This is a genomic window from Kocuria sp. CPCC 205258, assembly GCF_040981005.1.
Classification (GTDB): domain Bacteria; phylum Actinomycetota; class Actinomycetes; order Actinomycetales; family Micrococcaceae; genus Kocuria; species Kocuria rosea.
This window is the reverse complement of record NZ_JAVKPS010000004.1, coordinates 55930-112143: the sequence shown is the minus strand read 5'-3', so window position 1 is coordinate 112143 and position 56214 is coordinate 55930. Positions and strand designations below refer to the sequence as shown.

At 73.3% G+C, this 56214-nt stretch carries 54 protein-coding genes and 1 pseudogene (2 of these 55 cut by a window edge); 27 read left to right on the top strand and 28 right to left on the bottom strand.

The features are described 5' to 3' along the window. From uvrA to RF644_RS08815, 11 genes and pseudogenes are all read left to right on the top strand, one after another. Nucleotides 1-1201, top strand: the 3' end of a protein-coding gene (gene uvrA / locus RF644_RS08865; protein ID WP_368796401.1) for an excinuclease ABC subunit UvrA. 1805 nt of this gene lie to the left of the window's left edge; the window shows 1201 of its 3006 coding nt (coding positions 1806-3006); the start codon falls outside the window, past its left edge; its stop codon occupies nt 1199-1201. Continuing rightward, on the top strand, nt 1198-1893 hold the full coding sequence (locus tag RF644_RS08860) for an HAD hydrolase-like protein (protein ID WP_244296544.1): 696 nt from the start codon (nt 1198-1200) through the stop codon (nt 1891-1893). Before uvrA ends, RF644_RS08860 begins: the two co-directional genes overlap by 4 nt. A gap of 12 nt (nt 1894-1905) precedes the next feature. After that, nucleotides 1906-3954, top strand: a complete 2049-nt coding sequence (uvrC, locus tag RF644_RS08855; RefSeq protein ID WP_368796250.1) for an excinuclease ABC subunit UvrC — start codon at nt 1906-1908, stop codon at nt 3952-3954. 101 nt (nt 3955-4055) lie between these two features. Further along, complete coding sequence (gene rapZ, locus RF644_RS08850) at nt 4056-4982, top strand: RNase adapter RapZ (RefSeq protein WP_017832809.1); 927 nt, start codon at nt 4056-4058, stop codon at nt 4980-4982. Nucleotides 4983-5013: 31 nt separating this feature from the next. After that, nucleotides 5014-6093: a uridine diphosphate-N-acetylglucosamine-binding protein YvcK gene (gene yvcK, locus RF644_RS08845; RefSeq protein ID WP_368796249.1), complete on the top strand. Its 1080-nt coding sequence runs from the start codon at nt 5014-5016 to the stop codon at nt 6091-6093. Between the two features lie 50 nt (nt 6094-6143). Beyond that, nucleotides 6144-7126 (top strand): annotated as a pseudogene (gene whiA / locus RF644_RS08840) (DNA-binding protein WhiA). A 230-nt stretch (nt 7127-7356) separates the two neighbouring features. After that, entirely contained in the window at nt 7357-8361 is a 1005-nt protein-coding gene (gene gap / locus RF644_RS08835; protein WP_031282661.1) for a type I glyceraldehyde-3-phosphate dehydrogenase, read from the top strand. A 40-nt stretch (nt 8362-8401) separates the two neighbouring features. After that, nucleotides 8402-9625: a phosphoglycerate kinase gene (gene pgk / locus RF644_RS08830; RefSeq protein ID WP_368796248.1), complete on the top strand. Its 1224-nt coding sequence runs from the start codon at nt 8402-8404 to the stop codon at nt 9623-9625. A 127-nt stretch (nt 9626-9752) separates the two neighbouring features. Continuing rightward, nucleotides 9753-10568 carry a triose-phosphate isomerase gene (tpiA, locus tag RF644_RS08825; protein ID WP_017832804.1) on the top strand — a complete coding sequence of 272 codons (816 nt, stop codon included), beginning with the start codon at nt 9753-9755 and terminating at the stop codon, nt 10566-10568. 70 nt (nt 10569-10638) lie between these two features. Then, entirely contained in the window at nt 10639-10893 is a 255-nt protein-coding gene (gene secG, locus RF644_RS08820; protein ID WP_035923973.1) for a preprotein translocase subunit SecG, read from the top strand. Nucleotides 10894-11103: 210 nt separating this feature from the next. After that, nucleotides 11104-12486, top strand: a complete 1383-nt coding sequence (locus RF644_RS08815) for an FAD-binding protein (RefSeq protein ID WP_368796247.1) — start codon at nt 11104-11106, stop codon at nt 12484-12486. Between the two features lie 77 nt (nt 12487-12563). Here the strand turns inward: RF644_RS08815 and RF644_RS08810 are convergent, their stop codons facing one another. The 7 genes from RF644_RS08810 to tkt all read right to left on the bottom strand — a co-directional run bounded on the left by RF644_RS08810 (nt 12564) and on the right by tkt (nt 21933). Then, the gene (locus RF644_RS08810; RefSeq protein ID WP_368796246.1) at nt 12564-13310 is read right to left on the bottom strand and encodes a BTAD domain-containing putative transcriptional regulator; all 747 of its coding nucleotides are present in this window, start codon (nt 13308-13310) and stop codon (nt 12564-12566) included. Between the two features lie 100 nt (nt 13311-13410). Beyond that, a complete protein-coding gene (pgl, locus tag RF644_RS08805; RefSeq protein WP_368796245.1) occupies nt 13411-14160 on the bottom strand; it encodes a 6-phosphogluconolactonase in 750 nt (249 codons plus the stop codon). Continuing rightward, nucleotides 14157-15290: a glucose-6-phosphate dehydrogenase assembly protein OpcA gene (locus tag RF644_RS08800; protein WP_368796244.1), complete on the bottom strand. Its 1134-nt coding sequence runs from the start codon at nt 15288-15290 to the stop codon at nt 14157-14159. The genes pgl and RF644_RS08800 overlap by 4 nt, the downstream gene beginning before the upstream one ends. Next, on the bottom strand, nt 15287-16798 hold the full coding sequence (gene zwf, locus RF644_RS08795; protein WP_017832799.1) for a glucose-6-phosphate dehydrogenase: 1512 nt from the start codon (nt 16796-16798) through the stop codon (nt 15287-15289). Before zwf ends, RF644_RS08800 begins: the two co-directional genes overlap by 4 nt. A gap of 164 nt (nt 16799-16962) precedes the next feature. Continuing rightward, complete coding sequence (locus RF644_RS08790) at nt 16963-18579, bottom strand: glucose-6-phosphate isomerase (RefSeq protein ID WP_035923971.1); 1617 nt, start codon at nt 18577-18579, stop codon at nt 16963-16965. A 56-nt stretch (nt 18580-18635) separates the two neighbouring features. Continuing rightward, nucleotides 18636-19742 (bottom strand): transaldolase, encoded by a 1107-nt coding sequence (tal, locus tag RF644_RS08785; protein WP_368796243.1) that lies wholly within the window; start codon nt 19740-19742, stop codon nt 18636-18638. Nucleotides 19743-19797: 55 nt separating this feature from the next. Then, nucleotides 19798-21933, bottom strand: a complete 2136-nt coding sequence (gene tkt, locus RF644_RS08780) for a transketolase (RefSeq protein ID WP_368796242.1) — start codon at nt 21931-21933, stop codon at nt 19798-19800. A 408-nt stretch (nt 21934-22341) separates the two neighbouring features. Here tkt and RF644_RS08775 point away from each other — a divergent pair, with 408 nt between their 5' ends. Both RF644_RS08775 and RF644_RS08770 read left to right on the top strand, forming a co-directional pair. After that, nucleotides 22342-23238: a heme o synthase gene (locus tag RF644_RS08775; protein ID WP_017832795.1), complete on the top strand. Its 897-nt coding sequence runs from the start codon at nt 22342-22344 to the stop codon at nt 23236-23238. A gap of 70 nt (nt 23239-23308) precedes the next feature. Beyond that, entirely contained in the window at nt 23309-24226 is a 918-nt protein-coding gene (locus tag RF644_RS08770) for a dihydrodipicolinate synthase family protein (RefSeq protein ID WP_017832794.1), read from the top strand. Nucleotides 24227-24231: 5 nt separating this feature from the next. Here RF644_RS08770 and RF644_RS08765 read toward each other — a convergent pair whose 3' ends face one another. From RF644_RS08765 to RF644_RS08755, 3 genes are all read right to left on the bottom strand, one after another. Then, the gene (locus RF644_RS08765) at nt 24232-25257 is read right to left on the bottom strand and encodes a heme A synthase (protein WP_368796241.1); all 1026 of its coding nucleotides are present in this window, start codon (nt 25255-25257) and stop codon (nt 24232-24234) included. 119 nt (nt 25258-25376) lie between these two features. Then, a complete protein-coding gene (locus tag RF644_RS08760; protein WP_368796240.1) occupies nt 25377-26165 on the bottom strand; it encodes an ABC transporter permease in 789 nt (262 codons plus the stop codon). Beyond that, nucleotides 26162-27169 carry an ABC transporter ATP-binding protein gene (locus tag RF644_RS08755; RefSeq protein WP_368796239.1) on the bottom strand — a complete coding sequence of 336 codons (1008 nt, stop codon included), beginning with the start codon at nt 27167-27169 and terminating at the stop codon, nt 26162-26164. The genes RF644_RS08760 and RF644_RS08755 overlap by 4 nt, the downstream gene beginning before the upstream one ends. Nucleotides 27170-27401: 232 nt before the next feature. Between RF644_RS08755 and RF644_RS08750 the strand changes: the two genes are divergently transcribed. The 7 genes from RF644_RS08750 to RF644_RS08720 all read left to right on the top strand — a co-directional run bounded on the left by RF644_RS08750 (nt 27402) and on the right by RF644_RS08720 (nt 33957). After that, nucleotides 27402-28199 (top strand): metalloregulator ArsR/SmtB family transcription factor, encoded by a 798-nt coding sequence (locus tag RF644_RS08750; protein ID WP_126346340.1) that lies wholly within the window; start codon nt 27402-27404, stop codon nt 28197-28199. Further along, nucleotides 28192-29646 carry a Fe-S cluster assembly protein SufB gene (sufB, locus tag RF644_RS08745; protein WP_035923965.1) on the top strand — a complete coding sequence of 485 codons (1455 nt, stop codon included), beginning with the start codon at nt 28192-28194 and terminating at the stop codon, nt 29644-29646. Before RF644_RS08750 ends, sufB begins: the two co-directional genes overlap by 8 nt. A gap of 166 nt (nt 29647-29812) precedes the next feature. Beyond that, nucleotides 29813-31012, top strand: a complete 1200-nt coding sequence (gene sufD, locus RF644_RS08740) for a Fe-S cluster assembly protein SufD (RefSeq protein WP_368796400.1) — start codon at nt 29813-29815, stop codon at nt 31010-31012. Between the two features lie 61 nt (nt 31013-31073). Next, nucleotides 31074-31835 carry a Fe-S cluster assembly ATPase SufC gene (sufC, locus tag RF644_RS08735; protein WP_109222866.1) on the top strand — a complete coding sequence of 254 codons (762 nt, stop codon included), beginning with the start codon at nt 31074-31076 and terminating at the stop codon, nt 31833-31835. Between the two features lie 39 nt (nt 31836-31874). Further along, complete coding sequence (locus RF644_RS08730; protein WP_035923963.1) at nt 31875-32231, top strand: metal-sulfur cluster assembly factor; 357 nt, start codon at nt 31875-31877, stop codon at nt 32229-32231. A gap of 133 nt (nt 32232-32364) precedes the next feature. Further along, nucleotides 32365-33156: a ZIP family metal transporter gene (locus RF644_RS08725; RefSeq protein WP_368796238.1), complete on the top strand. Its 792-nt coding sequence runs from the start codon at nt 32365-32367 to the stop codon at nt 33154-33156. Between the two features lie 78 nt (nt 33157-33234). Then, nucleotides 33235-33957, top strand: coding sequence for an NYN domain-containing protein (locus RF644_RS08720; RefSeq protein ID WP_017834300.1), 723 nt, complete (start codon nt 33235-33237; stop codon nt 33955-33957). A 194-nt stretch (nt 33958-34151) separates the two neighbouring features. On the opposite strand, the gene RF644_RS08715 is transcribed toward RF644_RS08720, so the two are convergent. The 9 genes from RF644_RS08715 to RF644_RS08675 form a co-directional block, all read right to left on the bottom strand. After that, nucleotides 34152-35060: a neutral zinc metallopeptidase gene (locus tag RF644_RS08715; RefSeq protein WP_368796237.1), complete on the bottom strand. Its 909-nt coding sequence runs from the start codon at nt 35058-35060 to the stop codon at nt 34152-34154. Between the two features lie 43 nt (nt 35061-35103). Continuing rightward, the gene (locus RF644_RS08710) at nt 35104-35715 is read right to left on the bottom strand and encodes an energy-coupling factor transporter transmembrane protein EcfT (protein WP_368796236.1); all 612 of its coding nucleotides are present in this window, start codon (nt 35713-35715) and stop codon (nt 35104-35106) included. Further along, nucleotides 35712-36449 carry an energy-coupling factor ABC transporter ATP-binding protein gene (locus tag RF644_RS08705; RefSeq protein WP_368796235.1) on the bottom strand — a complete coding sequence of 246 codons (738 nt, stop codon included), beginning with the start codon at nt 36447-36449 and terminating at the stop codon, nt 35712-35714. The genes RF644_RS08710 and RF644_RS08705 overlap by 4 nt, the downstream gene beginning before the upstream one ends. A 3-nt stretch (nt 36450-36452) precedes the next feature. Further along, the gene (locus RF644_RS08700; protein WP_017834295.1) at nt 36453-37076 is read right to left on the bottom strand and encodes a biotin transporter BioY; all 624 of its coding nucleotides are present in this window, start codon (nt 37074-37076) and stop codon (nt 36453-36455) included. Between the two features lie 10 nt (nt 37077-37086). Next, nucleotides 37087-38535 carry an AI-2E family transporter gene (locus tag RF644_RS08695; RefSeq protein ID WP_368796234.1) on the bottom strand — a complete coding sequence of 483 codons (1449 nt, stop codon included), beginning with the start codon at nt 38533-38535 and terminating at the stop codon, nt 37087-37089. A 131-nt stretch (nt 38536-38666) separates the two neighbouring features. Continuing rightward, nucleotides 38667-39761 (bottom strand): zinc-binding alcohol dehydrogenase, encoded by a 1095-nt coding sequence (locus tag RF644_RS08690; RefSeq protein WP_035923959.1) that lies wholly within the window; start codon nt 39759-39761, stop codon nt 38667-38669. Beyond that, the gene (locus RF644_RS08685; protein WP_368796233.1) at nt 39758-40789 is read right to left on the bottom strand and encodes a Gfo/Idh/MocA family protein; all 1032 of its coding nucleotides are present in this window, start codon (nt 40787-40789) and stop codon (nt 39758-39760) included. The genes RF644_RS08690 and RF644_RS08685 overlap by 4 nt, the downstream gene beginning before the upstream one ends. Continuing rightward, complete coding sequence (locus RF644_RS08680; RefSeq protein ID WP_368796232.1) at nt 40786-41925, bottom strand: glycosyltransferase; 1140 nt, start codon at nt 41923-41925, stop codon at nt 40786-40788. The genes RF644_RS08685 and RF644_RS08680 overlap by 4 nt, the downstream gene beginning before the upstream one ends. After that, a complete protein-coding gene (locus RF644_RS08675; protein WP_368796231.1) occupies nt 41922-42890 on the bottom strand; it encodes a glucosyl-3-phosphoglycerate synthase in 969 nt (322 codons plus the stop codon). Before RF644_RS08675 ends, RF644_RS08680 begins: the two co-directional genes overlap by 4 nt. A 294-nt stretch (nt 42891-43184) precedes the next feature. Between RF644_RS08675 and abc-f the strand changes: the two genes are divergently transcribed. Continuing rightward, a complete protein-coding gene (gene abc-f / locus RF644_RS08670; protein ID WP_109222751.1) occupies nt 43185-44783 on the top strand; it encodes a ribosomal protection-like ABC-F family protein in 1599 nt (532 codons plus the stop codon). A 21-nt stretch (nt 44784-44804) separates the two neighbouring features. Here abc-f and RF644_RS08665 read toward each other — a convergent pair whose 3' ends face one another. From RF644_RS08665 to RF644_RS08655, 3 genes are read right to left on the bottom strand one after another with little or no spacing between them, the layout of a single operon-like run. Next, nucleotides 44805-45791, bottom strand: a complete 987-nt coding sequence (locus RF644_RS08665; RefSeq protein WP_368796230.1) for an SURF1 family protein — start codon at nt 45789-45791, stop codon at nt 44805-44807. After that, nucleotides 45788-46066, bottom strand: coding sequence for a hypothetical protein (locus RF644_RS08660; RefSeq protein ID WP_144836087.1), 279 nt, complete (start codon nt 46064-46066; stop codon nt 45788-45790). Before RF644_RS08660 ends, RF644_RS08665 begins: the two co-directional genes overlap by 4 nt. A 54-nt stretch (nt 46067-46120) precedes the next feature. Beyond that, nucleotides 46121-46615, bottom strand: coding sequence for a DUF3099 domain-containing protein (locus RF644_RS08655; RefSeq protein ID WP_368796229.1), 495 nt, complete (start codon nt 46613-46615; stop codon nt 46121-46123). Nucleotides 46616-46791: 176 nt separating this feature from the next. On the opposite strand from RF644_RS08655, the gene RF644_RS08650 reads away from it, so the two are divergent. The 3 genes from RF644_RS08650 to RF644_RS08640 all read left to right on the top strand — a co-directional run bounded on the left by RF644_RS08650 (nt 46792) and on the right by RF644_RS08640 (nt 49044). Beyond that, the gene (locus RF644_RS08650; protein ID WP_368796228.1) at nt 46792-47520 is read left to right on the top strand and encodes a beta-ketoacyl-ACP reductase; all 729 of its coding nucleotides are present in this window, start codon (nt 46792-46794) and stop codon (nt 47518-47520) included. 45 nt (nt 47521-47565) lie between these two features. Then, nucleotides 47566-48324: an SDR family oxidoreductase gene (locus tag RF644_RS08645; RefSeq protein ID WP_095651521.1), complete on the top strand. Its 759-nt coding sequence runs from the start codon at nt 47566-47568 to the stop codon at nt 48322-48324. A 210-nt stretch (nt 48325-48534) separates the two neighbouring features. Continuing rightward, a complete protein-coding gene (locus RF644_RS08640) occupies nt 48535-49044 on the top strand; it encodes an SRPBCC family protein (RefSeq protein ID WP_368796227.1) in 510 nt (169 codons plus the stop codon). 17 nt (nt 49045-49061) lie between these two features. On the opposite strand, the gene RF644_RS08635 is transcribed toward RF644_RS08640, so the two are convergent. Continuing rightward, the gene (locus RF644_RS08635; RefSeq protein WP_368796226.1) at nt 49062-49454 is read right to left on the bottom strand and encodes a VOC family protein; all 393 of its coding nucleotides are present in this window, start codon (nt 49452-49454) and stop codon (nt 49062-49064) included. Nucleotides 49455-49491: 37 nt separating this feature from the next. Continuing rightward, on the bottom strand, nt 49492-49908 hold the full coding sequence (locus RF644_RS08630) for a VOC family protein (protein ID WP_368796225.1): 417 nt from the start codon (nt 49906-49908) through the stop codon (nt 49492-49494). Between the two features lie 107 nt (nt 49909-50015). On the opposite strand from RF644_RS08630, the gene RF644_RS08625 reads away from it, so the two are divergent. Next, nucleotides 50016-50570 (top strand): dihydrofolate reductase family protein, encoded by a 555-nt coding sequence (locus RF644_RS08625; RefSeq protein ID WP_368796224.1) that lies wholly within the window; start codon nt 50016-50018, stop codon nt 50568-50570. Between the two features lie 111 nt (nt 50571-50681). Beyond that, nucleotides 50682-52106: an FAD-binding oxidoreductase gene (locus RF644_RS08620; protein ID WP_368796223.1), complete on the top strand. Its 1425-nt coding sequence runs from the start codon at nt 50682-50684 to the stop codon at nt 52104-52106. Between the two features lie 42 nt (nt 52107-52148). On the opposite strand, the gene RF644_RS08615 is transcribed toward RF644_RS08620, so the two are convergent. Continuing rightward, nucleotides 52149-52907 carry an amidohydrolase gene (locus RF644_RS08615; RefSeq protein WP_368796222.1) on the bottom strand — a complete coding sequence of 253 codons (759 nt, stop codon included), beginning with the start codon at nt 52905-52907 and terminating at the stop codon, nt 52149-52151. Nucleotides 52908-53018: 111 nt separating this feature from the next. Here RF644_RS08615 and RF644_RS08610 point away from each other — a divergent pair, with 111 nt between their 5' ends. Next, complete coding sequence (locus tag RF644_RS08610; protein ID WP_368796221.1) at nt 53019-53429, top strand: hypothetical protein; 411 nt, start codon at nt 53019-53021, stop codon at nt 53427-53429. A 49-nt stretch (nt 53430-53478) separates the two neighbouring features. Here the strand turns inward: RF644_RS08610 and RF644_RS08605 are convergent, their stop codons facing one another. The 3 genes in view from RF644_RS08605 to RF644_RS08595 are tightly spaced (at most 53 nt apart) and all read right to left on the bottom strand, a layout consistent with a single transcriptional unit that may run on beyond the window. Continuing rightward, the gene (locus RF644_RS08605; RefSeq protein WP_368796220.1) at nt 53479-53742 is read right to left on the bottom strand and encodes a multiprotein-bridging factor 1 family protein; all 264 of its coding nucleotides are present in this window, start codon (nt 53740-53742) and stop codon (nt 53479-53481) included. A 53-nt stretch (nt 53743-53795) separates the two neighbouring features. Beyond that, the gene (locus RF644_RS08600; protein WP_017834353.1) at nt 53796-54461 is read right to left on the bottom strand and encodes a response regulator; all 666 of its coding nucleotides are present in this window, start codon (nt 54459-54461) and stop codon (nt 53796-53798) included. Continuing rightward, nucleotides 54458-56214, bottom strand: the 3' portion of a protein-coding gene (locus RF644_RS08595) for an ATP-binding protein (protein WP_368796219.1). It continues 49 nt past the right edge of the window; only the last 1757 of its 1806 coding nucleotides appear in the window; its start codon lies off the right edge, out of view; the stop codon is at nt 54458-54460. Before RF644_RS08595 ends, RF644_RS08600 begins: the two co-directional genes overlap by 4 nt.

Genomic DNA, 56214 nt, shown 5'->3' with positions numbered 1-56214 from the left:
CCGCGAGGCCGACTGGATCGTGGACGTCGGCCCCGGCGCCGGCGAGCGCGGCGGGCGCGTGGTGCACTCCGGGACCTACGCGGAGCTGCTCGCCAACGAGGAGTCCATCACGGCCGACTACCTCTCCGGCCGCCGGGCCATCCGCGTGCCGGCGCAGCGCCGGGCGATCGACCGCAAGCGGATGCTCAAGGTCGTGGGCGCGCGGGAGAACAACCTGCGCGGCATCGACGTCTCCTTCCCGCTCGGGGTGCTGACCGCGGTGACCGGGGTGTCCGGGTCCGGGAAGTCCACCCTGGTCAACGACATCCTCTACACGGCGCTGGCCAACAAGCTCAACGGGGCCAAGCAGGTCCCCGGCCGGCACAAGCGGATCGACGGCGTGGACCAGCTCGACAAGGTGGTGCACGTGGACCAGAGCCCGATCGGGCGGACCCCGCGCTCCAACCCCGCCACGTACACGGGCGTGTTCGACCACATCCGCAAGCTCTTCGCCGAGACCCCGGAGGCGAAGGTGCGCGGCTACCAGGCCGGCCGGTTCTCCTTCAACGTCAAGGGCGGGCGCTGCGAGGCGTGCTCGGGCGACGGCACGATCAAGATCGAGATGAACTTCCTGCCGGACGTCTACGTCCCCTGCGAGGTGTGCAAGGGGGACCGGTACAACCGGGAGACCCTCGAGGTGCACTACAAGGGCAAGACGATCGCCGAGGTCCTGGCGATGCCCATCGAGGAGGCGGCCGAGTTCTTCAAGGCGTTCGGCCCGATCGCCCGGCACCTCAACACCCTCGTGGACGTCGGCCTCGGCTACGTCCGGCTGGGCCAGCCCGCCACGACCCTGTCCGGCGGTGAGGCCCAGCGCGTGAAGCTCGGCGCGGAGCTGCAGAAGCGCTCCAACGGCCGCTCCATCTACGTGCTGGACGAGCCCACCACCGGCCTGCACTTCGAGGACATCCGCAAGCTGCTGCTCGTGCTGCAGGGGCTCGTGGACAAGGGCAACACCGTGATGACCATCGAGCACAACCTGGACGTCATCAAGTCCGCCGACTGGATCGTGGACCTCGGCCCGGACGGCGGCTCCGGCGGCGGGCAGGTCGTGGCCGAGGGCACCCCCGAGCAGGTGGCCCGGAACACGAACAGCCACACCGGCCGGTTCCTGGCCGAGGTGCTCGCCGAGCGCCCCGTGCCGGCGGGGGCCGCCCGATGACCGCCCCCGTGGTGCTCTGGGACCTCGACGGCACCCTCCTGGACCCCGCCGGGGCGATCACCGGCGGCATCGCCCGGGCCCTGGCCGAGCACGGCCACGCCGTGCCCGAGGACCTGCGCCGGTTCGTGGGCCCGCCCGTGGGCTTCTCCCTGCGGACCTTCACCGACGTCCCGGAGGAGGACATCCCGGCGGTGGTCGCCACCTACCGGGCCCGGTACCGCACCGAGGGGCTCGCGCAGACCCGGATCTACCCGGGGGTGGAGGAGCTCCTGGAGCGCCTGCACGGGGCCGGCGTGCGGATGGCCGTGGCCACCCAGAAGCCCGAGCCCACCGCCGTGCTCGCCGTCGAGCGGTTCGGGCTCTCCCGGTGGTTCGAGACCGTCTCGGGGGCCGCCGACGACGCCGCGGCCGCCCCGCGCGACGGACTGGCCCACGACAAGCCCGCGATCATCGCCGAGGCCCTGCGCCGGCTCGGTGTGACCGCCCCGGACCCCGCGCGCACGGTGATGATCGGGGACCGCCGCTACGACGCCGAGGGCGCGCTCGCCCACGGGATCGACTGCCTGGGCGTCGCCTGGGGCTTCGCCGACGAGGACGAGCTGGGGACCGGCTTCGCCGCCGTGGCCCGGGACGCCGCCGAGCTCGGGGAGCTCCTGGCCCGGTACACCGCCCCGGCCCCGACCGGCAGCTGAGGGGACCGGACCGTGGCCGATCCGGAGAGCTACCGCCCCGCCCGCCAGGACATCCCGACCGCCCCGGGCGTCTACCGCTTCCGCGACGAGTACGGGCGCGTGGTCTACGTGGGCAAGGCCAAGAACCTGCGCAACCGGCTGAGCTCCTACTTCGCGCCCCCGCACGCCCTGAGCCCCAAGACCCGCGCCATGGTCACCACCGCGGCCGGGGTCGAGTGGACCGTGGTGGGCAGCGAGCTGGAGTCCCTGCAGCTCGAGTACACGTGGATCAAGGAGTTCAAGCCCCGGTTCAACATCGCCTACCGGGACGACAAGTCCTACCCCTACCTCGCCGTCACGATGGCCGAGTCCGTGCCGCGGGCCCAGGTGGTCCGGGGGGAGAAGAAGAAGGGCAACCGCTACTTCGGCCCCTACTCCCAGGCCTGGGCGATCCGCGAGACCCTCGACGCCCTGCTGCGGGTGTTCCCCGTGCGCACCTGCTCGAAGGGCGTCTACCGGCGCGCCGAGCAGTCCGGGCGCCCGTGCCTGCTGGGCTACATCGACAAGTGCTCCGCCCCGTGCGTGGGGCGGATCTCCGAGGAGGACCACTACGCCCTCGCGGAGGACCTGTGCCGGTTCATGGCCGGGCACGCGACCCCGTTCATCAAGGAGCTGCAGCGGCAGATGCAGGAGGCCGCCGCGGCCATGGACTTCGAGACCGCGGCCGCGCGCCGGGACGACATCGCCGCCCTGGAGAAGGCCTTCGAGCGCAACGCCGTCGTGCTCTCCGACAGCACCGACGCCGACTTCTTCGCGCTCGCCGAGGACGAGCTGGAGGCCGCCGTCCAGGTCTTCCACGTCCGGGGCGGCCGGATCCGCGGCCAGCGCGGCTGGGTCACCGAGAAGGTCGAGGAGGCCGACGGCGGACGCCTGCTGGAGCAGCTGCTCGAGCAGGTCTACGGCGACACCGCCGCGGACGCCGCCGAGAGCGCCCACGCCGCCGCGCCTCCGTCCTCGGGCGGATCGAAGCACCGGCCCTCCGCGGAGCTCGCCTACCGGGAGGACGCCATCCCGCGCACCGTGCTGCTCTCCGAGCCCGCCGACAGCACCGACCGGCTCGAGGAGTGGCTCTCGGGGCTGCGCGGATCGCGCGTGACGATCGCCGTGCCGCAGCGCGGGGAGAAGGCGTACCTCATGGAGACGGTGCAGGAGAACGCCCGGCAGGCGCTGAAGCTGCACAAGTCCCGGCGCGCGGGCGACATCACGACCCGCTCCGCGTCCCTGCAGGAGCTGCAGGAGGCCCTCGACATCCCCGTGCCGCTGATGCGCATCGAGTGCTACGACATCTCGCACGTGCAGGGGACCAACGTCGTCGCCTCCATGGTCGTCTTCGAGGACGGGCTGCCCAAGAAGTCGGACTACCGGAAGTTCTCGGTCACCGGTGAGGCCGCCCGGGACGACACCGCGTCCATGCACGACGTCATCTCCCGGCGCTTCCGCCGCCACCTCGAGGAGCAGGCCGAGCGGGAGGCCGCCGGGCCGCGCACCGGGCAGGTGGACGCCGGGGCCGAGGCCCCCGAGCGGGCGCGGTTCGCGTATCCGCCCAGCCTGGTGGTGGTCGACGGCGGGCCCCCGCAGGTCGCCGCCGCCGCCCGGGCGCTGCGCGAGCTCGGGATCGACGACGTCCACGTGGTCGGCCTGGCCAAGCGGCTCGAGGAGGTGTGGGTGCCGGACGACGAGTTCCCCGTGATCCTGCCGCGCGCGAGCCAGGGCCTCTACCTCCTCCAGCGGATCCGCGACGAGGCCCACCGCTTCGCCATCACCTTCCACCGCAAGAAGCGCTCCTCCGCCATGACGGTCTCCGTGCTCGACGAGCTGCCCGGGGTGGGCCCCGCCAAGCAGAAGGCCCTGCTCAAGCACTTCGGCTCCGTCAAGAAGCTCCGGGCGGCCCGGGTCGAGGAGCTGGAGCAGGTCCCCGGTTTCGGGCGGACCCTCGCCGAGAAGGTGGCCGCCGCGCTGCAGGCCTCCGACGACACCACCGCCCCGGCGGTCAACATGACCACCGGGGAGGTGCTGTCCTGAGCCCGGGCGCGCCGCCGGGGTCACGGCGGGGCCCCGCCGACTTCGTTAGGCTGGGGCGGGACCACCGGGCGCAGGCCACCACGACGGGAGACGGAGCGGACATGAGCGAGCACACCGCCGGAGCGGACGTCGGGACGGCGGACGGGACCGACCACGCGAAACCGACCAGCTCGGAGCTGCTCGTCGTGACGGGCATGTCCGGGGCCGGGCGCAGCACGGCCGCGAACGCCCTCGAGGACCTCGGCTGGTACGTGGTCGACAACCTGCCGCCGCAGATGCTGCACACCCTCGCCGACCTCGTCTCCCGGACCCCGCAGGCCCTGCCCAAGCTGGCGGTCGTCATCGACGTGCGCGGCAAGGCCCTGTTCAGCGACATGAAGGAGACGCTGGCCGCCCTCGAGGCGTCCGACGTCGACTTCTCGGTGCTCTTCCTGGACGCCGCCGACGAGGTCCTGGTCTCCCGCTACGAGCACCAGCGCCGGCCCCACCCGCTGCAGGCCGGCGGGCGGATCCTCGACGGGATCCGCGCCGAGCGCGCCCTGCTGACGGACCTGCGGGAGTCGGCCGACGTGGTCCTGGACACCTCCGGGTTCAACGTGCACGCCCTGTCCCGGGCCGTGGCCGACCTGTTCTCCACGAACGGGCCGGTGGTCCTGCGCCTGACCGTGCTCAGCTTCGGCTTCAAGTACGGGGTCCCCGCGGACGCCAACTACGTGGCCGACGTCCGGTTCATCCCCAACCCGCACTGGGTCCCGTCGCTGCGCCCCCGCACCGGCAAGGACGACGAGGTCCGGGACTACGTCTTCCAGGACGACGGCCCCCGGCAGTTCGTGGACCGGTTCGTCGCCATGCTCGAACCCGTCTTCGCGGGATACCGTACGGAGAACAAGCACTACGCCACCATCGCGATCGGCTGCACGGGCGGGAAGCACCGCTCCGTGGCCGTGAGCGAGGAGGTGGCCCGCAGGCTCGCCAAGCTGCCGCTCGTGACGGTCAACATCCAGCACCGGGACATGGGCCGGGAGTGACCGGCTCGCCCTCACCGCGATGGGACCCCCGATGACCCTTCCTCCCACCGGCGCGTTCCCCCGGCTGCCCCTCAGCAGCGGCGCCGATGCCGACCCCCACCACTCGCCGGACCCCTCCGCCCGGCGGCCCGGCGGCGCCAGCCCCTCCGTGGTCGCCCTCGGCGGCGGGCACGGGCTCTCGGCGAACCTCGCCGCGCTGCGCCGGATCACCCCGGTGCTCACGGCGGTCGTGACGGTGGCCGACGACGGCGGCTCCTCCGGCCGGCTGCGCGACGAGCTCGGGGTCCTGCCCCCGGGGGACCTGCGGATGGCGCTCGCCGCGCTGTGCGACGACTCCGAGTGGGGCCGGACGTGGCGCGACGTCATGCAGCACCGGTTCAGCTCCTCGGAGGGCCGTCCCACGACCCTCGACAACCACGCCCTGGGCAACCTGCTCATCGTCACGCTGTGGGAGCTGCTGGGGGACCCGGTGGCGGGGCTCGAGTGGGCGGGCGCCCTGCTGGGCGCCCGCGGCCGGGTGCTGCCGATGTCCACGCAGCCGCTGGTCATCGCCGGCGACGTCCCCGGCGCCCCGTCCGGCGGGAGCGCGAGCGGCTGTGCGGGCGAGGCCGGCACGGTCCGCACGATCACCGGGCAGGCGGTCCTGGCGAAGCAGGCCGACGTCTGCAACGTGCGGCTCGTGCCCCCGGATGCCCCGGCCTGCCCGCAGGCGGTCGAGGCGGTCGGGCTCGCCGACTGGGTGATCATGGGGCCGGGCTCGTGGCACACCTCCGTGCTGCCGCACCTGCTGCTGCCCGAGCTGCGGCAGGCGATCTGCGGCTCGCCGGCGCGCCGCTGCGTCACCCTGAACCTCTCGCCGGACACCGAGACGCGCGGCAAGACCGCCGCCGACCACCTGCGGGTCCTGCACGACTACTGCCCCGAGCTGACCCTGGACGTGGTCCTCGCCGACCCCTCGGCCACCGAGGACGGGGCCGACCTCGAGGAGGTCGCCCGCGGCCTGGGCGCCGAGGTCTTCTACGCCGACGTCCGGGCGCACCCCGGCACCGCCGTGCACAACACGCTCCGGCTCGCGGCCGCCTACCAGGAGATCTTCGAGCGCCACCGCTGAGCCTGCCGCCCCACCCCCACACACCCCAGCATCCCCAGGAAAGGAACCGCGTGGCCCTGACGTCATCGGTGAAGGAAGAACTGTCCCGCCTCGAGATCAAGAGGTCCTCGGAGCGCCGCGCCGAGCTCTCCGCCCTGCTGCGCTTCGCGGGCGGGCTCCACATCGTCTCGGGACGCATCGTCGTCGAGGCGGAGGTGGACCTCGGCGCGACCGCGCGCCGGGTGCGGCGCGCCGTCCATGAGGTCTTCGGCCACGACAGCGAGATCGTGGTCGTCTCCGGCGGGGGACTGCGGCGCGGGAGCTCCTACGTGGTGCGCGTCGTCGAGGACGGCGAGGCCCTCGCCCGCCAGACGGGACTGCTCGACTCGCGCGGGCGCCCCGTGCGCGGGCTCCCGCCCGCCGTGGTCAACGGGGCCGTGGCCGACGCCGAGGCGCGGTGCTGCGCGGGGCCTTCCTGGCCCACGGCTCCCTCACGGAGCCCGGCCGCTCCGCCGCGATGGAGTTCACCTGCCCCGGCCCGGAGGCCGCCCTCGCGCTCGTGGGTGCGGCCCGCCGGCTCGGCGTCCTCGCGAAGGCCCGCGAGGTGCGCGGCGTGGACCGGGTGGTCGTGCGGGACGGGGACGCGATCGCCGCGCTGCTCACCCGGATGGGCGCCCACCAGACGCTCCTCCAGTGGGAGGACCGGCGGATGCGCAAGGAGGTGCGCGCCACGGCCAACCGCCTCGCCAACTTCGACGACGCCAACCTCCGCCGCTCCGCGCAGGCCGCAGTGGCCGCCGGCGCCCGGGTGGAGCGCGCCCTGGAGATCCTCGGCGACGAGGTCCCGGAGCACCTGCGGCAGGCGGGGGAGCTGCGGCTGTCCAACAAGCAGGCCAGCCTCGACGAGCTGGGCCGGCTCGCCGACCCCCCGCTGACCAAGGACGCCGTGGCGGGCCGGATCCGCCGGCTGCTGGCCATGGCGGACCGCCGGGCGGAGGAGCTGAACCTCCCGGGCACCGACGCCGGTGTCGCCGCGGAGGCCCTGCCCTCCTGAGCGGGGCGCTCCGGCGCCGCTGCGCCGGCGCGGCCACTCCGGGGCCGCGCCGGGAGTGGGCTTTGGTCCCGCGTGGGTTTCCGAGGGTCCGCATCCCCCGATGTGGTTTTGTGTGGGTTTGGCGATGAATACCGGGTGAATCTTGCACGACCCCAAGACATCCCAGGGATAACCACGTAGAATGGGACCTGGTTCAACGATCCAGACCCCGACCAACACAGGAGTACCCAGTGACCATTCGAGTGGGCATCAACGGTTTCGGACGCATCGGACGCAACTTCCTCCGCGCGGCGCGCGAGCAGGGCGAGAACATCGAGGTCGTGGCCGTGAACGACCTCACGGACCCGGAGGCCCTGGTCCACCTCTTCAAGTACGACTCCATCATGGGCCGGTTCCCCGGCGAGGTGACGCTCAACGGCGACACCATGAGCGTCGACGGCCACGAGGTCAAGTTCCTCGCCGAGCCCGACCCCGCCAAGCTGCCCTGGGGCGAGCTCGGCGTGGACGTCGTCGTCGAGTCGACCGGCCGCTTCACCAACGGCTCCAAGGCCAAGGCCCACCTGGACGGCGGCGCCAAGAAGGTCGTCCTGTCCGCCCCCGGCAAGGAGATCGACGGCACGTTCGTGCCCGGCGTCAACCTCGACACCTACGACGCCGCGTCGATGAACATCGTCTCCGCGGCCTCCTGCACCACGAACTGCCTCGCGCCCATGGCGAAGGTCCTCAACGACGCGTTCGGTATCGAGCGGGGTCTGATGACCACCATCCACGCCTACACCGCGGACCAGAACCTGCAGGACGGCCCGCACAGCGACCTGCGCCGCGCCCGCGCCGCCGCCCTCAACATGGTGCCCACCACCACCGGCGCCGCCGCCGCCGTGGGACTCGTGCTGCCCGAGCTCAAGGGCAAGCTGGACGGTTTCGCCGTGCGCGTGCCGGTGCCCACCGGCTCCGTCGTGGACCTCACCTTCGACGCCCAGAAGGAGGTCACCGTCGAGTCGGTCAACGCCGCCATGAAGGAGGCCGCCGAGGGCCCCATGAAGGGCATCGTCAAGTACACCGAGGACCCCATCGTCTCCTCGGACATCCAGGGCGACAGCATCTCCACGATCTTCGACGCCCCGCTGACGAAGGTCATCGGCAACCAGGTCAAGGTCATCGCCTGGTACGACAACGAGTGGGGCTACACCTCCCGCCTCGTCAACGTCGTCTCCCACGTCGGCGCGCAGCTCTGAGCCCGTCGCCGCGCGACGCCGCCGGGGTAGGGTGAGTGGCATGGCTCATGCACTTGACGAACTGATCGCCGGCGGCGTCGCCGGGCGCCGCGTCCTGGTCCGCTCCGACCTCAACGTCCCCCTGGACGGCTCCACCGTGACCGACGACGGGCGCGTCCGCGCGTCCCTGCCGGTCCTGAAGAAGCTGGCCGACGCCGGGGCCCGCGTCATCGTGATGGCGCACCTCGGCCGGCCCAAGGGGCAGGTCGACCCGAAGTACTCGATCGCGCCCGCCGCGCGGAAGCTGGCCGAGCTGGCCGACTTCCCCGTGGCGGTCGCCTCCGACGTCGTCGGGGAGGACGCCCGGGCCAAGGCCGAGGCCCTCGCCGACGGCGAGGTGCTCGTGATCGAGAACGTCCGCTTCGACCCCCGCGAGACCTCGAAGGACGACGCCGAGCGCGGCGCCTTCGCGGACGAGCTCGCCGCCCTGACGGGCGAGAACGGGGCCTACGTGGACGACGCCTTCGGCGCGGTGCACCGCAAGCACGCCTCCGTGTTCGACATCGCCCACCGGCTCCCGGCCTACCTGGGCGATCTCGTCAAGCGGGAGCTGGACGTGCTCACCAAGGTGGTCTCCGCCCCCGAGCGCCCTTTCGTGGTGGTCATGGGCGGGTCCAAGGTCTCCGACAAGCTCGCCGTGATCGAGAACCTCATCGGCAAGGCCGACTCGCTGCTCATCGGCGGCGGCATGGTCTTCACGTTCCTCGCCGCCCAGGGGCACTCCGTGGGCGGCTCCCTCCTGGAGCAGGACCAGATCGGGACGGTCAAGGACTACCTCGAGAAGGCCTCCGCGGCCGGCACCGAGATCGTCCTCCCCGTGGACATCGTCTACGCGGCGGAGTTCGCCGCGGACGCCGCGCACGAGGTGCGCCCGGTCGACGCCATCGAGGACGGCGAGATCGGCTCCACCGGTCTCGGCCTGGACATCGGCCCCGAGTCCGCGAAGCTGTTCGCCGAGCGGATCCGCGGCGCGAAGACCGTGTTCTGGAACGGCCCCGCGGGCGTGTTCGAGATGGAGGCCTTCGCCGGGGGCACCCGGGCGGTCGCCGAGGCCGTGGTGGCCTCGGACGCGATGAGCGTCATCGGCGGCGGCGACTCCGCCTCGGCCGTGCGCAACCTCGGGTTCTCCGACGACCAGTTCGGGCACATCTCCACCGGCGGCGGCGCCTCCCTCGAGTTCATCGAGGGCAAGGAGCTCCCCGGGGTCGTGGCCCTGGGCGCCTGACCCGCACGCTCCCCGCCACGGCGCCGGGGGCGCACCGGGCCTGCACGGCCCGGGGCGCCCCCGCCGCCCAGCGCACCACTGCCGAACCGCACGACGAGCGGCGCACCCGCCGCGGACAGGAGTCCCCATGACCTCGCAGACCAACGGTCAGTTCGACCGCACGCCGCTGATCGCCGGCAACTGGAAGATGAACATGGACCACGCCCAGGCGATCACCCTGCTGCAGAAGCTGGCGTGGACCCTGGACGACGCCAAGCACGACTACTCCCGCGCCGAGGTGGCCGTCTTCCCGCCGTTCACCGACCTCCGCTCCGTCCAGAGCCTCGTGGACGGTGACGACCTGCGCGTCGTCTACGGCGCCCAGGACCTCTCCGACCAGGACTCCGGCGCCTACACCGGCGACATCTCCGGCCAGTTCCTGGCCAAGCTCGGCTGCACCTACGTGCTCGTGGGCCACTCCGAGCGCCGCACGATCCACGGCGAGTCCGACGAGCTGTGCAACGCCAAGATCGCCGCCGCCCACCGCCACGGCCTGGTCCCGGTGCTGTGCGTCGGCGAGGGCCTCGAGGTCCGGCAGGCCGGCGAGCACGTCGCCTTCACGCTCGAGCAGCTGCGCGGCTCCATCGCCGGCCTCGAGGCGGACCGGGTGGCCGAGCTCGTGGTGGCCTACGAGCCCGTCTGGGCGATCGGCACCGGCGAGGTCGCCGGTCCCGAGGACGCCCAGGAGATGGCCGCCGCCATCCGCGCCGAGCTGGCCGGGCTCTACGACGACGGGACCGCCGCGAAGACCCGCATCCTCTACGGCGGTTCCGCGAAGGCCGCCAACGCCGGCTCGATCCTCAAGGGCAAGGACGTGGACGGCGTCCTCGTCGGCGGCGCCAGCCTCGACGCCGAGGAGTTTGCTAGCATTGCCAGGTTCGAGCAGCACCTCGTGACCGATTGATCACGACCCCCTGACCGTCCGCGCCCGCCGGGCGCGGCTGCTCGACGGACACCCCCGAGGGAAGGCCCCAGTGGAAATTCTGCAGAACGTGCTCCTGGCGATCATCGTGCTCACGAGCCTCCTGGCCGTTCTCCTCGTCCTGCTCAACAAGGGCAAGGGCGGGGGCCTCTCCGACATGTTCGGCGGCGGCATGACCCAGTCCCTCAACACCTCGGGCGTGGCGCAGAAGAACCTGGTCCGCCTCACCACCACCACGGCCGTGGTCTGGGCCCTGTCCATCGCGGCCTACGCGCTGACCATGCGCTTCGCCGAGGTGGCCGTCTGAGCCGACCGCTCCCCGAACGACCCCGGGCTCCCCGGCCGACCACGACGTCCCGTGGCCGGCCGGGAAACCCGGGGTCGTTCGCGTCGGTGCCGCATGTCGCCGTGTGACGGGGCCGATCACGCCGCCGTCACGCGGGCCGCGGAAGGCTGGCGGTGTGCCGTGCCCCGGCCGGGGCACGATGAGCCGCCCACCTCCCGAGGAGCCGACACCATGGTCCCGACCATTCCTCCGGCGGACGTGGAGGAGCTCGGGCGGCAGATCGCCGGACCGGTCCTCACGCCGCAGGACGACGGCTACGAGCGGGAGACCGCCGCCTACAACCTCGCGACACCCATCCGTCCCGACGTGGTGGTGGGGGCCGTGGACGCCGACGACGTGGCCGCCGCCGTCGCCTGGGCCGCCGCCCGCCGCGTGCCCGTCGGGGTGCAGGCCACCGGTCACGGCGCCGACGGCCCGATGCAGGGCGGCCTGCTCATCAGCACGGCCCGGCTGCAGGAGTGCACGGTGGACCCGGAGGCCCGCACCGCGCGCGTGGGCGCGGGGGTGCGCTGGAGGAGCGTGCTGGAGGCGTCCGTGCCCCACGGCCTCGTGGGCCTCAACGGCTCCACGACGGACGTGGGCGTCGTCGGCTACACCCTCGGCGGGGGTCTCCCGGTCCTGGGGCGGACCTTCGGGTTCGCGGCCGACCACGTGCGCTCCGCCGACGTGGTCACCCCCGACGGCCGGCGCCGGACGGTGGACGCCACGCACGAGCCCGAGCTCCTGGGACTGCTGCGCGGGGGCAAGGGCAACCTGGGCGTCGTGACGGCGATGGAGTTCGAGCTGCTCCCGCTCGACGGCCTCTACGGCGGGGGGATCTTCTATCCCGGCGACGACGCCCGCCAGGTGCTCACCGCCTGGTCGCGGTGGACCGCGGACCTCCCCGAGACGGTGTCCACCTCGATCGCCCTGCTGCGGCTGCCGGCGATGGACATCGTCCCGGAGCCGCTGCGCGACCGGTTCGTGCTCCACCTCCGGTACGCGTGCACGGCCGGGGACGAGGAGGGGGAGCGGCTGCTGGCGCCGATGCGCGCGCTCTCCGACCCGGTCATGGACACGGTCGGGCCCATGAGCTACCGGGACGTCGACGCCATCCACCTGGACCCACCGGTGCCCATCCCGTACCGGGAGACGGGCCGGCTGCTGGACGACCTGGACGACGACGCCGTCGACGCCCTCCTGGGGCAGGCAGGTCCGGGCACGGACTGTCCCGTCACCCTCATCGAGATCCGGCTCCTGGGCGGCGCGCTGGCCCGTACCCCGGAGGGCGTGGCGGACCTCGTGGCGGGCCGGGACGGTCGCTACGTGATCGGCCTCGTCGGGCTCGTGGTGCCCCCGGGCGGCGAACGAGTGCCGGCGGCGATCGAGAGCATCCTGGCAGCCCTGGCCGGCCACGTGTCCGAACGGACGCTGGTCAACTTCCAGGGCTCGGTGGACGGGGACGGGGACTCCTCCCGGTCCTGGACCGAGGAGGGCCACGCCCGGCTGCTGGCGGCCAAGAACACCTACGACCCCGACAACCTGCTCCGGTTCCAGCACGCCGTGCGCGCCTGAGCGCCGCGTGACGGGTGCTCCCGCGCCGGCGGTTCCCCGGGGCGTTCTCCCCGTCCGCCCCGCCCGCGGTCACCGCGTCACAGGCGCACCACGGGCCCGACGAGCCGGACCAGTTCGTCGGAGGGTCCCGCTCCCGTCTCGGCGACCGCGACGGCGCAGTAGCGGCGGAAGTCCCGCAGCGCCGCGGCCTGGTTGCCGAGGGCGAGATGGGCGCACACGAGCAGCCGCACGGCGCTCTCCCGCAGCGGATCCGCCCCGCGCACCGCCTCCGCCCACCGCACGGCCCGGGACGGGTAGCCGTGGGCCAGACACAGCGCCGCGGCGTGCTCGGCCGCGTGGACGTAGAGGCCGCGCAGCTGCTCCTGCTCGGCGAGCACCCAGTCCTCGTACCATCCCGGCAGCAGCGCGGGAACACCCGGGTCGAGGAGGTCCGCGGCATCCAGCGCGACAGGGTCCTCGGTGCGCGCCACCGCCGTGAGGCGAGCCCGGAGCACGTGCACGTCCACGGCGAGGGCCGGGGACAGGGCGAGGTCATGGCCGTCGCGGACCAGGGCGCCGGGCAGGTGGTGGTTCACGCCGCAGACCGCGGCCCGCAGGCTGCCCAGGGCCCGGGCGTCGGGGCAGCCGGGCCACAACAGGCCGCCGAGGTACCCCCGCGCCCGGCGCCCGAGCAGGGCGAGAGCCGCGAGGAGCCGCAGCTGCCGTGCGCCGGGGTCCACGCTCCGCCCGCCGGACAGGACCGCACAGGTGCCCAGCAGCCGCAGCTGCAGGACCGGCTCGGCGGCGGGTCCGGCGACGGGCGCGGGGCCGGGCTCGTCGGTCATGGCGGAGTGTCCCCTCGGCTGACGGCGGCACCCGGGACGGTGCGCGTGTGCCCATGGTCCCTGCCGTGGACCGGGCCGGTCCACGGGCGTGGCCGGATCGTTAGCCGGTCAGGCAGTCCTCCGTCACCAGCAGCAGCGTCTCCTCGGTTCCCCGCACGCCCGCGCCGGGTGTGCGCTCGAGCGGGGCGCCGCCGCGGACGGCCGCGACCGCCCCTGCCTTGTCCGCCCCGGCCACGAGGAACCAGACCCGCTCCGCGCTGTTGATCATCGGCAGCGTCATGGTCACCCGCTCCGGCGGGGGCTTGGGGGAGTCCCGCACCCCCAGCACGGTGGCGTCCTGCTCGTGCACGTGCGGCAGCCCCGGGAACAGGGAGGCCACGTGGCCGTCGGGGCCCAGGCCCAGCAGCGAGAGGTCGAACCGGGGGTACGCCTCCGTCCGCTGCTCCGCGTCGGCCGCCGCCGCCAGCTCGCGCCGGTAGTCGAAGGCGGCGTCCTCGGCGGTGGCGAAGTCGTCGGCGCTGCCCATGTAGTGCACCCGGTCCGGGTTCAGGTTCAGGGCCCCGCCCACGGCCTCGACGGCCTGGACGCAGTTGCGCTCGGCGCTGTCGCCGGCCACGAAGCGCTCGTCCGACCACCACACGTCGACCCGGGTCCAGTCGACCTCGTCCCGGCGGGCGGAGGCGGCGAGGGCCGCGAGCACCGCGGTGCCCATGCTCCCGCCGGTGAGCACGAGGCTCGCCTCCCCGCGCTCCTCCTGCGCCGCCGCGACCACGTCGAGGACCCGCTCCGCGGTGTCCGCGGCGAGCGACTGCTTGTCCGGGTGGGCGACGGTCTCCAGCTCGGCGCTCATGCGCGCTCCTCCCCGGGCGCCAGGACGGACGCCTCGGGTGCCGGGACGGACGCCTCGGCGGCCGGGACCGCACCGGAGTCCGGTTCCGCCGGCTCGTCGGCCGGGGCGTCGTCGGGCGTCGTCCGGTCCCGGTCGGGGAGGCGGCCGCCGTGCTCGGCGAGGAACCGTGCGGCGCCGGGGGTGAGCTCGCCGGCGGTGTCCACGATCTGGGCGATCCGCACGTCCCGCAGGCCGGTCGTGATCACCTCGCCGTAGACCTCGTCGGGGTCCAGGCGCCGGAGCTCCTCGGCGATGCAGGCGTTGAGGTCCCGCACGGGCATGGCGATCTGCTGGTCGGGCTGACCCGGCTGCCGCAGCATCGCCACGGACCGGCCCGGGCGCTCGAGCACGATCTCGCCGTCGTCCCGGACGAGGGTCACCCGGTCGAGGCGGCGGGGCCCGGGGCTGTTGACCAGCGTCACGTCGGCGTCGAGCCGGGTGCCCAGCCACGTGCCGAGCAGCACCACGCTGGGGGAGCGGCCGCACCCCTCCACGACGACCTCGCGCACGGGCGCGGGCTCCGCCTGGTCCAGGACCGCGGCCAGCTGGATCCGCCAGTTGGTCACCCGGGTCCAGGCCAGATCCGTGTCGCCGGGGACGTACCGGGTGCTCAGCTCGGCGAGCGCCTCGAAGGCGTCGTCGCTGCGCGCGGAGTCCGTGATCCGGCGGTGGGCGATCCCGGCGATGGACGAGGTGTGCGGCGAGGGCGGCGGCACCGTGTGCGCCCACCAGGCGACGATCGGCGCGTCCGGCAGCAGCAGCGCCGAGAACAGGGTCTCGGTGGGCTCGGCGAGCTCGCCGTAGCCGTGCAGCACGATGACCTCGGAGGCGCCCGCGTCACCGCCCATGCGCAGCTGGGCGTCGAGCCGGGTGCTCTCCGCCTGGGAGTGCGCCACGTGCACGAGGATCCGGCACGGGTGCTCGTGGCTCGCGAAGTTCGCGGCCTCCAGGGCGGCCTCGGAGTGCCCGGCCTGGGCGAGGATCACGAGCGTGAGGACCCGGCCGAGCGTCACGACGCCGTGCTGGTCCCGCAGCTGGCTCAGCTTCTTGTCGATGGCCGAGGTGGTGGTGTTCTCCATCGAAACGATCACGGTCGTCTCCAGACGCGTCCGTCGCGGGCCAGCAGCTCGTCGGCGGCGGCGGGTCCCCAGGACCCGGGCGCGTACGGCTCCGGCATGATCTCCTGCTCCGACCAGCACTGCTCGAAGGGGTCGAGGATCCGCCAGGACAGCTCGACCTCCTCGTGGTCGGGGAACAGCGGTGGTTCCCCGAGCAGCAGGTCGAGGATCAGGCGCTCGTAGGCCTCCGGGCTGGACTCGGTGAACGAGTGGCCGTAGCCGAAGTCCATCGTGACGTCCCGGATCTCCGACTGGGTCCCGGGCACCTTGGAGCCCAGCCGGATGGTCACGCCCTCGTCGGGCTGGATCCGGACCACGATGACGTTCTGTCCCAGGTCCTCGTGGCCGTTGTCCCCGAACAGCAGGTTGGGGGAGTTCTTGAACTGCACCGCGATCTCGGTCACCCGCCGGCCCAGGCGCTTGCCGGCGCGCAGGTAGAACGGCACGCCCGCCCACCGGCGGTTGTTGATGTCCACGCGCAGCGCCGCGTAGGTCTCGGTGCGGGAGTCGGCGGGGATGTCCTGCTCCTCGAGGAAGCCCCGCACGCGCTCACCGCCCTGCAGACCGGCCTCGTACTGGCCGAGCGCCGAGTGCGCCGCCCGGTCCTCGGGGACGACGACGGAGGCCAGGACCTTCGCCTTCTCGGCGCGCATGTGGTGGGCCTGGAACGACAGCGGCTCCTCCATGGCGGTGAGGGCCAGCAGCTGCAACAGGTGGTTCTGGATGACGTCGCGGGCCGCGCCCACGCCGTCGTAGTAGCCGGCGCGGGAGCCGATGCCGATGTCCTCGGCCATGGTGATCTGCACGTGGTCCACGAACTGCGCGTTCCACAGGGGCTCGAACATCTGGTTCGCGAAGCGCAGCGCCAGGATGTTCTGCACCGTCTCCTTGCCCAGGTAGTGGTCGATGCGGAACACCGAGTCCGCCGGGAACACCCGCTCCACGATGGCGTTGAGCTCCTGCGCGGACTCGAGGTCGTGGCCGAAGGGCTTCTCGATGACCACGCGGCGCCACCCGGAGGCGTTCTCGTGCTGGGCCAGGCCGTGGTCGGCGAGCTGCTGGCAGACCGTCTCGAACGCCTTCGGCGGGATCGAGAGGTAGAACGCGTGGTTGCCGCGCGTCCCGGAGTGCACGTCGAGCTCCTTGAGGGTCGACTTGAGCGCCTCGTAGGCCTTGTCCTCGTCGAACTCCCCGCGCACGAACCGGACGCCGGAGGCGAACTGGCGCCACACGTCCTCCTGGAAGGGGGTGCGGGCGTGCGCCTCGACGGACTCGCGCACCACCTCGCGGAACTGCTCGTGGGACCAGTCGCGGCGGCCGAAGCCGACGAGCGCGAAGGACGGCGGCAGCAGACCCCGGTTGACGAGGTCGTACATCGCCGGCAGCAGCTTCTTCTTCGCGAGGTCTCCCGTCACGCCGAAGAGCACGAGCGCCGACGGGGCGGCGACCCGGACGAGCCGCCTGTCCCTCGGGTCCCGCAGGGGATTGCGGGCGTTGTTGTCTGGCAACGGTACTCCTTCACGTCTCTGCGGGGCCGTGGCACCCACGGGGGCCTGCACGCGCAACGGTCGGCGCGGGAACGAACTCCCGCGCCGACCGTGGCGTGCTCCCATTCTAGGTCAGCGGTCCGGTCGCGCCGGCCGGGTCAGCCGCCGAGGGCGTCGACGGCCCGGCGCAGCCGGTCCACGCCCGCGGCGCGGTCCGCGAGCCGCAGCCGCAGCACGGGCCGCCCGTGGTCGGCGAGGACCTGGGCGTCCCCGTCGGCCTGGGCGGAGATCAGCTCGCCGAAGCTGAACGGGCTGTCCGGGATCTCGAGGTCCGTCTCCGAGGCGGCGGTGATCTGCAGGTACACGCCCTCCGCCGGTCCGCCCTTGTGGTACTGGCCGGTGGAGTGCAGGAACCGGGGGCCCCAGCCGAACGTCACGGGCCGGCCGGTGGCCCGGGCGAGGACGGGGCGGACGCTCTCCAGCTCGGCCCACGAGAGCCGGTCGAAGTACGCCTGCACGGACAGGTAGCCGTTCTCCGGCAGCTGCGCGAGCAGCTTGGCGAGCGCGTCCTCGACCGTCTGCGCCCCGTCGAGCAGCTCCTGCGCCCCGCGGATCTCCACGGGCCCGTCCACGACGTCCGCGGCCGTGGGCTGCGGCTTGTCCTCGAGCAGGGCGCGGGTGGCGTTCTTGGCGGACTCCACGTCGGGCTGGTCGTACGGGTTGATGCCGAGCAGCCGCCCGGCCGCCGCGGTGGCGACCTCCCACAGCATGAGCTGGGCGCCGAGGGAGCCGGAGACCCGCACGACGTCGCCCTCGGGGGCCTGCTCCTCGTCCACGCCGACGAGCTCCACGACGAGGACGTCGGAGGCCCCCGAGGAGGCCTCCGGGGCGTCGCCGGCGCCGACGACGACGGGCAGCACGCCCTTGCCCTCCTTGCCCGTGGACTCGGCGATCAGCTGCTCCGCCCAGTCGGCGAACCCGGCGATCCCGGAACCCAGGTCCCGGAACACGAGCTTGTTGCGCAGCGGCTGCGTGCCGCCGAGCGCCGCGCCCAGGTGCAGGCCGGGGTTGTCCTCGGCGTCCTCGCGCAGCACCTCGCCGGCCTCGTCGGCGTCGTCGAGCAGGGCCCCGACGTCCACGCCGGCCAGACCGGAGGGGACCAGGCCGAAGGCGGTGAGCGCCGAGAAGCGCCCGCCCACGGTCGGGTCGGCGGTGAAGACCCGGCGGTAGCCGGCCTCCCGTGCGGACGCCTCCATGGGCGAGCCGGGGTCGGTGACCACCACGATGCGCGAGGCGGCGTCGATGCCCGCGTCCTCGAACGCCCGGGCGAAGACCCGGCGCGCCGAGTCGGTCTCCACGGTGGAGCCGGACTTGGAGGAGACCACGATCGCGGTGCGCTCGAGGCGGTCGGCGAGGGCCGCGCCCACCATCTCCGGGTCCGTGGAGTCGAGCACGAACAGCTCGACCCCGGCGGTCCGGGTGATCACCTCGGGGGCGAGGGAGGACCCGCCCATGCCCGCCAGCACGAACCGGTCCACGCCCTCCGCCGCGAACTCCTCGCGGAGCGCGGTGATCTCGGCGACGAGCGGGCGGGAGACCTCGGCGGCCTCCACCCAGCCCAGTCGCTTGGCGGACTCGTCCTCGGCCGCAGCGCCCCACAGGGTGGGGTCCTGGGCGAAGAGCTTCGAGGCGAACCTGTCGCCCACCAGCGCGGGCACGTGCCGGTCGACGGCCTCGCGGGCGGCACCTGAGGTCTGGACGGACAGGGAGCTCATGGGTTCTCCTTCGGGTGGGGCGGCACGGACGGTGCTCGGGTCAGGACGGGACGGGCTCAGCGGGCGTTGTCGAGGGCGGCGCGCACGGTGTCGAGCAGCTCCGCCCAGGAGTCCTCGAACTTGGTGAGACCCTCCGCCTCGAGCTGGGCGACGACCTCGTCGTAGGAGATCCCCACGCCGGCGATCCGGTCCAGGAGCTCGTTGGACTCCGCGTAGGTGCCGGTGACGGTGTCCCCGGTGACCTGCCCGTGGTCGAACGTGGCCTCCAGGGTCTTCTCCGGCATGGTGTTCACGGTGTTCGGGGCCACCAGCCCGGTCACGTACAGGGTGTCCGGCAGGGACGGGTCCTTGACCCCGGTGGAGGCCCACAGCGGGCGCTGCGGGTTCGCCCCGGCCGAGGCCAGCCGCTCCCAGCGCTCGGTGGCCAGGGCGTCCTCGTAGATCTGGTAGGCGAGCCGGGCGTTGGCCAGACCGGCCTTGCTCTTGAGCGCGGCGGCCTCGTCGGTGCCGATCGCGTCCAGGCGCTTGTCGACCTCGGAGTCCACCCGGGAGACGAAGAATGACGCCACGGAGTGGATGGTGGAGAGGTCCTTGCCGTTCTCGAGCGCCTGCTCCAGGCCCAGCTGGTAGGCGTTGATGACCGCGCGGTAGCGCTCGAGGGAGAAGATCAGCGTCACGTTGACGGAGATCCCCTCGGCGATGGTCGCGGTGATCGAGGGCAGGCCCGCCTCGGTGGCGGGGATCTTGATCAGCGCGTTGGGGCGGTCGATGGTCTGGGACAGGCGCTGGGCCATGGCGGCGGTCGCCTCGGCGTCCTGGGCCAGGCGCGGGTCCACCTCGATGGACACCCGCCCGTCCTCGCCCCGGGTGGCCTCGGCGATGGGGGCGAAGAGGTCGCAGGCGTCGCGCACGTCGTCGGTGGTGATGGCCAGCACGGCCTCGTCCACGTCCGTGCCGGCGGCGGCGAGCTGCTTGACCTGGTCCTCGTAGGCGTCGTGCTTGGCCAGCGCGGCGGCGAAGATCGTCGGGTTCGTGGTCACGCCCACGACGTCCTTCTCGTCGATCAGCCGCTGCAGCCCGCCGGAGGCAAGGCGTTCGCGGGAGAGGTCGTCGAGCCAGATCGAGACGCCGGCGTCGGAGAGCTTCTGGGTGGGGGTGGTCATGTGTCTGTCACTCCTCGTGCTCGGGGGAAGATGGTCGGTCGGTGTGCGCCGCGGCTCAGCGGCCCACGGAGGCGGTGGCCTGCGCGGCGGTGAGGGACTCCTGGGCGGCGGCGGTGACGGCCTCGGCGGTGATGCCGAACTCGCGGTAGAGGGTCTCGTAGTCGGCGGACTCCCCGAAGTGCTCCAGGGACACGGCCCGCCCGTGCTCGCCGAGCAGGTCCCGCCAGGACATGGCGATCCCGGCCTCCACCGACACGCGGGCCTTCACGGCCGCCGGGAGCACGGACTCGCGGTACTCGGCGTCCTGGGCGTCGAACCACTCCCGGCACGGCATGGACACCACCCGGGCGGCCACCCCCTGCGCCTTGAGCTGCTCGCGGGCCTCCACGGCCAGGGAGACCTCGGAGCCGGTGCCGATGAGGATCACGTCCGGGGTGCCCTCGGTGTCGGCCAGGACGTAGCCGCCCCGGGCCACGCCCTCGGCGGAGGCGAACTTCTCCCCGTCGGCCTCGGGGTGCAGGTCCGCCCGGGCGAAGGTGGGCACGTTCTGACGGGTCAGGGCGATGCCGGCCGGGCCGTGCCGGTTCTCCAGCATCGTCCGCCACGCGATCGCGGTCTCGTTGGCGTCGGCCGGGCGCACCACGTCCAGGCCCGGGATCGCGCGCAGCGCCGAGAGCTGCTCCACGGGCTGGTGGGTGGGTCCGTCCTCGCCGAGGCCGATGGAGTCGTGGGTCCACACGTAGATCGAGGGGACCTTCATCAGCGCGCCCAGGCGCACGGCGGGGCGCTGGTAGTCGGAGAAGATCAGGAACGTCCCGGAGAACGCCCGGGTCTGGGAGGACATGGTGATGCCGTTGACGATCGCCGCCGCGGCGTGCTCGCGGATGCCGAAGTGCAGCACCCGCCCGTAGGGGTTGCCGGTCCACTTCGCGGTGGAGCGGGCCTCGGGGATGAAGGAGGGCGCGGACTCGATGGTGGTGTTGTTGGAGCCGGCCAGGTCGGCCGAGCCGCCCCACAGCTCGGGGAACGTGTCGGCGATCGCGTTGATCACCTTGCCGGAGGCCGAGCGGGTGGCCACGTCCTTGCCGGCCTCGAAGACGGGGAACGCGTCGGCGTAGTTCTCGGGCAGCTCCTCGGCGCGGATCCGGTCGTAGAGCTTCGCCCGCTCCGGGTTGGCCTCCCGCCAGGCCTGGAACTGCCGCTCCCACTCGTCGCGGACCTGCTTCATGCGGTCCTGGATGCCGCGGGTGTGGGCGATGACCTCGTCCTCCACCACGAAGGACTTCTCGGGGTCGAAGCCGAGGATCTCCTTGGTCGCCGCGACCTCGTCGGCCCCGAGCTTGGAGCCGTGGATGCCGCCGGTGTTCTGCTTTCCCGGCGCGGGCCAGCCGATGATCGTGCGCAGGGCGATCAGCGAGGGCTTGGCGGTCTCGGCCTTGGCCGCGCGGATCGCGGCGTAGAGCTCCTCGACGTCCTCGACGTAGTCCCCGGTCCTCGTCCAGTCCACCCGGGCCACGTCCCAGCCGTAGGCCTCGTAGCGGGCGAGGACGTCCTCGGTGAACGCCACGTCCGTGTCGTCCTCGATCGAGATGTGGTTCTGGTCGTAGATCACCACGAGGTTGCCCAGCTCCTGCACCCCGGCCAGCGAGGACGCCTCGGAGGTCACGCCCTCCTGGAGGTCGCCGTCGGAGGCGATCACGTACACGGTGTGGTCGAACGGGGAGGTCCCGGCGGGGGCCTCGGGGTCGAACAGGCCGCGGGTGTAGCGCTGGGCGTAGGCGAAGCCCACGGCCGAGGCCAGGCCCTGGCCCAGCGGGCCGGTGGTGATCTCCACCCCGGTGGTGTGCCGGTACTCCGGGTGCCCCGGGGTCTTCGAGCCCCAGGTCCGCAGGGACTCGATGTCCTCGAGCTCCATGCCGTAGCCGGACAGGAACAGCTGCAGGTACAGGGTCAGCGAGGTGTGCCCGGGGGAGAGGATGAACCGGTCACGGCCCGTCCACCGGTCGTCGGTGGGGTCGTGACGCATCACCTTCTGGAACAGCAGGTACGCCGCCGGGGCCAGGGACATCGCCGTGCCGGGGTGGCCGTTGCCCACCTTCTCCACCGCGTCCGCGGCCAGCACCCGCACCGTGTCCACGGCACGCCGGTCCAGCTCGGTCCAGGTCAGCTTCTGATCGAGTTCGGTCGCCAAGATTCGGTGCCCTTTCCATTGGGGTCCGCTGCCGTGCGCAGCGGGTGCCGGTCGTCGACCGGCGGTTTGGGTCCAGCTTAGGTCACGCGCATTTCGGGCGTGTGACCGACGGCACCGGTCCCCGGGGCCCCGGACGTCTTTCCCGTCATGTCCGGAGCGGGAACGGACGCCGCCACGCGCTATGCTGTATAGGACCTTCTTCCGCGCCCGCGACCACCGCGCCGACCGCTCCTGCGTGCCGGCGACGCACCGTCTCCGGGCCGACCTCGCGCACGGAGCCGGGGGAACACCACCGCAACCGGGAGCAATGATTCTGTGAACTCACTCGAGACGTCGGGACCCGCAGGACGAGCCGTCCTCGGCAACGGGCACACGGGTGATGCGGCGGCCCCCCGCAGCGAGGGACGGATGACGGCCTCCCGGAAGGTGCGGGCCTACGTGGCCCTCATGAAGCCGCGGATCATCGAGCTGCTGCTCGTGGCGACCGTGCCCACCATGATCTTCGCCCAGCAGGGCATGCCGAACCTCTGGCTCATCCTCAACACCCTCGTGGGCGGCACGCTCGCGGCGGGTGCGGCCGGCGCCTTCAACTGCTACATCGACCGGGACGAGGACCGGGTGATGAAGCGCACGGCCAAGCGCCCGCTGGTCACCGGCGAGGTGACCGACCGCGAGGCCCTCGTCTTCGCGTGGGTCCTCACGGCCGTGTCGGTCGCCTGGCTCACGATCGGGGTCAACGTGCTCGCCGGCGCCCTGGGTGCGGCGGCCATCTTCCTCTACGCGGTCTTCTACTCGATCGTGCTCAAGCGCCGCACCGCCCAGAACATCGTCTGGGGCGGGGTCGCCGGGTGCATGCCGGTGCTGATCGGGTGGGCCGCCGTGACGGGCGGCCTCGACTGGCCCGCGCTCGTGCTGTTCCTGTTCATCTTCCTGTGGACCCCGCCGCACTACTGGCCGCTGTCCATGAAGTACGCCGACGACTACTCCCGCGCCGGGGTCCCCATGCTGGGCGCCGTGGCCGGGGCCCGCACCGTGGGCAGCCAGGTGGTCCTCTACGCGTGGGCCACGGTGGTGTGCTCGCTGCTGCTCGTCCCCGTGGGCGGCGCCGGCTGGGTCTACGCCGTGACCGCCCTGGCCTCGGGCGCCTGGTTCGTGGGCCACAGCCACAAGCTGCACGCCCTCGCGGTGGCCGGCCGGCCCACGGACAAGCAGGCGATGCACGTCTTCCACGGCTCCATCGCCTACATCACCTTCGTGTTCCTCGCCCTGGCCGTCGACCCGTTCGTGGGCGGCCCCGTCCTCTGAGCCCGTCGGGGCCGGCGGGCCCCGCGGCGTCCGCGTCCGGCCGGGGACCGGCCGGACCTAGGATGGTCGCATGCTCAGCATGACCTTCACCGGGCTCGTCGCCTACCCGATCACACCGTTCCAGCAGGGTGGCCGCCTGGACCTGGAGTCCTTCGGGCGCTACGTCGGCCGGTTGTCCCGGTCGGGCGTGGACGCCCTGGTGGTCCTGGGCAGCTCGGGCAGCTTCGCGTACCTCTCCGGGGAGGAGCGGGCCGAGGTCGTGGGCGTCGCCGTGGAGGCCGCCCGCGGCTCCGGGGTGCCGGTGGGGGCGGGGATCTCCGCGATGACCACCCGCGAGGTCCTCGAGATGGCCTACGCCGCGGAGAACGGCGGGGCGGACGGGCTCGTGCTCAACCCGCTGTCCTACATCCCGCTCGTCTCCCAGGAGATCGCCGACCAGGTGGAGACGGTCTCGGCGGCCGTGTCCCTGCCGCTGTGCATCTACAACAACCCGACGACTACGGGCTTCACGTACCCGGTGGAGCTCGCCGCCGAGCTGTCCTGGCTGGAGAACGTCAGCGCGTTCAAGGACACCGCGGACTCCCCGGCGGACCTCGCCGCACGACGGCACCGGTTCGCCGAGCTGGCGGAGCCGGGGACGGCCCACGGGGTCAGCGGGGAGCGGCTGCTCCACGAGGCGGCGCCGGACGCCGCGGCCTGGCACTCCGGGATCGCCGCGGTGCTCCCGCGCCAGTACGCCGCCTTCCGCGCCGCGGTCGTCTCGGGTGACGACCGCGCGGTGCGCACCTGGCAGGCGGCGCTGACCCCGCTGATGGAAATCCTGCGCCAGGAGCGGCCCCTGAGTTCCCTGTACGCCCTGGCCGAGGTGTGCGGCGTCAGCACGGCCCCGCCGCGGCGGCCGCTGCTGCCGATCCCCTCGGCCAGCCGGCAGCGCCTGGCCCAGGCCGTCGAGGAGCTGCTCGACGAGGCGCCCGACGAGCGGGCCTGAGGGCCTCAGCCGCGGGACGGGGCCTCGGCCGGCTGCGCCAGGTCGGTGCTGCGCAGCACCGGGGCCGGGGTGCGGGTGACCGCGAAGCCCTTCTCCACGGTGCGGGCCGTGGCCCAGATCAGCACCGCGGAGCCCACCAGGTGCAGGGCCACGGCGACGATCGGCACGCCGTTGAAGTACTGGTAGTAGCCGATGAGCGCCTGCAGGACCAGCGCGGCCAGGAGCACGTTGAGGCTCGAGGCCAGCGGCACGGGCCACCGGTGCCGGCGGGCGAGCACGAGGCCGAGCACCACGGCCACGACGATCAGGTACACGGGGACCGCGTGGGCACGGGTGATGAGGTAGGCGTCGAACGCGTGCCGGGCGGTGGTGTCGTCCCCGGCGTGCGGGCCGGTGCCCGTGACCAGCGTGCCCAGGTAGAGGATCAGCGCGGTGAGCACCCCCAGGCTCACCATGAGCCCGCGGACGGTCCGGCGCTGCCCGTAGGCCTGGCCGGGGCGCTCCGCGTCCCGCACGGCGGGCAGGGAGCGCCGCCGGGTGCGGTTGACCAGCACCGTGGCCAGGGCGATCATCGCCCCGGAGATGAGGTAGTGGATGCCCACGATCCACGGGTTGAGCCCGGTGAGCACGGTGATCCCGCCGACCACGGCCTGCAGCGGGATGCCGAGACCCAGCAGCAGGGCGATCCGGAAGAGGTCGCGGTGCTCGTGGCGCAGCCGGAGCACGGCCAGGAACGTCAGCACCGCCACGGCGGCCAGCAGGAAGGTCAGCAGGCGGTTGCCGAACTCGATGAGGCCGTGCATGCCCATCTCGGGGGTGTTGGTCCAGGACTCGTCCGTGCACCGGGGCCAGGTGGGGCAGCCCAGGCCCGAGCCGGTCAGCCGGACGAGCCCGCCGGTGAGGATGAGCACGGAGTTCGCCACCAGCGACGCGACGGCGAGCCACCGCACCCACGGGGTGATCCGGCTCGGCAGCAGGCCGCCGCCGTGCTCGCGGACGTCGACGTCGCTGGGGTCGCTGGCGCGGTTCATGAGTTCACTTCCGGACGGGGTCGGTGCGGCGGGGTCTCCGCGCCCAGTTTATCCGCCTCCGCGGCCCCCGGGTCCCGCCGGCCGGGACGGGCCCACGGACCCGGGTCCGCACCGGCGGCTCAGCTCCAGCGGAACCAGCGCACGGCCCCGGCCCAGGCGGCGGCGGCCCAGACGGCGAGCACCAGCACCGGCAGCGGCGTGGGCGCCCCGGTGAGGAACGTCTCGCGCAGGGCGGTGCCCAGCGCGCCGGAGGGGAGCACCTCCACCATCCAGGTGAGCCCCGCCGGCAGCGTGCTCGAGGGGAACAGGGTGCCGCCCACGGCGGCGAGCAGCACCCACACGAGGTTGGTGATGGCCAGGGTCGCCTCGGCGCGCACCGTCCCGGCGAGGAGCAGCCCCAGCCCGGTGAACGCCGCGGCGCCGAGCAGCAGCACCGGCACGGAGACGAGCACGACGGCCGCGTCCGGGCGCCAGCCGAGGGCCGCGCCGAGCGCGGCCACCAGCACGTACTGCACCACGAGCACCGCGACGATCGCGAGCAGCTTGCCGGCGATCAGCCCGCCACGGCCCAGGGGAGTGGTGGAGAGGAAGCGCAGGACCCCGTAGCGGCGGTCGAAGCCGGTCTGGATGCCCTGGCCCGAGAAGGCGTTGGAGAGCACGCACAGCGCCAGCACGCCCGGCACGGCGACGTCCACGCGGGAGGCGCCGGCCGGGACGGCGGCGTCCAGCAGGTCGGTGAGGGTCAGGGCCACGAGGGCCATGAGCGGCAGGATGACCAGCAGCAGCAGCTGCTCGCCGTTGCGCAGCACGGCCCGCGTCTCGTAGCGGGCCTGGGCGGCCACCCGGCGGGCCAGGGTGGCGGGCTCCGGGCGGGGGGCGGTGGCGGTGGGCAGGGCGGGGGCGGTCATCGGATCTCCCGTCCGGAGATGTCGAGGAAGACGTCCTCGAGGGTGCGCGGCTGGAGGGACAGGGACTCGGGCAGCGTGCCGGTCGCGGTGAACCACCGGGTCACGGTCTCGAGCATCGGGGGCGTGAGGACGCCGGTGAGGGTCACGGTGCGGTCGGCGCGGTCCGCCCGGACGCCCTCGAACCCGGGGCCGTCCCACGGGAACGGCCCCGCGCGCAGCTGCTCCGGGGCCAGCGTCAGCACGAGCACGGCAGGGGCGTCGGCGCCGGGGGCCACCAGCTCCGCCACGGACCCCTGGGCCATGACCCGGCCGTGGTCCACGATGTAGACCTGGTCGGCGAGACGCTGGGCGTCGTCGAGCAGGTGCGTGGTGAGGATGATGCACACCCCCTCCCGGCGCAGCTGCTGGACGAGGTCGAAGACGATGTTGCGGGACTGCGGGTCCATCCCGGCCGAGGGCTCGTCGAGGAAGAGCACCTCCGGGTTGCCCGCGAGGGCCGCCGCCAGGGCCACGCGCTGGCGCTGGCCGCCGGAGAGCCGGCGGACCACGGTGCGGTCGAAGCTGCTGATGCCGAGCCGCTCCACGAGCTCGTCCATGTCCCGGGGGCTGCGGTAGAGGGACGCCACGTGCCGGAGCAGCTCCAGCGGGCGCACCGCCTGGGGGAGCCCGCCGTCCTGGAGCATCACGCCCACGCGGGCGCGCAGCGCCGGGCTGGCCCGCCACGGGTCCTGCCCCAGCAGCCGGACGGTGCCGCCCGTGGGCCGCTGCAGGCCCTGGGCGCACTCCAGGGTGGTCGTCTTGCCCGCGCCGTTGGGGCCCAGCAGCGCCGTGATCTCGCCGTGCCGCGCGGTGAGGGACAGGCCGTCGACGGCGTGCACCACGTCGGCGCGCACCGCGCCCGGTCCGGCCGGGCGGCGGGAGCGGCGCCGGCGGACCGGGAACTCCTTCACGAGGCGCTCGATGGAGAGCGCGGGCGAGGACGCGGGGGGACTCTGGGCGGGCACCGGACCAGTGTAGTGCGGGCGCGCCCGCGGCCCGGCCCCCTTGGCCCCACCGCGCCCGGGGGTTATTATGAGTAAGTCGTGATTTTTGGGCGGAGCCCGGTAAGGCTCTACTTACTGGTCAGACCGGAATGAATTACGACATACTCCGGTTGTGTATTAGAAGCGCCCCTTGCGGGTCGCGCGCTGCACCACGAGAGCCTCCACCCCCGAGCAGGAAGCGAACGGTTCACCCATGACTCAGACCACGGACGCCCGGAGCAGGTCCCGCTCCGGCCCGCGGGCGGAGCAGGAGGAGAACACCCGCTCGCGCGTGCTCGGCGCCGTCCTGGAGCACGGTCCCGTCTCCGCCGCGGACCTCGGCGAGATGCTCGAGCTGACCCCGGCCGCCGTGCGCCGGCACCTGGACGCCCTCGAGCAGCAGCACTTCATCGAGGTCACCATGGTCCGCCGCCGCAGCGGGGGCGCCGGCCGCCCCGCGCGGCGCTACGTCGTCGCCCCGGAGGGCCACGCCAAGCTCGGCGACGACTACCTCGAGATCGCGACAGACGCGCTGGAGTCCATCCGCCGCATCGCCGGCCCGGACGCCGTGCACTCCTTCATCCAGGAGCGCGTGGACCGCCTGGAGGCCTCCTACCGCCCCGAGGTCGAGGCCGCCGGGGACGACGTCGCCGACCGCCTGCCCGTCCTGGTGCGGCTGCTCAGCCGCGACGGGTTCGCCGCCTCCACCAACGAAGTGGCCGTCGGCCGCGGCGAGTCCCGCACCATCGTCTCGGCGCAGCTGTGCCAGGGGCACTGCCCCGTGCGCGAGCTGGCCGCCCGCTACCCGCAGTTCTGCGAGCTGGAGACCGAGCTCATCGCCCGGCTGCTCGGCACCGACGTCCGCCGGCTCTCGACCCAGGCCGCCGGCGCGCACGTGTGCACCACGCACGTGCCCCTCACGCGGCCGGGACCCGCCGCGGCACCGACTTCCGTGGACCGCACCGCGGCCCACGCCACAGACCAGACAACAGAGGAAGGCCGTCATGACTGACCAGATCGCCAGCGGCAACGACACTGTCATCGCCGACATCCTGGAGAAGAACCCCGAGCTCGAGGGCATCGGCACCTACGAGTACGGCTGGGCCGACTCCGACGTGGCCGGCGCCTCCGCGCGCCGCGGTGTCGACGAGGACGTCGTCCGGGACATCTCCGCGAAGAAGAGTGAACCGCAGTGGATGACCGACCTGCGGTTGAAGGGCCTGAAGTTCTTCGACCGCAAGCCCATGCCCACGTGGGGCGCGGACCTGTCCGGGATCGACTTCGACAACATCAAGTACTTCGTGCGCTCCACGGAGAAGCAGGCCGCCACCTGGGAGGACCTGCCCGAGGACATCCGCAACACCTACGAGAAGCTCGGCATCCCCGAGGCCGAGCGCGGACGGCTCGTCTCCGGCGTGGCCGCCCAGTACGAGTCCGAGGTCGTCTACCACCAGATCCGCGAGGACCTGGAGGAGCAGGGCGTCATCTTCCTCGACACCGACACCGCGCTCAAGGAGCACCCGGAGCTCTTCGCGGAGTACTTCGGCACGGTCATCCCCGTGGGCGACAACAAGTTCGCGTCCCTGAACACGGCCGTGTGGTCCGGCGGCTCGTTCGTCTACGTCCCCAAGGGCGTGCACGTCGAGATCCCGCTGCAGGCCTACTTCCGCATCAACACGGAGAACATGGGCCAGTTCGAGCGGACGCTCATCATCGCGGACGAGGACTCCTACGTCCACTACATCGAGGGCTGCACCGCGCCGATCTACAAGACCGACTCGCTGCACTCCGCCGTCGTGGAGATCATCGTCAAGAAGAACGCCCGCGTGCGCTACACGACCATCCAGAACTGGTCGAACAACGTGTACAACCTCGTGACCAAGCGCGCGATCGCCCACGAGGGCGCCACGATGGAGTGGATCGACGGCAACATCGGCTCGAAGGTCACCCAGAAGTACCCGGCGGTCTACATGACCGGCGAGCACGCCCGCGGCGAGACCCTCTCGATCGCGTTCGCCGGCGAGGGGCAGCACCAGGACACCGGGTCCAAGATGGTGCACATCGCCCCGAACACGTCGTCGTCGATCGTCTCGAAGTCCGTGGCCCGCAACGGCGGCCGCGCCGCCTACCGCGGCCTCGTGCAGGTGCGCGAGGGCGCCCACGGCTCGAGGTCCAACGTGGTCTGCGACGCCCTGCTGGTGGACACGATCTCCCGCTCCGACACGTACCCGTACGTCGACATCCGCGAGGACGACGTCACCATGGGCCACGAGGCGACCGTCTCGCGCGTCTCCGAGGAGCAGCTGTTCTACCTCATGCAGCGCGGGATGGCCGAGGACGAGGCCATGGCGATGATCGTGCGCGGGTTCGTGGAGCCGATCGCCCGCGAGCTGCCCATGGAGTACGCGCTCGAACTCAACCGCCTCATCGAACTGCAGATGGAAGGATCCGTTGGCTGACATGTCCAAGCTGAACGAAACGATTCGCAACGCCACGGAGGCCGCCGCCTCCGCGGCCACCGCGGTGGCCGACAAGGCCGTCGGCGCGGCCAAGGACGCCTACGGCAACCTGGGCGAGAAGGTCGACGGGGTCCGCACCGGGGAGGGTCGCGTCGCAATCCCGGGCATGGACCTGGAGGGGGAGCGGCTGGCCCGCGACAAGGTCGAGAACGACACCCTGGTGCGGCACACCGCCCACGGCGACATCTCCGGCGTGCCCGACTCCTCCCGGGCCGGGCGGCGCACGTCCTACGACGTCGCCGACTTCCCGAAGCTCACCGGCCGGGAGGAGGACTTCCGGTTCACCCCGCTCAAGCGCCTCAAGGGGCTGCACGCCGACGCCCTGACCGGCCCCGCGCCCGCGGTGACCGTGGACTCGGACGCCGTGCGCGTCGAGACCGTGGGCCGCGACGACGCCCGCATCGGCAGCGCCGGGATCCCCGAGGACCGCGTCTCCGCCAACGCGTGGAGCAGCGTCACCGAGGCCACGGTGCTCACCGTGCCGCAGGAGACCGAGGTCGCCGCGCCCGTGCTCGTCGACATCCACGGCTCGGACGCCACCCCGGCGGCCCAGCACCTCGTGATCGACGCCCAGCCCTTCTCCAAGGCCCTCGTGGTCCTGCGCCACCACGGCAGCGCCGTGCTCTCGCAGAACGTCGAGTTCCGGGTCGCCGACTCCGCGAACCTCACCGTGGTGACCCTCCAGGAGTGGGACGACGACGCCGTGCACGCCTCCTCCCAGCAGGCGCGCCTCGGCAAATCCGCGACCTTCAAGCACGTGCTCGTCAGCCTCGGCGGCGACCTCGTGCGGGTCACCCCGTCCACCCGCTTCGACGCCCCGGGCGGGTCCGTGGAGATGTACGGGCTGACCTTCGTGGACGCCGGCCAGCACCTGGAGTCCCGGCTGTTCGTGGACCACTCCCAGCCGCACTGCACCTCGCGGGTGACCTACAAGTCCGCGCTGCAGGGCGAGAACGCGCACGGCGTGTGGATCGGCGACGTCCTCATCCGCGCCACCGCGGAGGCCACCGACACCTACGAGCTCAACCGGAACCTGATCCTCAACGACGGCCCGCGAATGGACTCCGTGCCGAACCTGGAGATCGAGACCGGCCTCATCACCGGTGCGGGCCACGCCTCCACCACGGGCCAGCTGGACGACGAGCACCTGTACTACCTCATGTCCCGGGGCATCCCCGAGGACGAGGCGCGCCGGCTCGTGGTCCGCGGGTTCCTCTTCGAGATCATCCAGCAGATCGGTGTCCCGGACATCGAGGAGCGGCTGCGCGGGTCCGTCCAGGACGAGCTCGCCTCCGCGAACTACTGATCCGCCGCGCCCGCACGCACCCTTCCGACCCCAGACTTTTTCGACCACAGGAGAACCATCCATGGCAACTCTCGAGATCAAGGACCTGCACGCGTCCGTCGTGCTCGACGACGAGACCACCAAGCCGATCCTCAAGGGCGTGAACCTGACCATCACCTCCGGTGAGGTGCACGCGATCATGGGCCCCAACGGCTCCGGCAAGTCCACGCTGGCCTCCACCATCGCCGGGCATCCCAAGTACGTCGTCGACTCCGGCGAGGTCCTCCTCGACGGCCAGAACGTCCTGGAGATGTCCGTGGACGAGCGCGCCCGCGCCGGGCTCTTCCTGGCCATGCAGTACCCGGTGGAGATCCCCGGCGTGACGACCTCCAACTTCCTGCGCACGGCCAAGACCGCGATCGACGGCGAGGCCCCTTCGCTGCGCACGTGGACCAAGGACGTCAAGGCCGCCATGGAGCAGCTGAAGATCAGCCCCGACATGATCCAGCGCAACGTCAACGAGGGCTTCTCCGGCGGCGAGAAGAAGCGCCACGAGATCCTCCAGCTCGAGCTGCTCAAGCCCAAGATCGCCCTGCTGGACGAGACCGACTCCGGGCTCGACGTGGACGCGCTCAAGGTCGTCTCCGAGGGCGTCAACCGCGCCCTGGAGACCAACGACATGGGCGTCATGCTCATCACCCACTACACCCGCATCCTGCGCTACATCAAGCCGCAGTTCGTGCACGTGTTCCACGACGGCCGCGTGGTCGACGAGGGCGGTCCCGAGCTCGCCGACCGGCTCGAGAACGAGGGCTACGACCGCTACCTGGCCCCGGCCAAGTAAGCGGCCCCGACCCCACCAGCTTTCGAAAGGAGGCCAGCGATGGCCGACACCCCCGCTGAGACCACCGCCGACCCCGCGACCGCGGGCCGGCCCTCCGCCGAGGAGGTCGAGGAGGCGCTCAAGAACGTCATCGACCCCGAGCTCGGCGTCAACATCGTGGACCTGGGCCTGCTCTACGGCTCCAAGTGGGCCGAGGACGGCGCCCTGGTGCTCGACATGACCCTGACCACGGCCGCGTGCCCGCTGCAGGACGTCATCGAGGAGCAGTGCGCGCAGAACCTCGACCCCATGGTGGACGAGTGGCGCGTCAACTGGGTCTGGATGCCGCCGTGGGGTCCCGACCGGATCACCGAGGACGGACGCGACCAGATGCGGGCCCTGGGCTTCAACATCTGAGTCCTCCTCCGCACCGACACCGCCCCGCCCACCTCGCAGGAGGTGGGCGGGGCGTCGTCGTGCCGCACCCCGCTCGATAAGTAACCTTCCGAATTGTGGGTGCGCCGCCGCCGCGCGCTCCTACACTGCCGTCATGGGCCAGACCTTGCTCTTCGGGATCGTCGCCTCGAGCGCGCTCGTCATCGGAGCGCTGGTCGGCGTGCGCTTCGAGCTCCCCAAGCGCCTGCTCGCCATCCTGCTGTCCTTCGCCGCGGGCGCGCTCATCACCGCGCTGGCCTTCGAGCTGTTCGCGGACGCCTACGAGCGGGGCGGAATCTGGCTCGCGGTGATCGGTCTCTTCGCCGGCGCCGTGGTCTTCACGGCGCTCAGCGCACTCCTGGACCGCTGGGCGCAGCCGGGACCGGCCTCCGCGGACGCGGAGCAGCAACAGGGCAGCGTCAAGCTGGACACCGACGCCGCCGCGGACGAGAAGGCGCCGACGGCTGCCTCCACCGGCGGCGCCGCGGGGCTGGCGCTGCTGGCCGCCGTCACTTTGGACGGCGTGCCGGAGAACGTGGCGCTGGGCGTCTCGCTCACCGAGGGCACGGGCGGGCTGGCCCTGCTCGCGGCGATCTTCGTGTCCAACCTGCCCGAGTCCCTGGTCGGCGCGGCGTCCATGCGCGAGCAGGGCATGTCCCGCGGGAAGGCCGTCCTGCTCTGGTCGGTCTGCGCCGTGCTCCTGGTGGTGGCCGTGCTGATCGGCGCCGGTCCGCTGGCCGGCAGTGACCCCGAGACGATCTCCTTGCCGCTCGCCTTCGCCGCCGGCGCGGTGATCGCGTCCCTGGCCGACACCCTGATGCCGGAGGCCTACGAGCACGGCGGCCCGGCGGTGGCGCTGAGCACGGCGGCGGGCTTCGCCCTGTCCTTCGCCCTGTCCCTGGCCTGAGCACTCCTCGCCCTTGCCCGAGGTCCCCGCCGCGCGTCCCGTGCTCCGCTCGGGTCCGGTCCGTGGCAGAGTCGACGCGTGAACACCGACGAAAAGCGCATCGCCCTGCTCATCGACGCCGACAACGCACCGGCGGCCAAGATCGACGTGGTCCTCGCCGAGGTGGCCCGCCACGGCGCCGCGAACGTCCGGCGCGCCTACGGCAACTGGAAGAGCCCGCACCTGCAGCAGTGGGAGGCGGTGCTGCACGCGTACGCGATCCGGCCGATCCAGCAGTTCGCCTACAGCACCGGCAAGAACGCCTCGGACATGGCGATGGTGATCGACGCCATGGACCTCCTCTACGCCGGATCGGTCGACGGCTTCGCGATCGTCTCCAGCGACGCCGACTTCACCCCGCTGGTGATGCGGATCCTCACCGACGGGCACAAGGTCTACGGCTTCGGCCAGCGGCAGACGCCGGAGCCGTTCATCAACGCCTGCTCGCAGTTCACGTACGTGGAGAGCCTGGGGGAGCCCGCCGAGGAGAAGCCCGGGGAGGCGCCGGCGGCCGCGCCCCAGCAGGCGCTGCGCGGTGACGCCCGGCTGGTCAGGATGCTGCGGAGCGCGGTGGACGCCGCCAGCGGCGACGACGGCTGGGCACACCTCGGCGCCGTCGGCCAGCAGATCGGCAACCAGGCGTCCTTCGACTCCCGCAACTACGGGTACCGCAAGCTCAGCGACCTCATCGAGGCCACCGGCCTCTTCGACGTCCGCCGGCAGAACCCGGGCGTCCAGGTGCGGGACAGCCGCCGCCGCTGACCGACGACGGTGCACCCACTTCGGCAACCTGAGTCAGGCGTACCGCCATCCGCGATTCGACCAGCGCCGAGTCCCCAAAAGAGCTCGCAAGATCCCACGATCGGATTGGGGGTCTGCGAGCACTGTGGGGGCTCGGCGCCCCGGGCGGCGCTGGCGTGGGGACTCGGTGTCCCGGGTGGCGCGGCGGCCAGCGGTCAGAGGGCCGGCGGGGCGTTCAGGTCGCGGGCGCTGAAGGTGTCGCAGGCGTTGAGGTCGCCGGTCCGGTAGCCCGCGTAGAACCACAGCTGCCGCTGGGCGGAGGCGCCGTGGGTGAAGTTCTCGGGGCTGACCCGTCCCTGGGTGGTCTCTTGGATCCGGTCGTCGCCGATCGCGGAGGCGGCGTCGAGGGCCTGGTCGAGCTCCTCCTGGGAGATGTCGCCCAGGTCCACGGCCCCGGACGTGTCCCCGGCGGCGCCGCCGGCCCACAGACCGGCGAGGCAGTCGGCCTGCAGCTCCACGCGCACGGCGCCGGACTCGGGGCCCTGCGGGTCCTGCTGGGCGTAGCCGAGGGTGCCGATCTGGTTCTGGATGTGGTGGCCGAACTCGTGGGCGAGCACGTACTCCTCGGCCAGCGGGCCGCCCTCGGCGCCGAACTGGGTCTGCAGCTCGTCGAAGAACGCGATGTCGAGGTAGGCGGTCTCGTCCGCGGGGCAGTAGAACGGGCCCACGGCCGAGGACGCCGCGCCGCACCCGGTGTTGGTCTGGCCCTCGAACAGCTCCACGCCGGGCATCATGTACTGCTCGCCCGTGGCCTGCGGCAGGTAGTCCTCCCAGAACTGGTCGAGGCTCTGCGCCGTGGCGATCATCCGGCAGTCGGTGTACCGGTTGGCGTCCTCACCGGTCCGGCACCGCTCCGCCCGCTCCTGCTCCACGGAGGTCTGCGACCCGGTGTCCTGGCCGCCCCCGCCGGTGATCGCGTCGATGCCGTCCTGGCCGAAGAGCAGCCCCACGACGAGCAGCAGCAGCCCGCCGCCCAGTCCACCGCCCACGGCGATCCCGCGTCCCCGCCCGCCGCCGCTGCCGACGCGCGAGGCGTCCAGCTGGGAGCTGTTGTCGAAACTCATGGCTGAAGTGTAAGCCGTCTGATGGTGGCGCGGGTGCCGGCGTTCAGTCGAAGCCGCGGGCGGCGAGGGCCTCACCGGTCCGCTGGGCGTAGGCGACGGCGGAGATCACCGCCGGGGTCACCAGCCGCACGGGGTTCGGGCGCAGCCCACGGGCGCGCACGGCGTCCCGGAGCTCGCCCACGGCGCCCACGATGAAGGGGATCGAGCGCAGCATCAGGGAGATCGCCAGGCCGATGCGCTCGGGGTCCGCCCCGACCAGCCGGACCGGCGAGCACAGCCACACGACGCCGTCGAGCAACTCCGGCAGGGGCGTGGTGTGCATCAGGACCCGGGTGAGCACGAGGAGGACGACGATCGTCAGCACCACGTCGGCGGCCTGCGCCGGCCCCGAGGTCAGGACGTGGTAGACGGCCAGCAGGACCAGCACGGGCAGGGCGGGGGCGAGCCCCCGCCACCACTCGAGGGCGCCGATGCCCGCGGCGGAGCCCGCGACGAGCAGGAGCAGGGTCAGCACGGTGGGGACCGGCCACGAGGGCGAGAGCACCACGGCCAGGGTCACGACGACGATGCCGAGCCCCTTGACCCGGAGCGGGGCGCGGTGCAGGAGGCTGCTGCCGGGGGAGTAGCTGCCGAAGAGGTCCGGGCCCCGGCTCACGGGCGCGCCTCCCCGGGGAAGCCGTGCGCGCACCACCGCTCGTAGGCGGGGACGACCTCCCCGGGCGGACCGTCCGCGACCAGGGCGCCCTCGTGCAGGACCAGGACGCGCGGGGCGGTCGCGGCCAGGCCGAGGTCGTGCGTGGAGATCAGCAGCTGGTGCGGGAGCCCGTCGATCAGCCCCATGAGCCGCCCCCGGTTGCGCAGGTCGAGGAGGGTGGTGGGCTCGTCGAGGACGAGCACCTCGGGCTCCACGGCCAGCACCGCCGCGAACGCCGCCAGCTGGCGCTCCCCGCCGGAGAGGTCGTAGATGCTGTGCTCGGCCCGGTGGCCGATGCCCGCGCGCTCGAGCAGCTCGAGGGCGGCGGTCCGCCGTCGGGCCCGGGGCACGCCGGCCCCGCGCAGGGACAGCTCGACGTCCTCGACCGGGGTCGGCATCACCAGCTGGGAGAGCGGGTCGGTGAACACGAAGCCCACCCGCCGCCGGGCCGCGCGCACGTCGCGGTTCACGTCGGTGCCGTGCACCGTGACCGTGCCCGAGGACGGGCGGACGAGGCCGTTGAACAGCCGCAGGAGCGTGGACTTCCCGGATCCGTTGAGCCCGAGCACGGCCACCCGCCGCTCGCCCAGGCTCACGTCGAGGTCGCGCAGCAGGGTCAGCTCACCCGAGGCGGTGGGCACCGTGACGGTCACGCGGGAGCACACGAGGGCCGCGGCCCCGGGGGATCCGGGCACGGCTCAGCGCGTGCCCGCGATCCGGGGGAACGCCTTGTGCACGCCCACGGCGATGACCGCGGCGAGCACCACCTTGAGCAGGTCGCCGGGCCAGAACACGAGGTCGGCCAGGAACGCGTCCTGGAAGGGCAGGCGCGCGTTGACCACCAGGCCGAGGATGCCGCCGATCCGGATCACCACGAACCCGGCCAGGGCCGCGGCCACCAGCCGCAGGGTGTAGGTGCCGGTGCGCTCGTAGCGGGCGTTGGTGGCGCCGCCGTCGTTGGCCCGGCGGGCCGGGATCAGCCACTGGGCCACGTAGCCGGCCGCGGCCGCGGCGAACGGGAAGGCCAGGATGTAGCCCGCCGAGGGCCCGGCGAGCACGCCGAAGCCGCCGCGGAAGCCCGCGAACACCGGCACGCCGATCAGGCCCACCAGGACGTACAACGCCACGGCCAGGAGCCCGCGGGTGCCGCCCAGGACCAGGCCGGTCAGGAACACGGCGAGGGTCTGCAGGGTCAGCGGCACCCCCGCCGCGCCCAGGGGGATCCCGGGGAGCACGGACAGGGCGGCCGTGAGGGCGGCGAACACGGCGATGTTCGCGAGGTCCTCGGCGGTGATGGTGCGGCGGCGCTCGACGTTGGTCATGGCACCCAGACTAGGGCTTGCGGGCCCCCGGGGCGGAACCGGTGTCCTCGTCCTGCGCGGGCGCCGCGCCGCCGGCGTCGTCGCGCTGCCGGACGGCGTCGCGCTCCGTGGCCCCGAAGCGCCCGCCCAGGGCCTGCTGGTAGCGCATTCGCTGGTACTTCCAGCGCTCGGCCATGGTGGCCTTGGCCTCGACGCGGTCCTTCTGGTTCACCGGGTCCGGGCCGAGCACCGGGTCGTCGCCGACCTGGTAGCGGTTGGACCAGACCTGGATGACGGCCCACGCCACGGCGGTGTACGGCACGGCCAGGATGGCGCCGAAGATGCCGCCGACCAGCGTGCCGACGGTCAGGGCGAGCAGCACCATGAGCGCGTGCAGGCTGAGGGTGCGGCCCATGATGATGGGCTGCAGGATGTTGCCCTCGATCTGGTTCACCGCGACGATCACGACGACCACCGCGAGGGCGATGACCGGCCCGTTGGTGACCAGGGCGACCAGGGCGGCGATGATGCCCGCGATGGTGGCGCCGACCACCGGGATGAACGCGGTGACGAACACGAGGACCGCGAGGGGGATCGCCAGGGGGACGCCCAGGACGAGCAGCGCGCCCCCGATGAGCACGGCGTCCACCGCCGCCACGAACGCCGTTCCGCGGACGTAGCCGCCGAGCACCTGCGCGCTGCGGTCCACGGACTCCGCGAGCTTGGCCCGGCGCTCGCCGCGGAACCAGCGCAGCGTGAAGTTCCACATCTTCTCGCCGTCCTTGAGGCAGAAGAAGAGCACCACGATCATCAGCACCAGGCCGGTCACGAACTCGGTGGCGGCGCCCAGGCCGCTGAGGGCGCCGCCCGCGAAGGAGCCGCTGGTGACGAAGTCCCCGGCCTGCTGGACGGCGGAGTCGATGGCGGCCGTGTCGACGGGGATCGGCCCGGACTGCACGAGGCGCTGCAGCTCCTGCCAGCCCTCCACCGCCGAGGCCGTGAGCGTGTCCCACTCGCTGCGCACGGCGAGCACGATGCCGGTGAGCACCCCGCCGACGAGTGCCAGGATCCCGAGGAAGGCGGCGAGGGTGGCCAGCAGGTTGGACCAGCCCTTGCGCTCGAGCCACTTCACGACCGGTCCCACGGCGGAGGCCAGGATGAGCGCGACGAGCACGGCGATCAGCACGACCTTGACCTGCAGCAGGATCCAGATCAGCCCGACCACCACGGCGGCGACGAGCAGCGTCTGGGCGGCGCGGGAACCGGCCCGGCCGAGGGAGTCCGCCCAGGGGCTGACGGCGGGGGCGAGGGCCTGGGTGGCCTCCTCGAAGCCGGCGGGCTCGACCCCGGGGCCCATGGCGGGGGCCGCGCTGGTGCCGGGGTCGGCCTGACCGCCGAGGAAGCGCTCGGCGTGCAGCGGCGCGGCACTCGAGCCTCCGGACGACGTGCTGTGCTGCTCGGGGCGTGGGGAATTTCCCATGCGGGCGCTCCTCGGGGCGTGGGTGGCGAAGGGAAGACGGGCACCGCGGAAGGGACGACGGCGATCGAGCCAACACTAAGGCGACTGTTGGAGGGCTGTCCAACGGTGCCCGCGCGCGCGGGCCGGTGGGCTCAGCGGGGGTCGTCGACGACGAAGACCGCGGTGAGCACGTGCCGGCGCCGCACGACCACGTCCTGCATCAGCGCGGGAGCCTCGTCGAAGGGCACGACGTCGCTGATCAGGTGCTCGCGGATCTCGCCGCCGTGGGCGGCCAGCAGGCGGATGGTCTCCGCGGACAGCCGCTGCCGGTCCCAGGTGTGGGCGAGACCGCGGGGGACCCGGCCGATCTGTGCGCAGCGCAGGCTCAGCCCGTTGTGGTGGAACTCCTCGCCCAGCCGCACCGCGTCCGCGCCCGCGGTGTAGAACGCCAGGTCGATGACGCTGCCCTGCGGCCGGACCGCGCGCAGCGCCGCGTGCAGGGCCTCGGGCTTGCCGCGGCACTGGAACACGAGGTCCGCGCCGTGGTCGCCCGGCCCGTGCCGCCAGCGGGTCTTGAGCACCCGGCCGGGGTCGTCGGCGATGTCCAGGGGGAAGAAGCCCAGCCGCTCGGCGAGCGCTCGCCGTCGGGGGTCGGCGTCGGCGACGGCGACCTCGCGCGCGCCGAGGGCGCGGGCGAACAGGGCCGTCATGAGACCCACCGGGCCCGCGCCCGTGACCAGCACGAGCCGCCCGGCGACCCCGTCGCCGAGCCCGCGGACCGGTCCCGCGTCCGCCGCGGCGTGCAGCAGCCCGTTGGCGCAGATGGGGCCGAAGTGGGCGACGAACACGCCGAGCAGGGGGTCCAGCGCCTCCGGCAGCGGCACCAGGTGCTCGGTGAGCGGGTCGGCGACGTGGGCGGTGGCGTGGCCGTAGGCCGTGGCGAGCACGTCGCCGGCCCTGAACGCCGGCGTGCGGGAGCTCGCCACCCGGGCGACCTCCATGTAGCCCAGGCGGCGCACCGGGTAGCCCTGCTCCGCGGCACCGGGCCGGAACAGCCCGAGCTCGGTGTCGTGCCGGGAGTGCAGCCCCGGGTGGTCGCCCTTGACGAAGGCCAGCTCCGTGCCCGCGGACAGCCCCGTGGCGAGGGTCTCCAGCAGCACGCCGCCGTCCGGGACCGCGGGCAGCTCCTCCTCCACGATCTCGATCCGGTGGCGGGCGGGGACGACGAGGTTGCGGCGGGCTCTCACGGCTCACCCGCCGGTCCCACGCGGTCCGGTCCCACGCGGTCCGGTCCCACGCGGTCCGGGTCCGCCAGGGCGACGGGCCGCCCGGTGCGCGCCGAGTCGGCGATCGCGCACGCGAGCCGGTGGGTGCGCAGCGCCTCGCCGTAGGGTGCGCGGGTGGACTCGCGCTCGCCGCGCACCGCCTCGAGGAACTCCCGGTCGACGGTCACCCTCGGGTCCTCGGCGGGGGTGTGCTCGGAGCGGTCCCGCGTGCCGTAGGCGGTGAGGCCCTGCTCCGAGAGCTCCAGGTAGAGCCCGCGGCTCACGGTGTGCAGGGCGGCGCGGTGCTTGACCGCGAGCGCCGACGTCGCGGCGAGCGTGGCGACGGCCCCGGAGCGGAAGCGCACGGTCGCGGCGGTGGCGTCGTCGACGTCGCCGTAGTCCTGCGGCGCCCCGTCAGGGGCCCTGCGGATCCCGGCGGCGTACACCTCGACGGCCTCGCCCAGCAGGAAGCGCGCGGTGTCCAGCACGTGGGTGAGCTGCTCCACGACCTGGCCGCCCGAGCGGTCCGTCCGCCCCCACCACGGCACGGGCGGGCGCTTGTCCAGCCAGTAGCCGTTGGCCAGCAGCGGGGGCGCCTCGGCGAGGAGCTCCCGGGCCAGCACGGCGGTGTCGAGGCAGCGCCAGTGGTAGCCGGTGCCCGTGACCACCCCGCTTTCCTCGACCCGGGCACCGATCTGCTCGGCGACGTCCAGGCCCAGTCCCACGGGCTTCTCCACGAACAGCGCCTTGCCGCGCTCCAGGGCGGCGAGCTCGGCGGGCCCGTGGGCGAACGGCGGCACGCAGACGTAGACGGCGTCGGCCGCCACGGCGTCGAGGGCCTGCGCGGGGTCGTCGAACGCGGGGACGTCCAGCTCACCGGCCAGGGCGGTGGCGGCGGGCAGGTGCGCGTCCGTCACCCCGACCACGCGCGCCCCGCCGAGCCCGTGCAGCACGTCGACGTGGCGCCGGGCCACGGAGCCGGCCCCGACGAGGGCGATCTTCAGCGTCATGCGGGGTTCTCCTCCAGGAGCCGGTGGTACAGGTCCAGGTAGCGCCGGGCCATGCCCGCCGGCGTCCACTGCTCGGCGGCGTCCCGGCAGGTCTGCGGGTCGATGCTGTCCAGGTCCCGCAGGTGCTCGACCAGGTCGTCCTCCGCCGCGGCCAGGAACCCGGTGCGGCCGTGCTCCACCAGGGAGGGCAGCACCCCCAGGGGGGTCCCCACGACGGGCACCCCCCGGGACAGCGCCTCGACGACACCGGTGGCCCCCGGTTCGGCCCAGCGGTTGGGCGTCAGCAGGGCGCGGGCCGAGCGCAGCAGCCGCTCCTTGCGCTCGCCCGCCACCCCGCCCACCCAGGCCACCGACGTCCCGTCGACCAGCGGCCGGACCGACTCGAGCCAGTACCGGACGTCGGGGTGGGAGCGCAGCGCCTCGTCGCCGTCGGCGAGGCGCCGCTCCAGCTCCTCGGGGTCGTCGATGCCGGCCACGGGCCCGGCCAGCACCAGCGGGATCCCCGCCCGCCGGCAGACGCGGGCGGCGGTGTCCTGGCCCTTGTCGGCGGTGATCCGGGCCAGCACCAGCGCGTGCTCGCTCCGGGGCGCGTCCACGGGCAGCCCCGGGGGCGCGGCCAGCGGCACCACCCCCAGCGTCTGCCGCCGCAGGTTGGCCGGCGCCCGCTCGAGCTGGGACGCGGAGACCGCCGCGAACCGCACCCGGCCCCGTCCGTCGAACGCCGAGTAGAACTCGGGGTGCTTGCGGAGATCCCAGTGCAGGGTCTGCAGCACCGGTGGGGCCGCCGTGCCCATCGCGCCCAGCACGGACGGTCCCACGACCTCCAGGTGGTCGTGCACGAGGTCCCACCGCCGCGGTCCCCGCAGCGCGTCCACGAGGCCCTGCATGTGCGCGTGGGCGATGCCCGAAACCCGGTTGTAGGGCATCGCGATGGAGCGGAACGCGGGCTCGGGCAGGGGGCGCAGGTGGTCGTCGGCCTCGAGCGTGCTGGGGCCCACCGTGGCGAGGGTGACGTGGACGCCGGCGCGCCGGAGCTCCGGCACCAGGGTGGCGACCACCGTCTCGATCCCGCCGTAGCCGGACGGGGGCACGGGCAGCCAGGGGCCCGCGTTGACGAGCACCCGCAGCGCGCTCATGCGACGCGGCCGGCCGGCTGCGCCCGGTACTCGGGCACGTGCACCATGGGCGGGCGCTCGCGGACGCTGACGTCGTGGACCTCGGCGAGGAAGCGCTCCCCCTGGCGCAGGAACTGCGTGAGGCGCCCGCTCTCGTCGGCGACGGGGGAGTCGCAGCGCAGCCGCGCCTGGACCGTCAGCTGGATCTGGGCGGCCATGCGGGCCAGGGCGGCGTCGGAGGAGTTCCGGTGGGACCGGACACCCAGGTCCACCTGCGCCATCGCGTCCAGGCCCACGGCCTCCAGCACGTCGATGAGCATCGCGATCTCCACCCCGTACCCGGAGACGAACGGCACCCGTTCGAGCAGGCTCCGGCGTCCCGCGTACTCCCCGGCCAGCGGCTGGACCAGCCCCGCAAGCTGCGGCCAGAACAGGTTCAGCAGCGGGCGGGCCACGAGCTCGGTGACGCGCCCACCGCCCGCCGGCATCACCGTGGCGCCGTCGTGCAGCGGGCGGTCGTAGCAGCTCTTGACGAACTGCACCCCCGGCTCGGTCAGCAGCGGCCCCAGCAGCCCCACGGCGAACTGCGGGTCGAACTCCCGCAGGTCCGAGTCCACGAACGCGAGCACGTCCCCGGTGGTCACGGCCAGGGACTTCCACAGCGCCTCGCCCTTGCCGGGGACGTTGCCGTGGGCGGGCAGGATGTCGGCCTGCCGGTGGACCCGGGCCCCGGCCGCCGCGGCGACCGCCCCCGTGCCGTCCGTCGAGTCCGAGTCGATGACGACGAGCTCGTCGATCAGCGCCACGTCCTCCATGAGCGTGCGACGCAGCGCGGCGACGATCGCGCCCACGGTCTCGGCCTCGTTGCGGGCCGGGAGCACCACACTGACCGTGCTGCCGCGCTTCCGGCGGCAGAGCTGCTCCGCGGACCACTGGCTGCCGTGGTAGCTGCGGGTGGTGAACCACTGCTGGACGTCCTGTCGCATGCTGCCCGCTTCCGACGATGAGAAATACTGGAAGGAGACTGACCAGTTGACGTCGGACACTACCCAGCGACGGACCCGCCGAGAAGAGTCCGCCCGGAGTCGGGCGATTGTGTCGGGCGAATGTGTCAGCCTCCGGGCCCGGACCGCGGAGAAGGCGCCCGTCCGGCACGTGAGCAAGAACGCGGACCCGGCCCGCTGCGCGGGGTGCCGCCGCGGAACGGGGACCGGTAGAATGGACAGGTTGCCCGGTCAGGGCACCCACTCCTCACCACTGCCTCCCGAAAGGTCTCCTCCGTGATCACTGTCCAGAACCTCGAACTGCGTGCCGGTGCGCGGCTGCTCATGGACGAGGTCAACTTCCGGGTGGACAAGGGGGACAAGATCGGCCTGGTCGGGCGCAACGGCGCCGGCAAGACCACGATGACCAAGGTCCTCGCCGGGGAGACCCTGCCCGCGGGCGGGACGGTCACGCGCACCGGGGCCATCGGCTACCTCCCGCAGGACCCCAAGGTCGAGGACATGGAGCAGCTGGCCCGGGACCGCATCCTCTCCGCCCGCAACCTCGCGGGCGTCGTCGCCCGCCTGCGCCAGGCCGAGCAGGACATGGCCTCCGAGGACGACGCCGTGCGCAACAAGGCCATGCGCGGCTACGACCGGCTCGAGTCGGAGTTCCTCGCCGGCGGCGGCTACGCCGCGGAGTCCGAGGCCGCGACGATCACGTCCAACCTGGACCTGCCCGAGCGGATCCTCGACCAGCCGCTGCGCACCCTCTCCGGCGGGCAGCGCCGTCGCGTGGAGCTGGCCCGCATCCTGTTCTCGGACGCCGACATCATGCTCCTCGACGAGCCCACCAACCACCTGGACGCCGACTCCGTGGTGTGGCTGCGGGACTTCCTGAAGAACTTCCAGGGCGGGCTGCTGGTGATCAGCCACGACGTGGAGCTGATGGAGATGGTGGTCAACAAGGTCCTGTACCTGGACGCCAACCGCTGCGTCATCGACCTGTACAACATGGGCTGGAAGAACTACCTGCTGCAGCGCGAGCAGGACGCCCACCGCCGCAAGCGCGAGTACGCCAACGCGGAGAAGAAGGCCACCGCGCTGATGGACCAGGCCAACAAGATGCGCGCCAAGGCCAGCAAGGCCGTGGCCGCCCAGCAGATGATCAAGCGCGCCGAGCGGCTCATGAACGGCCTCGAGGGCGAGCGCCAGGCGGACAAGGTCGCGAACATCCGCTTCCCGAAGCCCGCCGACTGCGGCAAGACCCCGCTGACCGCCCGGGACCTGTCCAAGTCCTACGGCTCCCTCGAGATCTTCAACGACGTGGACCTGGCCATCGACCGGGGCTCCCGGGTGGTCATCCTCGGGTTCAACGGTGCCGGCAAGACCACGCTGCTGCGGATGCTGGCGGGCGAGGCCCAGCCGGACACCGGTGAGGTGGTCCCGGGGCACGGCCTCAAGCTCGGCTACTTCGCCCAGGAGCACGACACCCTGGACCCGGACCGGACGGTGCTGGAGAACATGCGCTCCGCCGCCCCGGACCTCGCCGACACTGAGGTCCGCAACGTCCTGGGCTCGTTCCTGTTCCAGGGCGACGACGTGTCCAAGCCGGCCGGGGTGCTCTCCGGCGGCGAGAAGACCCGCCTGGCGCTGGCGACCCTCGTGGCCTCCTCCGCCAACGTGCTGCTGCTCGACGAGCCGACCAACAACCTAGACCCGGCCTCCCGCCGGGAGATCCTCAACGCGCTGCGCACCTACGAGGGCGCGGTCGTGCTCGTCTCCCACGACGAGGGCGCGGTCGAGGCGCTGGACCCCGAGCGCGTGGTGATCCTGCCCGACGGCACCGAGGACCTGTGGAGCCAGGAGTACCAGGACCTCATCTCCCTGGCCTGACGGCGGGCGCCCCTCGCGACGTCAGTCGCGGGCGGCGGAGGTGCGCTCGCGCTCCAGGGCGTCCAGCATCGCGTCCTCCTCGTCCTCCCACGTGGGGCCGGAGCGCCGGCGCTGCGGCCGGGGCCGCATGAGCGACCTCAGGTGGGCCGGCATGTCGTCGGCCATCTCGAGCTGGCGGACGACGAGCTCCTCGTCGCCCTCGCCGATGTAGTTGCCGTCCTCGTCGTAGAACCGTGCGAGCCGGCGCTCCATCTCCTGGGCGAACTGGCGGTCCCAGGCGTCGTTGCGGGCCTGCTGGCGGGCGGCGTAGCCCCAGGCCACGAAGAACAGCGCCGCGAACGCGTACCACTGCAACGAGTAGGACAGGTGCGGCCCGGAGTCGATCTCCGGCTCCGGAGCCGGCGCGGGGGCCGCCGCGGGGGCCGGGTCCTCGGCGAAGACCTCGCCGTAGGCCGCCGCCCCGATCGGCCGGTCCCAGCGCTCGCGCAGCTCCTCGAGGTCGATCGAGGCGATCTGCCCCGCGGGGGCGCCGCGGCTGACGGCCGGCTCCCCGGGCTGGAGCCGGGCGGTGACCGTGACCTGGCCGGCGGGCGGGGCCGGCACCTCGTCCGGCATCCCGTTGGCCGCCTCGCCCGTGGGGATCCAGCCGCGGTCGAGGACCACGACGTCCCCGTCCTGCGTGCGGAACGGGACGAGGACCTCGTAGCCGACGCGTCCGTCCTGCGGCCTGTTGCGGACCAGCACCTGGTCCTCGGGCAGGTACTCGCCCGTGAGCTCGACGGGGTGCCAGGTGAGGCGCTCGTCGTGGGCGGCGAACTGCTCGGCGGCGGCCGCCCCGGTCAGGGGCTCGGCGCGGTAGTTCTGCGTGATCTTGGCGTTCTCGCCGACCAGGTGGTCGTTGCGGTCCATCTGCCAGCCGCCCAGGTACACCGAGACCACGGCGGCGGCGCAGGCGAGGAGGAAGAAGCCGAGCCACTTGCCGCTGAGCAGGAAACGGTAGTCGTTCATCCCCGGCCCTCCTGCGCGGGGCCGGCGTCGGCGAGGGGGACGGTGTCCTTCCAGAAGCCGCGCGCGCCGAGGAACTGCTCGAGGTCGCCGCGGTGCTCCGGGCACGCCAGCCACGTCTTGCGGCGCTCCGGGGCGTGGATGCGCGGGTTGTTCCAGCGGATCTGCCACGCGGCGTCCGCGCGGCAGCCCTTGCGTGAGCACTGCGGGGTGTCGGGCCCGGCCGGGGGAGCGTCGGCGCCTCGCGGGGACAGCGATCCGAGCAGGTCGAACTCCACGGCGGTCGTGCTCCTCAGGGTCTTCGGCGGGTCCCGGTACGGCCCGCGGCGGGCTCAGGCCGCTCCGCGGCGCCGGGTGGTGTCGTCCTCGACAGTAGCGGAGGAAGCCGGGTCCCCGCTGGGAGCGGTCGTGCTCCCGCGGCCGTCCGGGGCGGGGTCGTCCTCGCGGTGCCCGGCGACGAACTCGCCCTCGAGCACGAAGTCGATCGCCAGGGGCGGGGCCGGCGGCCGCGGCTCGGGGGCGGCGGCCAGCGCCGGCGCGGCGGGCGGCTCGTAGTACTGGCTCGTCCGAGCAGAGCGGTCGTTGCTGTTGGCCAGCAGCACCGCCATCCACGGCAGCACGGCGACGCCCAGGATCGCGACGCCGCGCACCCAGATGTTGTCGACCGCGACGAACACGATGAGGCACACGATGCGCAGGCCCATCTGGATGCTGTAGACCTTCATCCGGTGGCCCATGTCCTGGGTGTGCGGCTCCGCTGTGGCGGTGATGGAGTGGACGTCGTCCTGGCCGGCGGCCTCGCCGGTCGTGAGATAGCGCTTGCTCATGGTCCTCCCAACAGACAATCAAGTATCTCACCGGGGTCCGACATCGAGAAGGCGGTCCTCCGGGGCTACCGTCCGGTCGCCCGCGGCGACCGGTACGATTGGGGGGATTTCCCCGCGGGCCGGCGCCGACCGGCGTGCCGCGCACCCGCGACCCACGACCGAAAGGCCCCCTTCCCATGGCAGACGAGCAGCGCAGCCCGGCCCCCCGCACCGTCCTCGTGACCGGCGGCAACCGCGGGATCGGACGGGCCATCGCCCAGGCGTTCCAGGACGCCGGGGACAACGTGGCCGTCACCTACCGCTCCGGCGAGGCGCCCGAGGGCTTCTTCGCGGTGCAGGCCGACGTCACCGACTCCGCGTCGATCGACGCCGCGTACAAGGCCGTCGAGGCCGAGTTCGGCCCGGTCGAGGTCGTCGTGGCCAACGCCGGGATCACCCGGGACACCCTGCTGCTTCGGATGAAGGAGCAGGACTTCCAGGACGTCGTGGACACCAACCTCACCGGCGCGTTCCGCGTGGTGCAGCGCGCCGCCAAGGGGTTCATGCGCCTCAAGCGCGGGCGCGTGGTCCTCATCTCCTCCGTGGTCGGGCTCTACGGCTCGCCCGGGCAGGTCAACTACGCCGCGTCCAAGGCCGGCCTGGTCGGCATCGCCCGGTCGATCACCCGGGAGCTGGGCGGGCGCAACGTGACCGCCAACGTCGTCGCCCCCGGGTTCATCAACACGGAGATGACCGCGGCGCTGCCGGAGGACACCCAGAAGAACTACCTCGCCTCGATCCCGGCCGGCCGGTTCGCCGAGCCGGATGAGGTCGCCGCCGTCGTGCGCTGGATCGCCTCCGACGAGGCGAAGTACATCTCCGGCGCCGTCATCCCCGTGGACGGCGGCCTCGGCATGGGCCACTGAGCCCCGCCGCCCCCTGATCCCCGCACGTTCCACCGAAGGAGCACCATGAGTTCACTTGCAGGCAAGACCGCCGTCGTCACCGGGTCCTCGCGCGGCGTCGGCGCCGACACCGCGAAGCTGCTGGCCGGGGAGGGCGCCAACGTGGTCGTCAACTACCGGCAGAAGGCGCCCCGCGCCAACAAGGTCGTCAAGGAGATCGAGGCGGCCGGCGGGAAGGCCATCGCCGTCCAGGCGGACATGACCGAGCCCGAGGACGTCCGCAACCTGTTCGCCCGCGCCGTGGAGGCCTTCGGCGGGGTGGACGTGCTCGTGCTCAACGCCTCCGGGGGCATGGAGACGGACCTCGGTGAGGACTACGCGCTCAAGCTCAACCGGGACGCGCAGAACGACACCCTCAGCGCCGCGCTGGAGCACCTGCCCGAGGGCGGGCGCGTGGTCTTCGTGACCAGCCACCAGGCGCACTTCATCAACGACGTCGAGACCATGCCGGAGTACGTGGAGGTCGCCAGGTCCAAGCGCGCCGGTGAGGACACCCTCACCGCCCGCATCCCGGAGCTGACCGGGAAGGGCATCACGTTCGTGGTGGTCTCCGGCGACATGATCGAGGGCACCGTGACCGCGACCCTGCTCAACCGGGCCCGTCCGGGGGCGCTCGAGGAGCGCCGCGAGGCCGCCGGCAAGCTCTACTCCGTGCAGGAGTTCGCCGAGGAGATCGCCCGCATGGTCACCGCGGACGTCCCCACCGGGCACGTCGAGCTCGTCGGCGGCGCCGACGACTTCCTGGCGAAGGCCGGTCGCCGCTAGGCCCACGGCTCCCGGCGACGGCGGGGCGGTCACCCTCCCGGGTGACCGCCCCGCGGCCGTCCCCGCCGGGACCGGCGGCGGCGCGAAACCGTCCGCAATGTGACGCCGTCCGCCCTCCGGGGGTGCTAATCATGGACTCCACGGCACGAGGCCGATCGCGCCTCGGCCAGGAGCACCTCCGCGCGGTGCGGAGCCGAGCGAGGAGCCACCATGACCCCACAGCCCACCGGACGCCTCGACACCGGCGGTCACCTCGTCCTCACCCGCACGTTCCGCGCCCCCGTCGAGGAGGTCTGGGCCGCGGTGACGGACTCCGCCCGGCTGGCCCGGTGGTACGGGGCGTGGAGCGGGGACCCGGCCACCGGGCGCGTCGAGGTGCTGCTGACGGTCGAGAACCTGGACGAGCCCGAGCCCCTGCTGATCCGCCGCTGCGACCCGCCCCGGCACCTGGCGCTCACCCTGGGCACGGCGGCCGACGCCTGGCGCGTGGACCTCGACCTCCAGGACGACGACGGCGCCACCGTCCTGCGGCTCACCCACCGGTACCCGGACCCCGACGAGGTGGAGTCGGTGGGGCCCGGCTGGGAGTACTACCTGGACCGGCTCGTGGCCGCCGAGACCGGCGGGGACCCGGACGCCGTCGACTTCGCCCGGGACTACCACCCCGCGATGTCCGGGCACTACCGGCCGCTCGCCGAGCAGCTCCGGGCCCGGGACTGATCCCGGCCGGGCGGGCCTCACCCGGGGTTGGGGCTCGCGATCTGGATGAGGTTGCCGCAGGTGTCGTCGAGCACCGCGGTGGTGTACGGGCCCGAGACCGTGGGCTCCTGGACGAAGTGCACGCCGCGCTCGCGCAGCCGCTCGTACTCCGCCCGCACGTCCTTGACCCCGAAGCTCGTGAACGGGATGCCGTCGGCCACGAGCGCGGCCTTGAACGGTCCCACGGCGGGGTGCTCGGAGGGCTCGAGCACCAGCTCGACGCCCTCGGGCGCCTGGGGCGAGACCACGGTGAGCCAGCGGGCGCCGCCGGCGGGGACGTCGTGCTTGACCATGAAGCCGAGCTTGCCGGTGTAGAACAGCAGCGCCTGCTGCTGGTCGTCGACGAAGACGCTGGTGTGGGTGATGCGCATGGGACGCTCCTTCTCGGGTCGGGCGGCGCGGGGCGCGTCAGGAGCCGGCGTCGCCGACGCTGAACATCCAGTGGATGCCGAACCGGTCGGTGCACATCCCGAACAGGCCGCCCCAGGGGGCCTCCTCGAGCGGCATCGTGACGGTCCCACCCGCGCTCAGTGCCTCCCACCAGCCGCGCATCACGGACTCGTCGTCCCCGCTCACGGAGACCGAGACGTTGTCGCCGACGGTCAGGTCCATGCTGTTCGGGGTGTCGGCGGCCATCAGGACCATGCCGGTCCCGGTGGTGAGCATCGAGTGCATCACCTTGTCCTGCTCCGCGGGGTCGTCGCTGGCCCCGTACTCGCTGAACCGGCTGACCGACAGCTCCCCGCCGAACACGGATCGGTAGAAGGTCATCGCCTCCTCGGCCGTGTCCCGGAACGAGAAGTAGGGATTGAGCAGCATGGGCATGGCCGGGCCTTCCGCGTCGATCGGTCGATGCTCCCATCATGACGCCGTCCGCGGCGCGGGGGAAGCAACCCTGGGAAGCCGCCGGAGGGGTGCGTAACCTGGTGCGCATGAGCAGAACGCAGTACTACGTGGCGGCCAGCGCCGACGGGTACATCGCCGACCGGGAGAACCACCTCGACTGGCTGCTGCAGTACGGATTCGAGGCCTACCAGGAGCACTACGACGCGTTCCTGGCCGACGTCGGCGCGCTCGCGATGGGCGCGAGCACGTACGAGTTCGTCCTCGACCAGGGGGACTGGGCCTACGGGGACCTGCCGGTCTGGGTCTTCACCCACCGCGAGCTGCCGCGGCCGGCGGGGGCGGACCTGACGTTCGTCAGCGGGCCGGTCACGCTGCACGCCGAGGCCCTGGTCGCGGCCGCGGGCGAGCGGAACCTGTGGGTGGTGGGCGGCGGGAAGCTCGCGGCCCAGTTCGCGGACGCCGGTCTGCTCGACGAGCTGTGGCTGACCTGCATGCCGATCGTGCTGGGCGGAGGACATCCCGTCCTGCCGACCGCGGCGGCGCGCGACCTGCGGCTCCAGCGCACCACCCACTTCGAGGGCGGCGCGGTGGAGCTGCGCTACGTCCTGCAGGGCCCGGACCGGCAGGTGTGGCCGGAGTAGCCGCCCTCCGTTGTCGAGCCGGGGGCCGAGGACTACACTTCCTGCCACGCCCTCGGCGGCCGCTCCGCCGCTCCACCGGGGCCCGAGCGCCCCTCGTCGCAGGAACTCGCCATGAGCACCCACCCTCCGGTCACCGGTGACCGCGCGACCGACCGGGTCCTCCGCGACCTCGCGGGGCATCTCACCGGCGCCCTGATCGGACCGCAGGACCCCGGCTACGACGACGCGCGACGGGTCTGGAACGGCATGGTCGACGTCCGTCCGCGCGCCCTCGTCCGGGCCGGCTCCGTGGCCGACGCCGACCTCGTCCTGGCGACCGCCCGGAGAACCGGACTGCCGCTGGCCGTGCGGGGCGGCGGGCACAACATCGCGGGGCACAGCACGGTCGCCGACGGTCTCGTCCTGGACCTCGGCGGTCTGCGCGGTGTCGTCGTCGATCCGGCGGCGCGACTCGTGACCGCCCAGCCGGGGGCCACCCTCGCCCACGTGGATCGGGCGACGGCTCCGCACGGCCTCGCCGTTCCGCTCGGGGTGGTCGGCGGCACGGGCGTCGCCGGTCTCACCCTCGGCGGCGGCATCGGATGGCTGACCCGCACCCACGGCCTGACCATCGACAACCTGGTGTCCGCGGAGGTCGTGACCGCCGCGGGGGAACACCTGCACGTCGACGAGGCCGAGCACCCCGAGCTCCTCTGGGGACTGCGCGGCGGGGGCGGGAACTTCGGCGTGGTCACCTCCTTCCGGTACCGGGCCCACCCGCTGGCGTCCCCCGTGCTGGTGGGCGGCCTCGCCTACCGCCGCCCGCGGTGGGAGCACGCGCTGGCGGCCTTCGAGGCCTGGACGCGGGAGCTCCCGGACGAGATGAACACCATCGTGTCCTTCGTGGTGCTCCCGCCGGAGTACGGGCTCGGGCCCGAGGTGCTCATGACCGTCGGGGTCGCCTGGGCCTCGCCGCAGCACGGAGCCGGCCTCGAGCTCGTCGACCGGTTGCGCGCGGCGGCGCCGCCCGACCTCGAGACCGTGGGCCTGGTGCCCTGGACCGTGTGGCAGACGGCGAAGGACCCGGTCTTCCCGACCGGCTCCCGGGGCTACTGGAAGAACGTGGCGTTCAGCCGCCTGGACGAGGAGGTCGTCTCCGCGCTCGTGGCCGTGGCCTCCGAGATCACCTGGGTGGGCAGCGGCATCAACCTGCACTACCTCCGGGGCGCCTTCGGCCGGGTGCCCGAGGACGCGACGGCGTGGCCCAGCCGCGCCGCGCGGTTCTGGGTGAACATCTTCGGTTTCTGGCGCGACCCGGCCGACGACGTCCGGCTCACGGCGTACGCCCGGACGGTGCACGCGGCTCTGAAACCCTTCGCGGAGCAGGGCCAGTACGTCAACTTCCTGGGGGCGGAGACCGGCGGAGACCCGGTGGCGGCGGCGCGGCAGGCCTACGGGCGCGACAAGCACGAGCGGCTGGTCGAGCTGAAGAACCGCTTCGATCCGGAGAACATGTTCCGCGGCAACCACAACATCGTCCCGACGGCGTCCCGCTGACTCCTGCCGCGGCGCGAGACCCGGACGGCGGGCCCGGGGTCCTCAGGGCGCGGCCGCCGGGCGCGGCAGCCCGTACCAGGCCGCGGCATTGTCGTGCAGCACGGCCGCCGCGGCGCCGGCGCCCAGGGTCTCGGCGACCAGCGCGACGTCCGCGTCCCGGAACGGGCGCTCCGCCCGGGTGCTCGGCAGATCGGTGCCGAAGAGCAGGGCGGTCGGGTCCACGGCGTGGACCCGGCGCAGGGCGTCCGGCACGTCGAGGTCGACGCGCCCGAAGCCCGTGGCCTTGACCTTCACGCCCCGCTCGACGAGCTCGAGCAGCCGCGGCAGCCCCGCCGCGCTCATGCCGAGGTGGTCGACGCCGGCCCGCGGCAGGCGCCGCAGCACGGGGGCGAGGTGCTCCAGGGCGGCGGCGTCCGCGTAGAACTCGGCGTGCCACCCGGCGAGGTCGTGCACCCGCCGGGCGAGCCGCTCGATGCCGGCAGGGTCCGCGTCGGCGCCGCGGCGGAGGGTGAAGCGCACCGCCCGCACCCCGGCCCCGTGGAGCTCGCGCACCTGCTCGTCCGGGACGGTGGGCGGCAGCTGGGTCACGCCGACGAATCCGGGGCCGAGCTCCGCCAGCGCCGAGCGCAGCCACTCCTGGGCGTGGCCCTGGAAGGAGCCGCTGACCACGGCCCCGCCCGCCACGCCCAGCCCCCGGACCCTGCGCCGGTAGTCCCCGACCGTGAAGGTCGGCGGCAGGTACCCCTGGTTGGGCACCAGCGGGAACCGCGGGTCGACCACGTGCAGGTGGGCGTCGATCATGCGGTCATTCTGCCCGAGACCGTGGGGCGGTGCGCGGGGGCCGGCCGGTCCGGCGGCGCGACCGGGGTGGCGCCCACCCTCGTTGCTTCCGCACACATACACTGCATGCCTGTGACCACCACTGCCCTGACCCCCGACCACGTGCTCCAGGCCGCCGAGGAGGCCCTCGACCGGGCCCGGCGCAGCTACGCCCGGAAGCTGCTGCGCCTGGTGGCCGCCGAGCTGACGCGCCGCCACCCCGACGCGGTGCGCCTGGACGTGCTCGGTCACGACGGTGACCAGGAGTTCTTCGTCGACGCCCTGCGCGACGCGGCAGGCGACTACGTCTGGGGCGACCCGGGCCGGGTCGTGGTGGTGCGCGAGACGGCCGACGACGAGCTCGGCGGCACCGTCACGGTCGCCGCGCGGGACGTGCGCGAGCTCGTGGGCCGCGCCCTGGACGCCTACGACGGGCCGCTGGAGCGGCTGCTGCACCACGACGAGCAGAGCGACACCTACTGGTTGGACCTGACCGCGCTCTGACCGGCGCCGGACCGTCCCGGCCGCGGCGGCCGTGCCCGGGTAGTGCGGATCATTCCTCGTAGGGAGGCCACAGGCTGACCCCCAGCCGCACCTCGAGGCGGGCGATGGTGTACCCGTCCGGCCAGACGTGCCCGTCCAGGATCCGGGACAGCGCCGTGTGGTCGACACCAGTGAGCGCCCCCAGCTCCCGCAGCGTCCGGGACCCCGCGGCCGCCCGCAAATTCAGCGCGAACAGCCTCGCCCGCTCCGCCACCGGGTCGCCGCAGATCTCGTCCGGCCAGGAGAGACACTGGTCCTGTGGTTCCGGTCGCACCCTGCTCGCCATGGCGGGCAGTCTAGGGACCGGCCCTGAGCATGAACCTGGGATCAGGAGGCCGCGGGCCCGTAGCGGTGCTCCGGGCGGCCCGTGCTCCCGTAGCGGAGCTGGATCTCGACCGACCCGTCCTCGGCCAGTGCGGAGAGGTAGCGCTGGGCGGTGGCCCGGGAGATGCCGACCTTCCGGGCGATCTCCGCGGCCGAGAGGGGCACCCCGGCCTCCAGGGCCGCCAGGACCGAGCCCTCCGTCGCGGACCGGGTGCGCTCGCCGGGGGAGGCGGTCTCGCCCGGGTGCAGGGCGTGCAGGGCGCGGTCCACGGTCTCCTGCGTCAGCGCGTCCCGGTCGGTGAGCAGCCGGCGGTACCGGGCGTAGGCCCGCAGGGTGCGCGCCAGCCGCTCGTTCGGGAACGGCTTGATGAGGTAGGCGAGCGCGCCGCGGCGGACGGCGGTCCGCACGGAGGCCGGGTCGGCCGCCGCGGTGAGCATGATGACGTCCACATCGAGGGCCCGCAGCAGGTCCAGGCCGAGCGCGTCGGGCAGGTAGACGTCCAGCAGCACGAGGTCGGGCTGGTGGGCGTGGACGGTGCGCATCGCCTGCTCGGCGGTGCCCACGGGGGTCAGCGCCGTGAAGCCCGGCACGGCGTTGACGAAGCCGGCGTGCAGCCGTCCCACGTGGAAGTCGTCGTCGACCACGAGGACCACCAGGTCGTCGCTCATCCTGCACCTCCTGATCTGCCGGCGGACCGTTCGCCGCCGACGTCGGCCCCGGGCCCGGGCCCGGGGTCGCGGACCACGGTACCGGGCAGGCGGGCGCAGAAGACGGCTCCCGGCCCGCCGGGGCGTCCGGGATCGGCCACCCACACCTCCCCGCCGCGCCGGCGGGCCAGCTCCCGGCTCAGGGACAGGCCGAAGCCCTGGCCGTGGACGTCGGGCAGCACGGCGAACGGCGGTGCGCCCCCGTCCCCGGATCCGCCGGAGGGAACGGCGGTGGACCAGCCCTGGGCGAAGATCGGCTCGGGGTCCGCCACGGGGAGCCCGTCGCCGGAGTCGGCCACGACGAGGTGCAGGGTGCCCTCCCCGCCGGCCCAGTCGTCGAGCAGCTCGACCTCGACCCAGCGGTCTCCCGCCGCGCCCTGGACCGCGGCGCGGACGGCGTTGTCCACGAGGCTGCCGATCACGGTGGTGACGTCCTGCGGGTCCGTGATGCGGCCGCGGACGAGGGTGTCGGCGCCGATGCGCAGGCTCACGCCGCGCTCGGCGGCCTCGACGCTCTTGGCCCCCAGGAAGGCCTGCAGGTAGGGATCACGCAGCAGCTGTGCCCCCTCGGCGGGGTAGCTGAGGGGGCCGGTCTCGGTCACCTCGGCCACGTACCGGCGGGCCTCCTCGGCGTCGCCGATCGCGAGCAGCCCCGCGATGGTGTGCAGGCGGTTGGCGAACTCGTGGCGCTGGGCGCGCAGGGCGGTGCTGAGGGCGCCGACGGCGTCGAGCTGGCGGGTCAGGGACTGGAGCTCGGTGCGGTCCCGGATCAGGACCACCCAGCCCAGCGGGGGCAGGCCCGGGCGGTCGGGGCGGACGGCGCGGGCGGAGAGGATCAGCACGTGCCGGCCGACGACCTGCTCCACGGCCGGGGACGCGGGGGTCGCCGCGGCGAGCAGCGCCGCGAAGGACGCCGGCAGGCCCGCCTCGGCCAGCGGGGTCCCCACGAGCCGGGCGGGCTCCGCGACGCCCAGCAGCCGTCCCGCCTCGGCGTTGACCACGGTGATGCGGTGCTCGGGGGAGATGCCGATGACGCCCTCATCGACCCCGCGCAGCACCGCCTCCTGGTCCTGGGCGAGCGTGGCGATCTCCTCGGGCTCCAGGCCGAGGGTGAGGCGCTTGAGCCGGCGCGCGATCGCCGCGGAGGCGGCCGCGCCGAGGCCGAGGGCGCCCACGGCGGTGGCGGCCACGGGGGTGATGTCCTCCCGCAGGGTGGCGAGCATGTCCGTGCGGGAGATCCCCACGCTGACGGCGCCCACCACGGCGGCGTCCGTTCCCGGGGCGTACACCGGGACCTTGGCCCGGGCGGAGCGCCCCAGGGTGCCGCGCTCCTGGCTCGTGACCTCCCGCCCGGCCAGGGCCTCGGTGGGGTCCGTGCTGACGGGCAGGCCCAGCTGCTCGGGATTGGGGTGGGAGAGCCGCAGCCCGGTGTCGTCGGTGATCACCACGAAGAGGGAGTCCGTGCGGTCGCGGATCCCCTCCGCGGCGGTCTGCAGGGCGCCCCCGGACAACACCTCCGGGTCGAGGTCCGCGGGACCGGCGTCGACCAGCTCCGCCACGCCGGCGCGGACGTCGTCGTCGGCGGCGACCGACCGGGCGATGGACAGCGCCTGGCCCTCGGCGTCGCGGCCCAGCCGCTCGTAGGTCAGCCAGGCGTAGACGCCCCCGCACAGGGCGACGACGAGGGTCACCACGGCGAGGTGCAGCAGCATCA

Excerpts from the sequence above, each read along its gene's own strand:
- RF644_RS08860 (WP_244296544.1), top strand. The coding sequence starts at position 1,198 with ATGACCGCCCCCGTGGTGCTCTGGGACCTCGACGGCACCCTCCTGGAC.
- rapZ (WP_017832809.1), top strand. The coding sequence starts at position 4,056 with ATGAGCGAGCACACCGCCGGAGCGGACGTCGGGACGGCGGACGGGACC.
- yvcK (WP_368796249.1), top strand. The coding sequence starts at position 5,014 with ATGACCCTTCCTCCCACCGGCGCGTTCCCCCGGCTGCCCCTCAGCAGC.
- pgk (WP_368796248.1), top strand. The coding sequence starts at position 8,402 with ATGGCTCATGCACTTGACGAACTGATCGCCGGCGGCGTCGCCGGGCGC.
- tpiA (WP_017832804.1), top strand. The coding sequence starts at position 9,753 with ATGACCTCGCAGACCAACGGTCAGTTCGACCGCACGCCGCTGATCGCC.
- RF644_RS08815 (WP_368796247.1), top strand. The coding sequence starts at position 11,104 with ATGGTCCCGACCATTCCTCCGGCGGACGTGGAGGAGCTCGGGCGGCAG.
- RF644_RS08810 (WP_368796246.1), bottom strand. The coding sequence starts at position 13,310 with ATGACCGACGAGCCCGGCCCCGCGCCCGTCGCCGGACCCGCCGCCGAG.
- pgl (WP_368796245.1), bottom strand. The coding sequence starts at position 14,160 with ATGAGCGCCGAGCTGGAGACCGTCGCCCACCCGGACAAGCAGTCGCTC.
- RF644_RS08790 (WP_035923971.1), bottom strand. The coding sequence starts at position 18,579 with ATGAGCTCCCTGTCCGTCCAGACCTCAGGTGCCGCCCGCGAGGCCGTC.
- tal (WP_368796243.1), bottom strand. The coding sequence starts at position 19,742 with ATGACCACCCCCACCCAGAAGCTCTCCGACGCCGGCGTCTCGATCTGG.
- RF644_RS08775 (WP_017832795.1), top strand. The coding sequence starts at position 22,342 with ATGACGGCCTCCCGGAAGGTGCGGGCCTACGTGGCCCTCATGAAGCCG.
- RF644_RS08770 (WP_017832794.1), top strand. The coding sequence starts at position 23,309 with ATGCTCAGCATGACCTTCACCGGGCTCGTCGCCTACCCGATCACACCG.
- RF644_RS08765 (WP_368796241.1), bottom strand. The coding sequence starts at position 25,257 with ATGAACCGCGCCAGCGACCCCAGCGACGTCGACGTCCGCGAGCACGGC.
- RF644_RS08760 (WP_368796240.1), bottom strand. The coding sequence starts at position 26,165 with ATGACCGCCCCCGCCCTGCCCACCGCCACCGCCCCCCGCCCGGAGCCC.
- RF644_RS08750 (WP_126346340.1), top strand. The coding sequence starts at position 27,402 with ATGACTCAGACCACGGACGCCCGGAGCAGGTCCCGCTCCGGCCCGCGG.
- sufB (WP_035923965.1), top strand. The coding sequence starts at position 28,192 with ATGACTGACCAGATCGCCAGCGGCAACGACACTGTCATCGCCGACATC.
- sufD (WP_368796400.1), top strand. The coding sequence starts at position 29,813 with ATGGACCTGGAGGGGGAGCGGCTGGCCCGCGACAAGGTCGAGAACGAC.
- sufC (WP_109222866.1), top strand. The coding sequence starts at position 31,074 with ATGGCAACTCTCGAGATCAAGGACCTGCACGCGTCCGTCGTGCTCGAC.
- RF644_RS08730 (WP_035923963.1), top strand. The coding sequence starts at position 31,875 with ATGGCCGACACCCCCGCTGAGACCACCGCCGACCCCGCGACCGCGGGC.
- RF644_RS08725 (WP_368796238.1), top strand. The coding sequence starts at position 32,365 with ATGGGCCAGACCTTGCTCTTCGGGATCGTCGCCTCGAGCGCGCTCGTC.
- RF644_RS08715 (WP_368796237.1), bottom strand. The coding sequence starts at position 35,060 with ATGAGTTTCGACAACAGCTCCCAGCTGGACGCCTCGCGCGTCGGCAGC.
- RF644_RS08700 (WP_017834295.1), bottom strand. The coding sequence starts at position 37,076 with ATGACCAACGTCGAGCGCCGCCGCACCATCACCGCCGAGGACCTCGCG.
- RF644_RS08695 (WP_368796234.1), bottom strand. The coding sequence starts at position 38,535 with ATGGGAAATTCCCCACGCCCCGAGCAGCACAGCACGTCGTCCGGAGGC.
- RF644_RS08685 (WP_368796233.1), bottom strand. The coding sequence starts at position 40,789 with ATGACGCTGAAGATCGCCCTCGTCGGGGCCGGCTCCGTGGCCCGGCGC.
- RF644_RS08680 (WP_368796232.1), bottom strand. The coding sequence starts at position 41,925 with ATGAGCGCGCTGCGGGTGCTCGTCAACGCGGGCCCCTGGCTGCCCGTG.
- RF644_RS08675 (WP_368796231.1), bottom strand. The coding sequence starts at position 42,890 with ATGCGACAGGACGTCCAGCAGTGGTTCACCACCCGCAGCTACCACGGC.
- RF644_RS08665 (WP_368796230.1), bottom strand. The coding sequence starts at position 45,791 with ATGAACGACTACCGTTTCCTGCTCAGCGGCAAGTGGCTCGGCTTCTTC.
- RF644_RS08655 (WP_368796229.1), bottom strand. The coding sequence starts at position 46,615 with ATGAGCAAGCGCTATCTCACGACCGGCGAGGCCGCCGGCCAGGACGAC.
- RF644_RS08650 (WP_368796228.1), top strand. The coding sequence starts at position 46,792 with ATGGCAGACGAGCAGCGCAGCCCGGCCCCCCGCACCGTCCTCGTGACC.
- RF644_RS08645 (WP_095651521.1), top strand. The coding sequence starts at position 47,566 with ATGAGTTCACTTGCAGGCAAGACCGCCGTCGTCACCGGGTCCTCGCGC.
- RF644_RS08640 (WP_368796227.1), top strand. The coding sequence starts at position 48,535 with ATGACCCCACAGCCCACCGGACGCCTCGACACCGGCGGTCACCTCGTC.
- RF644_RS08635 (WP_368796226.1), bottom strand. The coding sequence starts at position 49,454 with ATGCGCATCACCCACACCAGCGTCTTCGTCGACGACCAGCAGCAGGCG.
- RF644_RS08630 (WP_368796225.1), bottom strand. The coding sequence starts at position 49,908 with ATGCCCATGCTGCTCAATCCCTACTTCTCGTTCCGGGACACGGCCGAG.
- RF644_RS08625 (WP_368796224.1), top strand. The coding sequence starts at position 50,016 with ATGAGCAGAACGCAGTACTACGTGGCGGCCAGCGCCGACGGGTACATC.
- RF644_RS08620 (WP_368796223.1), top strand. The coding sequence starts at position 50,682 with ATGAGCACCCACCCTCCGGTCACCGGTGACCGCGCGACCGACCGGGTC.
- RF644_RS08615 (WP_368796222.1), bottom strand. The coding sequence starts at position 52,907 with ATGATCGACGCCCACCTGCACGTGGTCGACCCGCGGTTCCCGCTGGTG.
- RF644_RS08600 (WP_017834353.1), bottom strand. The coding sequence starts at position 54,461 with ATGAGCGACGACCTGGTGGTCCTCGTGGTCGACGACGACTTCCACGTG.